44 protein-coding genes and 1 other RNA gene are annotated in these 49120 nt (G+C 67.2%); 30 read left to right on the forward strand and 15 right to left on the reverse strand.

The window, feature by feature from the left end; translation table 11 throughout:
• Positions 1–297: 297 nt before the first annotated feature.
• The 3 genes from AC0KUR_RS25220 to AC0KUR_RS25230 all read right to left on the reverse strand — a co-directional run bounded on the left by AC0KUR_RS25220 (position 298) and on the right by AC0KUR_RS25230 (position 3012).
• Positions 298–810, reverse strand: coding sequence for a disulfide bond formation protein B (locus tag AC0KUR_RS25220; RefSeq protein WP_059557135.1), 513 nt, complete (start codon positions 808–810; stop codon positions 298–300).
• Between the two features lie 137 nt (positions 811–947).
• Complete coding sequence (locus tag AC0KUR_RS25225; protein WP_034187406.1) at positions 948–2324, reverse strand: amidase; 1377 nt, start codon at positions 2322–2324, stop codon at positions 948–950.
• Positions 2325–2331: 7 nt separating this feature from the next.
• Positions 2332–3012 carry a GntR family transcriptional regulator gene (locus AC0KUR_RS25230; RefSeq protein ID WP_034187407.1) on the reverse strand — a complete coding sequence of 227 codons (681 nt, stop codon included), beginning with the start codon at positions 3010–3012 and terminating at the stop codon, positions 2332–2334.
• A gap of 280 nt (positions 3013–3292) precedes the next feature.
• On the opposite strand from AC0KUR_RS25230, the gene AC0KUR_RS25235 reads away from it, so the two are divergent.
• Together AC0KUR_RS25235 and AC0KUR_RS25240 are read left to right on the forward strand one after the other, a co-directional pair.
• Entirely contained in the window at positions 3293–4465 is a 1173-nt protein-coding gene (locus AC0KUR_RS25235; protein ID WP_124607781.1) for a type 1 glutamine amidotransferase, read from the forward strand.
• A gap of 115 nt (positions 4466–4580) precedes the next feature.
• Positions 4581–5270 carry a DUF2968 domain-containing protein gene (locus tag AC0KUR_RS25240; protein ID WP_473376555.1) on the forward strand — a complete coding sequence of 230 codons (690 nt, stop codon included), beginning with the start codon at positions 4581–4583 and terminating at the stop codon, positions 5268–5270.
• Positions 5271–5361: 91 nt separating this feature from the next.
• Here the strand turns inward: AC0KUR_RS25240 and AC0KUR_RS25245 are convergent, their stop codons facing one another.
• Complete coding sequence (locus AC0KUR_RS25245; RefSeq protein WP_059557128.1) at positions 5362–6303, reverse strand: hypothetical protein; 942 nt, start codon at positions 6301–6303, stop codon at positions 5362–5364.
• A 316-nt stretch (positions 6304–6619) separates the two neighbouring features.
• On the opposite strand from AC0KUR_RS25245, the gene tcuC reads away from it, so the two are divergent.
• On the forward strand, positions 6620–7915 hold the full coding sequence (tcuC, locus tag AC0KUR_RS25250; RefSeq protein ID WP_124669193.1) for an MFS transporter: 1296 nt from the start codon (positions 6620–6622) through the stop codon (positions 7913–7915).
• 84 nt (positions 7916–7999) lie between these two features.
• On the opposite strand, the gene AC0KUR_RS25255 is transcribed toward tcuC, so the two are convergent.
• Positions 8000–9841 (reverse strand): tetratricopeptide repeat protein, encoded by a 1842-nt coding sequence (locus AC0KUR_RS25255; RefSeq protein ID WP_175029322.1) that lies wholly within the window; start codon positions 9839–9841, stop codon positions 8000–8002.
• Between the two features lie 130 nt (positions 9842–9971).
• Between AC0KUR_RS25255 and AC0KUR_RS25260 the strand changes: the two genes are divergently transcribed.
• Positions 9972–11618: an FAD-dependent monooxygenase gene (locus AC0KUR_RS25260; protein WP_473376556.1), complete on the forward strand. Its 1647-nt coding sequence runs from the start codon at positions 9972–9974 to the stop codon at positions 11616–11618.
• Positions 11619–11626: 8 nt separating this feature from the next.
• On the opposite strand, the gene AC0KUR_RS25265 is transcribed toward AC0KUR_RS25260, so the two are convergent.
• From AC0KUR_RS25265 to AC0KUR_RS25280, 4 genes are read right to left on the reverse strand one after another with little or no spacing between them, the layout of a single operon-like run.
• Positions 11627–11878, reverse strand: a complete 252-nt coding sequence (locus AC0KUR_RS25265) for a formate dehydrogenase subunit delta (protein ID WP_175028986.1) — start codon at positions 11876–11878, stop codon at positions 11627–11629.
• 7 nt (positions 11879–11885) lie between these two features.
• Positions 11886–14837 (reverse strand): formate dehydrogenase subunit alpha, encoded by a 2952-nt coding sequence (fdhF, locus tag AC0KUR_RS25270; protein ID WP_034187415.1) that lies wholly within the window; start codon positions 14835–14837, stop codon positions 11886–11888.
• Between the two features lie 17 nt (positions 14838–14854).
• Entirely contained in the window at positions 14855–16432 is a 1578-nt protein-coding gene (locus tag AC0KUR_RS25275) for a formate dehydrogenase beta subunit (protein ID WP_034187416.1), read from the reverse strand.
• Positions 16429–16929 (reverse strand): NAD(P)H-dependent oxidoreductase subunit E, encoded by a 501-nt coding sequence (locus tag AC0KUR_RS25280; RefSeq protein ID WP_049033191.1) that lies wholly within the window; start codon positions 16927–16929, stop codon positions 16429–16431. Before AC0KUR_RS25280 ends, AC0KUR_RS25275 begins: the two co-directional genes overlap by 4 nt.
• A 131-nt stretch (positions 16930–17060) precedes the next feature.
• Between AC0KUR_RS25280 and AC0KUR_RS25285 the strand changes: the two genes are divergently transcribed.
• The 3 genes from AC0KUR_RS25285 to AC0KUR_RS25295 all read left to right on the forward strand — a co-directional run bounded on the left by AC0KUR_RS25285 (position 17061) and on the right by AC0KUR_RS25295 (position 19250).
• Positions 17061–18167 (forward strand): substrate-binding domain-containing protein, encoded by a 1107-nt coding sequence (locus AC0KUR_RS25285; protein ID WP_049033190.1) that lies wholly within the window; start codon positions 17061–17063, stop codon positions 18165–18167.
• Between the two features lie 101 nt (positions 18168–18268).
• Positions 18269–18538: a hypothetical protein gene (locus tag AC0KUR_RS25290; RefSeq protein ID WP_049033188.1), complete on the forward strand. Its 270-nt coding sequence runs from the start codon at positions 18269–18271 to the stop codon at positions 18536–18538.
• Between the two features lie 361 nt (positions 18539–18899).
• Positions 18900–19250, forward strand: a complete 351-nt coding sequence (locus AC0KUR_RS25295) for a DUF4148 domain-containing protein (protein WP_034187420.1) — start codon at positions 18900–18902, stop codon at positions 19248–19250.
• A gap of 276 nt (positions 19251–19526) precedes the next feature.
• Here the strand turns inward: AC0KUR_RS25295 and ssrA are convergent.
• The 4 genes from ssrA to ompA all read right to left on the reverse strand — a co-directional run bounded on the left by ssrA (position 19527) and on the right by ompA (position 22162).
• Positions 19527–19896, reverse strand: a transfer-messenger RNA (tmRNA) gene (ssrA, locus tag AC0KUR_RS25300).
• A gap of 17 nt (positions 19897–19913) precedes the next feature.
• The gene (gph, locus tag AC0KUR_RS25305; RefSeq protein ID WP_049033186.1) at positions 19914–20627 is read right to left on the reverse strand and encodes a phosphoglycolate phosphatase; all 714 of its coding nucleotides are present in this window, start codon (positions 20625–20627) and stop codon (positions 19914–19916) included.
• Between the two features lie 13 nt (positions 20628–20640).
• On the reverse strand, positions 20641–21339 hold the full coding sequence (gene ubiG / locus AC0KUR_RS25310) for a bifunctional 2-polyprenyl-6-hydroxyphenol methylase/3-demethylubiquinol 3-O-methyltransferase UbiG (RefSeq protein WP_473376557.1): 699 nt from the start codon (positions 21337–21339) through the stop codon (positions 20641–20643).
• 154 nt (positions 21340–21493) lie between these two features.
• Positions 21494–22162, reverse strand: coding sequence for an outer membrane protein OmpA (gene ompA, locus AC0KUR_RS25315; RefSeq protein ID WP_006476579.1), 669 nt, complete (start codon positions 22160–22162; stop codon positions 21494–21496).
• A 526-nt stretch (positions 22163–22688) separates the two neighbouring features.
• On the opposite strand from ompA, the gene gyrA reads away from it, so the two are divergent.
• The 16 genes from gyrA to cysM all read left to right on the forward strand — a co-directional run bounded on the left by gyrA (position 22689) and on the right by cysM (position 40446).
• Positions 22689–25292, forward strand: coding sequence for a DNA gyrase subunit A (gene gyrA / locus AC0KUR_RS25320; RefSeq protein ID WP_034187423.1), 2604 nt, complete (start codon positions 22689–22691; stop codon positions 25290–25292).
• Positions 25293–25375: 83 nt separating this feature from the next.
• The gene (locus AC0KUR_RS25325; RefSeq protein WP_034187466.1) at positions 25376–25975 is read left to right on the forward strand and encodes a DUF2059 domain-containing protein; all 600 of its coding nucleotides are present in this window, start codon (positions 25376–25378) and stop codon (positions 25973–25975) included.
• Between the two features lie 155 nt (positions 25976–26130).
• Positions 26131–27213, forward strand: coding sequence for a 3-phosphoserine/phosphohydroxythreonine transaminase (gene serC / locus AC0KUR_RS25330; protein WP_034187424.1), 1083 nt, complete (start codon positions 26131–26133; stop codon positions 27211–27213).
• A 33-nt stretch (positions 27214–27246) separates the two neighbouring features.
• A complete protein-coding gene (gene pheA / locus AC0KUR_RS25335; protein ID WP_124669188.1) occupies positions 27247–28329 on the forward strand; it encodes a prephenate dehydratase in 1083 nt (360 codons plus the stop codon).
• A 184-nt stretch (positions 28330–28513) separates the two neighbouring features.
• The gene (locus tag AC0KUR_RS25340) at positions 28514–29440 is read left to right on the forward strand and encodes a prephenate dehydrogenase/arogenate dehydrogenase family protein (RefSeq protein WP_473376558.1); all 927 of its coding nucleotides are present in this window, start codon (positions 28514–28516) and stop codon (positions 29438–29440) included.
• A 13-nt stretch (positions 29441–29453) separates the two neighbouring features.
• The gene (gene aroA, locus AC0KUR_RS25345; RefSeq protein ID WP_027811969.1) at positions 29454–30758 is read left to right on the forward strand and encodes a 3-phosphoshikimate 1-carboxyvinyltransferase; all 1305 of its coding nucleotides are present in this window, start codon (positions 29454–29456) and stop codon (positions 30756–30758) included.
• Between the two features lie 13 nt (positions 30759–30771).
• Complete coding sequence (gene cmk, locus AC0KUR_RS25350; protein WP_006476573.1) at positions 30772–31458, forward strand: (d)CMP kinase; 687 nt, start codon at positions 30772–30774, stop codon at positions 31456–31458.
• Between the two features lie 142 nt (positions 31459–31600).
• Positions 31601–33313, forward strand: a complete 1713-nt coding sequence (gene rpsA, locus AC0KUR_RS25355) for a 30S ribosomal protein S1 (protein ID WP_034187468.1) — start codon at positions 31601–31603, stop codon at positions 33311–33313.
• Positions 33314–33335: 22 nt separating this feature from the next.
• Positions 33336–33659, forward strand: coding sequence for an integration host factor subunit beta (locus AC0KUR_RS25360; RefSeq protein ID WP_034187427.1), 324 nt, complete (start codon positions 33336–33338; stop codon positions 33657–33659).
• 208 nt (positions 33660–33867) lie between these two features.
• Positions 33868–34161: a lipopolysaccharide assembly protein LapA domain-containing protein gene (locus AC0KUR_RS25365; protein ID WP_012328123.1), complete on the forward strand. Its 294-nt coding sequence runs from the start codon at positions 33868–33870 to the stop codon at positions 34159–34161.
• A 53-nt stretch (positions 34162–34214) separates the two neighbouring features.
• The gene (lapB, locus tag AC0KUR_RS25370; RefSeq protein ID WP_034187428.1) at positions 34215–35387 is read left to right on the forward strand and encodes a lipopolysaccharide assembly protein LapB; all 1173 of its coding nucleotides are present in this window, start codon (positions 34215–34217) and stop codon (positions 35385–35387) included.
• Between the two features lie 90 nt (positions 35388–35477).
• Positions 35478–36878: a UDP-glucose dehydrogenase family protein gene (locus AC0KUR_RS25375; RefSeq protein WP_175902016.1), complete on the forward strand. Its 1401-nt coding sequence runs from the start codon at positions 35478–35480 to the stop codon at positions 36876–36878.
• Positions 36879–36885: 7 nt separating this feature from the next.
• Positions 36886–37836 carry a D-glycero-beta-D-manno-heptose-7-phosphate kinase gene (rfaE1, locus tag AC0KUR_RS25380; RefSeq protein ID WP_051700958.1) on the forward strand — a complete coding sequence of 317 codons (951 nt, stop codon included), beginning with the start codon at positions 36886–36888 and terminating at the stop codon, positions 37834–37836.
• Positions 37837–37899: 63 nt separating this feature from the next.
• On the forward strand, positions 37900–38892 hold the full coding sequence (rfaD, locus tag AC0KUR_RS25385; protein WP_200088912.1) for an ADP-glyceromanno-heptose 6-epimerase: 993 nt from the start codon (positions 37900–37902) through the stop codon (positions 38890–38892).
• Positions 38893–38966: 74 nt separating this feature from the next.
• The gene (locus tag AC0KUR_RS25390; RefSeq protein WP_034187431.1) at positions 38967–39320 is read left to right on the forward strand and encodes a ComEA family DNA-binding protein; all 354 of its coding nucleotides are present in this window, start codon (positions 38967–38969) and stop codon (positions 39318–39320) included.
• Between the two features lie 223 nt (positions 39321–39543).
• Complete coding sequence (gene cysM / locus AC0KUR_RS25395) at positions 39544–40446, forward strand: cysteine synthase CysM (protein WP_034187432.1); 903 nt, start codon at positions 39544–39546, stop codon at positions 40444–40446.
• 79 nt (positions 40447–40525) lie between these two features.
• On the opposite strand, the gene mltB is transcribed toward cysM, so the two are convergent.
• The gene (mltB, locus tag AC0KUR_RS25400) at positions 40526–41749 is read right to left on the reverse strand and encodes a lytic murein transglycosylase B (protein WP_473376559.1); all 1224 of its coding nucleotides are present in this window, start codon (positions 41747–41749) and stop codon (positions 40526–40528) included.
• Between the two features lie 169 nt (positions 41750–41918).
• Between mltB and AC0KUR_RS25405 the strand changes: the two genes are divergently transcribed.
• On the forward strand, positions 41919–42842 hold the full coding sequence (locus AC0KUR_RS25405) for a histone deacetylase family protein (protein ID WP_034187434.1): 924 nt from the start codon (positions 41919–41921) through the stop codon (positions 42840–42842).
• Between the two features lie 36 nt (positions 42843–42878).
• Here the strand turns inward: AC0KUR_RS25405 and AC0KUR_RS25410 are convergent, their stop codons facing one another.
• Complete coding sequence (locus AC0KUR_RS25410; protein ID WP_200088914.1) at positions 42879–43799, reverse strand: alpha/beta hydrolase; 921 nt, start codon at positions 43797–43799, stop codon at positions 42879–42881.
• A gap of 218 nt (positions 43800–44017) precedes the next feature.
• Here AC0KUR_RS25410 and AC0KUR_RS25415 point away from each other — a divergent pair, with 218 nt between their 5' ends.
• The 6 genes from AC0KUR_RS25415 to AC0KUR_RS25440 form a co-directional block, all read left to right on the forward strand.
• Positions 44018–45052 (forward strand): methionine ABC transporter ATP-binding protein, encoded by a 1035-nt coding sequence (locus AC0KUR_RS25415; protein ID WP_034187436.1) that lies wholly within the window; start codon positions 44018–44020, stop codon positions 45050–45052.
• Positions 45042–45695 (forward strand): methionine ABC transporter permease, encoded by a 654-nt coding sequence (locus AC0KUR_RS25420; protein ID WP_006486982.1) that lies wholly within the window; start codon positions 45042–45044, stop codon positions 45693–45695. The genes AC0KUR_RS25415 and AC0KUR_RS25420 overlap by 11 nt, the downstream gene beginning before the upstream one ends.
• Before the next feature lie 28 nt (positions 45696–45723).
• A complete protein-coding gene (locus AC0KUR_RS25425) occupies positions 45724–46518 on the forward strand; it encodes a MetQ/NlpA family ABC transporter substrate-binding protein (RefSeq protein WP_034187437.1) in 795 nt (264 codons plus the stop codon).
• Positions 46519–46745: 227 nt separating this feature from the next.
• Positions 46746–47495 carry an electron transfer flavoprotein subunit beta/FixA family protein gene (locus AC0KUR_RS25430; protein ID WP_014897713.1) on the forward strand — a complete coding sequence of 250 codons (750 nt, stop codon included), beginning with the start codon at positions 46746–46748 and terminating at the stop codon, positions 47493–47495.
• A 16-nt stretch (positions 47496–47511) separates the two neighbouring features.
• A complete protein-coding gene (locus tag AC0KUR_RS25435) occupies positions 47512–48447 on the forward strand; it encodes an electron transfer flavoprotein subunit alpha/FixB family protein (RefSeq protein WP_059557120.1) in 936 nt (311 codons plus the stop codon).
• Between the two features lie 98 nt (positions 48448–48545).
• Positions 48546–49120: acyl-CoA dehydrogenase family protein (locus tag AC0KUR_RS25440; protein WP_473376560.1), on the forward strand; the 575-nt coding region annotated here is incomplete at its 3' end.

Consider the following 49120-nt stretch of genomic DNA (forward strand, 5'->3'; position numbering starts at 1 on the left):
CGCGCGGCGCGAACATGGCCGGGCAGTGATCCGGGCTATCAGGAGGCGATCATGTCGATCATAGGCCCGCCGCGCGGGATCGGGGCGCCGATGCGTGCGCATCGGGCCGAAACGCACGCGTGACGGGGCGGGGGCGCGTCGGTTGCGCGACGCGCGTTCGCCCGGCGATCCGGGCGGCGGCGGAGTAGGGGTTTACGCGCGGCCGGCCGGCAGGGCGGGCGGAAGCGGCGGTTCGCGTCGCCGGCGTGCGGCCCGATCGGCCGGGCCGCACTTGCCGGCGGCCGCGACAGCGGCCGGTCAGCGGGCGAGCTTGCGGCGATGACGCCAGAGGCTTGCGACGACCGCGACCAGGATCACGGCGAAGCCGATCAGCGCCCAGCCGGGCAGCAGGATGCCGAGGATCGGCGGGTAGACGGTCTCGCACAGCCCGGCGACCTTGAACATGCCGGGGAACCACTGCGCGGGCGGCAGGCTGTCGACGATCGGCTGCAGCGTGTCGAAGCCGCAGCTGAAGCCCGGATTCATCTGGATCGACAGGTGCCGCGCGGCCGTGCCGACACCGCCGGCCGCGGCGATCGCGATCAGCAGCTCGAGCACCCAGATGCCGCGCCAGTTGCGGATCCCGGCGGCCAGGAACGCGAAGATCCCGATCGCGCAGAAGAAGTAGCGCTGGATGATGCACAGCGGGCACGGATCTTCGTTCTTCACGTACTGCAGGTACAGCGCGCCGGCCAGCAGGGCGATGCACGCCCATCCGAGCAGCATCAGCAGGCGGCGTTCACGGCGTAGCGCAAGCGTGTAGTCGTTCATGTCGGCGGGGTTCCTCGTCGGTCGGTCCGGAAAACAATCGCGCGATTTTAGCGCGAACGGTCTGGCACGAAACTGACAGCGCGCGTGCGGCAACCTGCCGCACCGCGCGCATCGCCCGCCGGCGATCGGCGATGCGGTCAGCGGATCGTGTTCAGCACGGCCTCGACCGCCTGGCCGATCGCGAGCAGCGCGTCGTCGCGATGCGGCGCCGCCGCGAGCATCAGGCCGACCGGCGCCGCGTCGCGCGGATGGCACGGCAGCGACAGTCCGCACGCATCGAGGAAGTTGAACGCGCTCGGGTTGCGCAGGATCAGCGCATTGGTGCGCGTGAACGCGTCGTCGTCCGTTTCGAGGTCGGCGATGCGCGGCGGCACGACCGGCACCGTCGGCGCGACGAGCGCATCGAAGCGCGCCCAGACCGTGTGCGCGGCTTCGTCGAGCATCGCGGCGCGCGCGGCGAGCAGGTCGAGATAGTCGGCCGCGCTCGCGGGTTCGCCCTTCAGGATCCGCGTCAGCACGCGCGGGTCGTACTGGTCGCGATGTCGGGCGAGCAGCGGCCGATGCCAGGCGTACGCCTCGATCGGCGAGAAGCCGAAGCGGTTGATCTCCGGCAGCCGGTCGAGCGCGGCGAAGCGCACGTCGGTGACGATCGCGCCGGCGGCTTCGAGATGCTTGAGCGCGGTGTCGAGCGCGGCCGCGACGTCGGCGTCGACGCCATCCGTCACGTAGTTCGTCAGCACGCCGAGCCGCACGCCTTCGAGCGGCCGGGCGGCCGGCACGTGCGGCTCGAGGCCCGCGAGCATCCGGTCGACGAGGGCGCAGCACGCGACCGTCAGGCCGATCGGGCCGAACGAGTCGAGCGTCGTCGACAGCGGCACGCCGCCTTGCGTCGGGATCCGGCTCGCGGTCGGCTTGAAGCCCGTCAGCCCGCACAGCGCGGCCGGAATGCGGATCGAGCCGCCCGTGTCGGTGCCGAGCGCGACGGCGGCCATCCCGTCGGCGACGGACGCGGCCGCGCCCGACGACGAACCGCCGGAAATCCGCGCATCGCCCGGCACGTCGCGATGGTACGGCGAGCGCGGATTGCCGAAGTGCGGATTCAGCCCGAGCCCCGAGAATGCGAATTCGCTCATGTTGGTGCGGCCGACCAGCACCGCGCCCGCACGCTTGAGCCGCGCGACGGCGACTGCATCGGTGCGCGCGGCCGGCGCGCCGTCGAGCACGCGCGAACCCGCGCGCGTCACCTGGCCCGCGACGTCGAACAGGTCCTTCACCGACACCGGGATGCCCGCAAGCGGCGACAGCACGGTGCCCGCGGCGCGCAGCCGGTCGTGCGCGTCGGCGGCCGCGCGCGCGTTGTCGGCGTCGACTTCGGTGAAGACGACGGCGCCCTGGCCCGACGGATCGGCGATCCGGTCGAGCGCGGTATCGACGAGCGCGCGACTCGTGGTGCGGCCGGCCGCGAGGTCGGCGGCGAGCTGGGCGAGCGGGGGGAACGGCGTGAACGTGGTCATGAGCGGCTCAGGGGCGAAGATGTTGAAGAAGGGTGGAGCGAAACGAATCGATATGGCGCTCGACGGCGTCGCGCGCGCCGGCGGCGTCGCGGGCGGACAGCCGGTCGAACAACGCGCGGTGTTCGTGCTGGACGTCGGCGAGATGATGCGGTTCGGACAGCGTGACGAACCAGAAGCGCAGCGAGCGCTCGTGCAGCGCGCGCAGGATCTCGGCGAGGACCGCGTTGCGCGCGGCCGCGGCGATCGCCTGGTGAAACGCGCGGTCGAGTTCCATCATCCCCTCCACGTCATGCGTGTCGACGCAGGCCTGTCCGTCGTCGAGCAGCGCGGCCAGGCGCGCGAGATCGTCCGGCGTCGCGTGGCGCGCGGCGAGTTCGGCGCAGTGCGCTTCATTGATGCGCCGCACGTCGATCACCGCGACGATGTCGTCGAGCGACAGCGGCTGCACCATCAAGCCCTTGCGCGGCATCACCGACAGCAGCCCCTCGAGCACGAGCCGATGCACGGCCTGGTGCACCGGCGTGCGGCCGATCCCCGTGCGCGCGACGAGGTCGGCTTCGTTGAGCGCGGCGCCCGGCTTCAGGCGCATCGTGATGATGTCGCGCTGGATCAGCGCATACGCACGGTCGGCGAGGCTGGCCGCCGGCGCGGCGAACCGGTCGCGGGTGACGTCGGTCAGGGTATTCATGCGAGGAGCGGCGCGGCGGCCGGGCGGGGCGCGATCATGGCGCGGGCGATCGGGAGGTGTGGACGATGTCTGGATATTATTGTGATATATCACTGATGTCCAGTGCGGGCAACGAGACGCCGTCGATGCGGGCGCGCGGCCGGGGGACACGCCCCGGCGCCGCCGGCAACCACTTGCAACAATGGCGACAGGATGTTGCAGGTTTGCCGCGCGATCGTGCACTGAAGCATAATGAATCCTCGTCTATCCATACGCGTGAGCGACGTACCAGACCATCGTCATGAGCGAACACACGCCTTCCCCGGCCGGTCTGCCCGGCACCTCTTCCGCTTCCTCCGATTCCCTCCGTCCCGAGCCGGCGAAAACGCCCGATGCGCCGGCCGAGCAAGCCGCCGCGCAGAACGTCGCCGTGGACGGCGCGTCGCCGGTCACAACCGCGTCCGAGCCCGGTGCGCCCGGCGCCCCCGATGGCGCGGTCGCACCGCCGAAGCCGGGTGCGCCGCCTCCCGGCTTCGGTGCGCCGCCGGATTTCGAAACGTCGCGGCCGCCGCCCGCGAGCGCGCAGAATGCGCCGCCGGCCTACCTGAAGCAGAGCGATACGCCATGGTCGGTGTTCGGCCGGATCGTCGCGGCGCGGGCGCGCCGGCTGTTCGATCGCGCCGGCCAGCGCATCACGCAACGCACGCTGCGCATCGGCGTGTCGGCGCGGATCTTCCATCCGGAACCGGGTGCGAAAGGGCTGCGCGGCAAGACGCTGCAGTATCTCGAGGAATCGATCGCCCACTGGGTGATGTCGCGCGACGTGCTCGTGTTCATGATTCCGACCGTCGGCCACCAGGGGATGATCCACCCGAGCAACATCCGTCTGCGCGACTACGCGAAGCATCTCGACGGCCTGCTGCTGCAAGGCGGGGCCGACGTGTCGCCGCAAACCTACGCGGCCTCGGATGTGCGCCCCGAATGGCCGGGCGATCGCGTGCGCGACATGTACGAACTCGAGCTGCTGCATGAATTCGTCGAGTCCGGCAAACCCGTCCTCGGCGTGTGCCGTGGCTGCCAGCTGATCAACGTCGCGTTCGGCGGCTCGCTGTACCAGGACATCGCCACCGATGTGCCGACCGCGAATGCGCACGTGAGCGAGCATTACGACCAGCATCGTCACGCGATCCGCTTCCCGGACACGTCGACGCTGGCGAGCATGTTCCCCGGGCGCAGCGAAGCGATCGTCAACTCGATCCACCACCAGGCGATCCGCGATCTCGGCCGCGACCTGAACATCGAGGCCGTGTCGGCCGGCGACGGGATCATCGAGGGCATCCGCCACCGTCGTTCGCCGTTCGTCGTCGGCGTGCAATGGCACCCCGAGTTCCATCGTGCGGGCGGCGCGGAGTTGCTCGACTGCACGCCGCTGCTCGATGCATTCCTGCGCGCGGCGCGTGAAACGCGTCTGTAGCCAGCCGTATTTCCGGCGTTGTCCGAAGGCCGGCCGCTTCCCGATAAATTCGAGATGCGGCCGTTTCTTTTTGAACGATAATCGCGAGTTCCGATTCGTTCGCCGGAGTCCGACGTTGGCTTTCCGAAATATTTCCCCTGCACGATGCGCTGCGTGGATCGTTGCGCTGGCTGCCTGCGCGCAAGCGGGCGCGGCCTGGTCGGCCGACGCGACCGCACCCGTCGCCGGAACGCGCCCGGAAGTCACGAGCCTGAGCGGTGCCGAGGCGCCGGCGCCGGCCGCGACGGACGCAACCGCGCAAGGCAACGTCGCCGAGCTGACGCGGATGCTGCACGACGGCCGGATCGTCGAAATGCGCACGACGTACAACGGCAGCTACGGCGCGAGCCTGATGTTCGATCCGCGCGAGATGACGTACTACGTCGCGCTGTTCCAGGACAAGAATCTGTGGCGCGTGATCCGGTCGCAGGAAAAGAACCGCGCGGAGATGGTCTACGCAAACTTCGTCCAGCAGACCGTGCAACTCGCCGATATCGAGATCCGCCGTACCGAACTGCAGGCGCAGAAAGCCTTTCTCGAACGCGTGATCGCGCTGCAGGCGAACCGCGCGCAGCAGTTGCAGGCGGACCTGAGCGTCGCGCGCAGCCAGCAGGCCGAAGTCGCGCAGCGCCAGAAGTCGGCGCAGGAACAGACGCAGGCGCTGCAGGTCGAGAAGCGTGCCGCGCAGATGCAGTTGCGCGATCTGCAGGAGCAGGTGCGGCAACTCGAGAAGCAGACCGAATCGGGGCTGCCCGCGCACAAGTAACGGTTCGTCGGACGCACGGCGAAAACGACCGAAACCCGGCGAAGCGATCTTCGCCGGGTTTTTTGTTGGGCGGGTCCGGGATGGGGCGTCGTCAGTGTGCGAACGCGTCGGGCGTATCGGTCAGTCGGCGGTGGGACAGCCGGGACGTCCAGTCGAACCCGGCGGCGGGGGCGTGCATGGCACGCTCAGGCTGGGTGATGCGCAGCGCGTTTGCCGTCGCGATGAGCGTGAGCGGATCGTCCGGCGTGGCGCCGGCTTCGCGTGTGTCCGTTGCATGTGGTGGCGGGGCGAGCCGATCGCGTGTTTGGGCGCGCGGTGGTTCGGTGCCGGATGGACGGCGCGCCGCCACATGCGCGGTGCCTGGTGTCCGGGCCGACGCCGCTGCCATGCGCGAGCCGGCGGTTCGATGCGGGGATGCCGGTGGTGGCGTCGCAGCGCGCTGGACACCGGAGCTTGCCTGCGGTTGAAGCGGCGCCGGGCGACGCGTATCGCGATGCGCGGCCGATCGCGGCGCCGCAGTTTTCGCCGTTGGCGCTGCTGCCGTGTGCCGCGGTGAAGTGTGCGCCGGCGTGTCCGGCTGAACCGGCGCGACCCGTACGGTACCGGTCGAAAACGTTGCATGGTCGCGCGCACCGTCGGTCGCTTGAAGCGCGTATGCAGGCCCGAAACCCGTGAACGGTTCATGCGCGGCGATCAGCCAGCCGATGATGCCGAACGCGCCGATGCTCCAGCAGGTTGCGTATATCGCGCGCCGGTCCCGGCGGTTGCCTGAAGGACGCGGGACGCGCCGGCCGGCGACGACGGGCGCGGCAAGCGATCCGGCCGCCGTCGTCGGCTGCCAGCGGCACTCGCGGTGCGGCCGGTCGACGTCGATGCAGGACGTCGTCAGCGTCGCGAGGCAGTTCTTGCTGGGCCGTGCACCGGGTGCGCCGCGAAACTTCCAATCGCGGCCGAACGGCGGCACGTGGTCGAGCGGGGCGACGCGAGGGCGGGCGAGCGCGCCTTCGACGGGGACAAGAGGCGAGTGGGTCATGAGGGCGGCGCGGACATGTCGTCGCAAATCGTGACATTGTGGTCAGCCGGCGAAGGCCGGTCGATCAGATCAATCTGATTCTTTTGCCCGTTTCAGGGCGACTCGTACGAGGCGAATGCCACGAAGGCAACGACAGCGGCGCTCCAAGGCAAATGTCGGCTTCGCGTGGCATCATTCGCGAACCATGCCGGTGCAAGCGTCGTTGTGCGATGCGCCACCGGCGGGCAGCGATGCCCGTGCGCGCCGGCCCGGCGCGGCGCGCATCGCCGGGTCCATGCGGCGCGCATTCGCGCCATCCGAGCTGAGCGAGAAAAACATGTCCACAGCGTCACACGCCATCGCGCAGGAATCGAAAGTCCGCACCGTGTTCCGGGTCGTCAGCGGCAACTTCCTGGAAATGTACGACTTCATGGTCTACGGGTACTACGCGTCGGCCATCGCGAAAACCTATTTCCCGAGCGGCAACGCATTCGCGTCGTTGATGCTGTCGCTGTCGGTGTTCGGCGCCGGCTTCCTGATGCGGCCGGTCGGCGCGATCGTGCTCGGCGCATACATCGACCATCACGGCCGCCGCAAGGGGCTGATCCTGACGCTCGGGCTGATGGCGATCGGCACGCTCGCGGTGGCCGCGATACCGGGCTATGCGACGATCGGCGTGCTCGCGCCGGTGCTCGTGCTGCTCGGCCGGCTGCTGCAGGGTTTCTCGGCCGGCGTCGAACTCGGCGGCGTGTCGGTGTACCTGTCGGAGATCGCGACGAAGGGCCACAAGGGGTTCTATACGTCGTGGCAGTCGGGCAGCCAGCAGGTGGCGGTGGTGTTCGCCGCGCTCGTCGGCGTGCTGCTGAATCGCGTACTGCCTGCCGAGGAGATGACCGCGTGGGGCTGGCGCATCCCGTTCCTGATCGGCTGCCTGATCGTGCCGTTCCTGTTCCTGATCCGCCGTTCGCTGAAGGAGACCGACGAATTCCTCGCGAAGCGTCATCGCCCGACGATGGGCGAGATCATGCGCTCGATGCTCGACAACTGGGGCGTCGTGGTCGCCGGCATGGGGATGGTGATCATGACGACGGTGTCGTTCTACATGATCACCGCGTATACGCCGACCTTCGGCAAGGAAGTGCTGCACCTGTCGTCGCTCGACGCGCTGGTCGTGACCGTCTGCGTCGGTGTTTCGAACCTCGTGTGGCTGCCGCTGTCCGGCGCGCTGTCCGACCGTGTCGGCCGCCGCCCCGTGCTGATCGCGTTCACCGTGCTGACGCTGCTGACGGCTTACCCGGCCGTGCTGTGGCTCGTCGGCGATCCGTCGTTCCTGAGGCTGCTCGCGGTCGAGCTGTGGCTGTCGTTCCTGTACGGGTCGTACAACGGCGCGATGGTCGTCGCGCTGACCGAAGTGATGCCGGCCGACGTGCGCACGGCCGGCTTCTCGCTCGCGTACAGCCTGGCGACGACGATCGGGGGCTTCACGCCCGCGATCTCGACGCTGCTGATCCACCAGACCGGCAACAAGGCGGCGCCGGGACTGTGGCTGAGCGTGGCGGCCATCTGCGGGCTGATCGCGACGCTCGTGCTGTATCGCACGTCCGAAGCGCGCAACCAGTATAAGGCGGCCTGACGGGCACCATTCCGTCGCGCGGCACGGGCCGCGTGGATCGCATTGAAAAAGGGAGCGCACCGCGCTCCCTTTTTTCGTCTGCGTTCAGGCGTCGCGTCGCAACTGGCCGGCAACCGTGGCCGCGACGTCGAGCCATTCGCCCGGCGCGGGCTGGCGGGCGATCCGGGCCTGCGGATACCACGGGCAGTCGTCGCCGGTGAACCAGCGCCAGTCGGGCGCGAACGGCAGCATGACCCACAGCGGCTTGCCGAGGGCGCCCGCGAGGTGCGCGACGGCCGTGTCGATCGTGACGACGCCGTCGAGCCGCTCGATCAGCGCAGCCGTGTCGGCGAAGTCGTTCAACCGGCCGTCGAAGCGATGCACGCGCGGATGCGCGTCGACGCGCGCGCGTTCGTCGTCGTCGAGCGCGGGTTGCAGCACGATCCAGTCGATGTCCGGCAGCGCGAGCAGCGGCGCGAGCGCATCGAACGGCATCGAGCGGTTTTCCTGCGCCTGCCGGCGCCCCGACCAGGCAAGCCCGAACTTGCGCTTCGACTGCCCGCCGAGCGAGCCGCGAAAGCGCCGACGGGCACTGTCGGGCGCATCGAGGTAGCGCGAGCCGCCGACGATGTCGTCCGGCTGCAGCCCGAGCAGGAACGGCAGGCTCATCAGCGTGCAGGCAACATCCGCCGCGGGCGGCCTGGCGGCACCCGGTGCGACGAGCGTCACGCGCCAGCGCGACGCGGCCGGCGCCAGCAGCGGCACGAGTTCCGGCTGGACTTCGAGCACGAGGTGCGCGCAGCGTGCGCGGGCAAGCGGCACGAAGCGGACGAACTGCAGCGTGTCGCCGAACCCCTGTTCCGCACGGATCAGCAGCGTGCGTGACGCAATCGGCTCGCCTTGCCAGCGCGGCAGCGTGCCGAGCGACGTCGCGCCGGGCGTCTCGTGGCGCGCTTCGTAGGCCGGCAGCCCGCGCGTGAAGTCGCCGAGCGTCAGCAGCGTGACCGCGCGGTGCAGCCGCGCGAGCGTGAGATCGGGCGCGACGCGCAGTGCCTGGTCGAACGCGCGCAGTGCCATCTCGTATGCGCGGAGCGCGTGATGCGCGTTGCCGAGGTTCAGCCACGCGAGGCCGAACGACGGATCGAGACCGACCGCGCGCTCGTAGTAGGGCAGTGCGTCGCGGTGGCGCCCCTGTGCGCACAGGGCGTTCGCGAGCCCGAACAGCGCGAGCGGAAACGGCGGGTGCAGCGCGAGCGCCGCTTCGAACGCGGCGGCCGCCTCCGCATGCCGGCCGACCGCGTCGAACGTGTTGCCGAGATTGAAATGCGCGGCGACGAAGCGCGGCTGCGCGGCGATCGCGGCCTGGAAGTGCGTGATCGCGTCGTCGGCGCGGCCCATCGCGTTCAGCGCCATCGCGAGGTTGTTGTGCGCGCCCGCATGCCCGGGCCGCAGTTCGAGCGCGCGACCGAACGCGGCGAGCGCATCGTCATGGCGGCCGAGCGCGTTCAGCGCGTTGCCGAGATTGTTGTGGATCGATGCGTCGTCGGGCGTGAGCCGCAGCGCGCGGCCGAACGCATCGATCGCGTCGTCGTGACGCTGCAGCGCCGCATACGCATTGCCGAGGTTGTAGTGCGCGAGCGGGAATTCGGGCGCGAGCGTCAGCGCGTTGCGAAAGCGGTCGATCGCTTCGTCGAGCCGGCCGAGCGCCTTCAGCGCGTTGCCGAGATTGAGCTGCAGCGCGGCATCGTCCGGGCGCAGCGCGACCGCGCGGCCGACGAGGTCGGCCGCTTCGGCATGCTGGCCCTGCTGGTGCCGCAGCACGCCGAACAGGTGCAGCGCGTCGGCGTTGGCGGGGTCGGAGGCGAGCGCGTTGCGATAGCCGTGCTCGGCCTCGGCGAGGCGGCCTGCGCGGTGTGCGGCGTACGCCCGGTCGAATGCGGAATCCATGACGCGAAAACTGACGGAAAGCGCGTATTTTCCCACACCGCGCGGGGGGGGCGCCGGTCGGCCGGTCGGCATATGGCCCCGTCACGCGGAGCGGCGTAGACTGGCAGGGTCGCGTGTCATCGAGGTTCTCATGGCTGACACACTGTCCGATATCCCGCCCGTGCTGATCGTCGGCGCGGGGCCGACCGGTCTCGCCGCGGCGATGAGCCTCGCGCGGGCCCGCGTGCCGGTGCGCATCATCGATCGTCTCGCGGCGCCCGCGCCGTATTCGCGCGCGATCGGCATCCAGGCGCGCACGCTCGAGCTGCTGGAGCAGCATCGCGCGGTCGAACCGTTTCTCGCGCTCGGTCATCGCGCGCATGCGGCCGCGCTGCATGCCGACGGCCGCGAGATCGCGCGGCTCGATTTCGATCCGCTGCAAACGCGCTATCCGTATCTGCTGTTTCTCGATCAGAGCATCACCGAGCGCCTGCTGGCCGAACACCTGGCGCAGCTCGGCGTGACGGTCGAGCGCGGCGCGACACTGACCGCGTGCGACGCGGGCGGCACGTCGCTCGACGTGTCGATCCGCCACGCGGACGGCCGCGACGAGTCGTTCGCGCCGTCGTACCTGATCGCGGCGGACGGCGCGCACAGCACGGTCAGGCATCTGCTCGGCCTGGGCTTTGCCGGGCAGGCGTTCGAACAGACGTTCCTGCTTGCCGATTTCGCGGCGATCCCCGACTGGCCGGACGAAGAGATCCACCTGTTCACGTCGTCCGACGGCATGGCCGGCCTGTTTCCGATGGGCGACGGCCGTTACCGGCTCGTGGCCGACCGTCCGCCCGGCAGCGACGCGTCGTCCGATGCGCCGACGCCGACGCTCGCGGAGTGCGACGCGATCGTGCGTCACCGTGCCGGCGTGTCGATCTCCCCGAGCGATCTCGCGTGGTCGTCCTATTTTCACCTGCATAGCCGGATGGTCGACCGGTTGCGTCACGGCCGCGTCTTTTTCGCGGGCGACGCCGCGCACGTCCACAGCCCGGCCGGCGCGCAGGGCATGAACACCGGCATCCAGGAAGCGTTCAATCTCGGCTGGAAGCTTGCGCGCGTGCTGGGCGCCGGCACGCCCGAGCGGCTGCTCGACACGTACCACGCGGAACGCCATCCGATCGAGCGCGACGTGTTGCGGCAGACCGGATTCGTCACGCAGATGGTCGAAGCCGAGCGCGGTGCGATGCGGCTGCTGCGCGATCATGTCGTACCGCTGCTGGCGTCGTTCGGGCCGATGCGCGACGCGGTGCGGCGCACGGTCAGCGAGCTCGGCGTGCAGTACCGGAAAAGTCCGCTCACGCTCGAGCACGTGCTCGACGGCGGCCCGCGCGCGGGCGAGCGGGCACCCGATGCACTCGTGCATGTGCTCGACGGGCCGCTCGGCCGCGCACCGGGGACGGCGCGGTTATACGATCTTCACGATCCGGCGAGCTTCACGCTGTTGCTGCTGGAAGAACCGGCGGATGCCGATACCGGCGAGGTGCCGCCGAAGCCGGCCGACGCGCGGGCGCTCGTGCAGGGGCTCGAACGGATCATGCCGGAAGCGGTGCGCGCGTGGCGCGTCACCGATGCCGCAGGCGATGGCGCCGCCGGCCTGGCGCAGGAATACGGCCGCTCGCGGCCGTCGTTCTACCTGTTGCGGCCCGACGGTTATGTTGCCGTGCGCGGGCGCACGGCAACCGACGCGAACGCGCTGCTGCGCCACTGCGAAACCTGGTTCGCGGGCATGACGCAGTCCGCGTAGCGGTGCGGTCAGACGCTCGCGGCGGCGGGCGCGAGCGAGGCCCGATGCGCGGCGACCGCGTCGCGCACGATCGGTGCCGCGCGTTGCGCGCCTTCGCTCGACGGATCGTCGAGCGCGGCGAGCAACGCGCGGCGCATCCGCGGTTCCCAGAAGCGCCGGAGATGGTCGGCGATGCCGGCCAGCGCTTCGTCGCGATCGGGCATCGATTCGAAGAATGCGCCGATCTGGTTGGCCATGTCGATCAGGTGTCCTTGATCCATCGCTGCCTCACTTGCCTGTCGTCACGGTGTCGGGCGTGGCCGCGCGGCGCTCGAGCAGGTCGATCTGCTCCGCGTTGAAACGCGCATACGCACGCTGCCAGTCGGACGGTTGCGCGACCGGCAGCACCTGCACGGCCGTCACCTTGTATTCGGGGCAGTTCGTCGCCCAGTCGGAACTGTCGGTCGTGATCACGTTCGCGCCCGATTCCGGGAAGTGGAACGTCGTGTATACGACGCCCGGCTGCATGCGCTCCGTCACGAGCGCGCGCAGCACCGTCTGCCCGGCGCGCGATTCGATGCCGACCCAGTCGTCGGTCCGGATCCCGCGATCCTGGGCGTCGTGCGGATGGATCTCGAGGCGGTCCTCTTCGTGCCACCGGACATTTTCGGTCCGGCGCGTCTGCGCGCCGACGTTGTATTGCGACAGGATGCGGCCCGTCGTCAGGATCAGCGGATAGCGCTGCGTGACCTTCTCCGGCGTCGGAATGAACTTGGTGATCACGAACCGGCCCTTGCCGCGCACGAATGCGTCGATGTGCATGGTCGGCGTGCCGTCCGGCGCGTGCTCGTTGCACGGCCACTGGATGCTGCCGAGCGCGTCGAGCTTCTCGTACGACACGCCCGAGAAGGTCGGCGTGAGCCGCGCGATCTCGTCCATGATTTCCGACGGATGCGTGTAGTGCATGTCGTAGCCGAGCGCCTGCGACAGCAGCAGCGTCACTTCCCAGTCCGCGTAGCCCGCGAGCGGCGGCATCACCTTGCGCACGCGCGAGATGCGGCGCTCGGCGTTCGTGAACGTGCCGTCCTTCTCGAGGAACGTCGAACCCGGCAGCAGCACGTGCGCATATTTCGCGGTCTCGTTCAGGAAGATGTCCTGCACGACGATGCATTCCATCGCCGACAGCGCGGCCGCCACGTGTTGCGTGTTCGGGTCCGACTGGACGATGTCCTCCCCCTGGCAGTAGAGCCCCTTGAAGCTGCCGTCGAGCGCCGCGTCGAACATGTTCGGGATGCGCAGCCCCGGTTCCGGTTGCAGCGTGGCCGACCACGCCTGCTCGAACTGCGCGCGCACGACCGCGTCGCTGATGTGCCGGTAGCCGGGCAGTTCGTGCGGGAACGAGCCCATGTCGCACGACCCCTGCACGTTGTTCTGGCCGCGCAGCGGATTGACGCCGACGCCCTCGCGGCCGATGTTGCCGGTCGCCATCGCGAGGTTCGCGATGCCCATCACCGTCGTCGAGCCTTGCGCGTGTTCGGTGACGCCCAGCCCGTAATAGATCGCCGCGTTGCCGCCCGTCGCATAGAGGCGCGCGGCTTCGCGCACGCGTTCGGCCGGCACGCCCGTCACGTCGGCGGTCGCCTCCGGCGAATTCTCGTCGCGCGACACGAATTCGCGCCATTGCTCGAATGCGCGGGTATCGCAGCGTTCGGCGACGAAGGCGTCGGCGACGAGCCCCTCGGTGACGATCACGTGCGCGAGCGCGTTGACGATCGCGACGTTGGTGCCGGGGCGCAGTTGCAGGTGGTGCGTGGCCTTCACGTGCGGGCCGTCGACGACGTCGATGCGGCGCGGGTCGATCACGATCAGCTTCGCGCCTTCGCGCACGCGGCGCTTCATCCGCGAGCCGAACACCGGGTGGCCGTCGGTCGGGTTCGCGCCCATCACGACGATCACGTCGGCCTGGCCGACCGAGGCGAACGTCTGCGTGCCGGCCGATTCGCCGAGCGTCGTCTTGAGACCATAGCCGGTCGGCGAATGGCACACGCGCGCGCAGGTATCGACGTTGTTGTTGCCGAACGCGGCACGCACGAGCTTCTGCACGAGATAGGTTTCCTCGTTCGTGCAGCGCGACGACGTGATGCCGCCGATCGAGTCACGGCCGTACTTCTGCTGCAGCTTGCGGAATTGCGTAGCCGCATACGTGAGGGCTTCGTCCCAGCTCACTTCGCGCCACGGGTCGGTGATCTTCTCGCGGATCATCGGCTTCGTGATGCGGTCCTTGTGCGTCGCGTAGCCCCAGGCGAAACGTCCCTTCACGCACGCGTGGCCTTCGTTGGCGAGGCCGTTCTTGTGCGGCGTCATGCGCACGACCTGCGTGCCCTTCATCTCGGCCTTGAACGAGCAGCCGACACCGCAGTACGCGCAGGTCGTGACGACCGAGTGTTCGGCCTGCCCGAGCTGCACGACGGATTTTTCCTGCAGCGTGGCCGTCGGGCATGCGGCGACGCACGCGCCGCACGACACGCATTCCGATGCCATGAACGATTCGCTTTCGCCCGCGGCGACACGCGATTCGAAACCGCGCGCGGCGATCGTCAGGGCGAACGTGCCCTGCGTTTCCTCGCATGCGCGGACGCAGCGGTTGCAGACGATGCACTTCGACGGGTCGTACGTGAAATACGGATTCGATTCGTCCTTGCGGTCCTTCAGGTGATTCGCGCCGTCGAAGCCGTAGCGCACTTCGCGCAGCCCGACCACGCCCGCCATGTCCTGCAATTCGCAGTCGCCGTTGGCGGGGCAGGTGAGGCAGTCGAGCGGATGGTCGGAGATGTACAGCTCCATCACGTTGCGACGCAGCGACTGCAGCCGGTCCGACTGCGTGCGCACCTTCATGCCGGCTTCCGCGGGTGTCGTGCACGACGCCGGATAACCGCGCCGGCCTTCGATCTCGACGAGACACAGCCGGCACGAGCCGAACGGCTCGAGCGAATCGGTTGCGCAGAGCTTCGGGACGTTGACGCCGGCCTCGATCGCCGCGCGCATCACCGATGTGCCGGCCGGCACCGTCACCGGCTGACCGTCGATTTCGAGCGTGACGTCGGTGTCGGCATGCCGTTGCGGCGTGCCGTAGTCGGTATCGTCGAACGGATCGCGGGCACGCGCCTGAGCGGCGCTCTTGCACGCGCATTGGCCCGAGCCGCAGCCGCCTTGGCGGACGTTGTTCGTGTCGAGGGACATGCAGGGCTCCTTCTGGGTCAGGCCGCGGCCTTGACCGGACCCGCTGCGGCATCCTTGCCGGCAGCGAGCCCGAAATCTTCGGGGAAATGGTCGAGCGCGGACAGCACCGGGTACGGCGTCATGCCGCCCATCGCGCACAGCGAGCCGGCCAGCATCGTGTCGCACAGGTCGCGCAGCAGCGTGACCTGACGCTCCGACGTGTCGCCGTCGCGGATGCGTGCGATCGTCTCGACACCGCGCGTCGAGCCGATCCGGCATGGCGTGCACTTGCCGCACGATTCGATCGCGCAGAACTTCATCGCGTATTCGGCCAGTTCGGCGAGGTTCGAGGTGTCGTCGTGCAGCACGATGCCGCCGTGACCGACGACCGCGCCGATCGCCGCATACGCCTCGTAGTCGAGCGGCACGTCCCACTGATGGTCGGGCAGGTAGGTGCCGAGCGGGCCGCCGACTTGCGCGGCGCGAGCGGGCCGGCCGCTGGCCGTGCCGCCGCCGAAGTCGAACAGCAGTTCGCGCAGCGTGACGCCGAACGCGAGTTCGACGAGGCCGCCTTGACGGATATTGCCCGCCAGCTGGAACGGCAGCGTGCCGCGCGAGCGGCCCATCCCGTAGTCGCGGTAGAACGCCGCGCCGCGCGCGAAGATCACCGGCGCCGTCGCGAGCGTGATCACGTTGTTGATGACGGTCGGCTGGCCGAACAGGCCCGCGAGCGCCGGCAGCGGCGGCTTCGCGCGCACGACGCCGCGCTTGCCCTCGAGCGATTCGAGCAGCGCGGTTTCCTCGCCGCACACGTACGAGCCCGCGCCTTTCGCGACGTGCAGCTCGAACGCGTGCGCGGAGCCGAGCACGTGCTCGCCGAGCCAGCCGGCTTCGCGCGCGCGGACGATCGCGGCTTCGAGTGTCGCGATCGCGTGCGGGTATTCGCTGCGCACGTAGATGTAGCCGACCGTCGCGCCCGTCGCGATGCCCGCGATGATCATCCCTTCGATCAGGCAGTACGGATCGCACTCCATGATCAGGCGGTCGGAGAACGTGCCCGAATCGCCTTCGTCCGCGTTGCAGACGATGTATTTCTGCGCGGCGTGCGCGTGCCGCACGGTGCGCCACTTGATGCCGGCCGGGAACGCCGCGCCGCCGCGGCCGCGCAGCCCCGATTCGATCAGCGTCTCGCAGGCGGCGTCGCCGTCGAGCGACAGTGCGTTCTTCAGGCCGGCGAGTCCTTCGTACCGCAGGTAGTCGTCGATCGACAGCGGGTCGGTCAGGCCGATCCGCGCGAACGTGAGGCGCTGCTGGCGCGCGAGATAGGGCAGTGCGTCGACGAGGCCGACGCTGCTCGGGTGCGTGCCGCCCTCGAGCCAGTGGGCGTCGAACAGCGCGGGCACGTCGGTGGCCGACAGGTTTGCATAGCCGACGCGGCCCGCGGCCGTGCCGATCTCGACGAGCGGCTCGAGCCACAGCAGCCCGCGCGAGCCGTTGCGGACCAGTTCGATCGCGACGCCGCGCCGTTCGGCCTCCGCGACGATCGCGGCGGCGAGCGCGTCCGCGCCGAGCGCCAGCGCGGACGAATCGCGCGGAACGTAGATGCGGGTCGTCATGCGGCCTCCTGCGAGTGGGCGACCGCGTCGGCGAGCAACGCGTCGAATTTCTCCGGCGTGACCTTCGCGTGCAGCACGCCGTTGACCGTCAGCGACGGCGACTGCGCACACAATCCGAGGCAGTACACCGATTCGAGCGCGACGGCGTCCGGCGCGCGCGCAGCGGCGGCATCGCCGTGTGCCGCGTCGAACCGGCAGCCCGTGCGCGCCTCCGCATGGGCGGCGAGCGTTTCGCCACCCATGCTGCGGCACGCTTCGGCGCGGCACATCTGGATCGTCACGCGCGCGGGCGGCGCGGTGCGGAAGTGATGGTAGTAAGTCAGTACGCCGTGGACTTCCGCACGCGACAGGTTGAGTGCCTTGGCGAGCGGTGCGACGCAACCCGGCGGCACGTAGCCCGCGTCGTCCTGGATCGCGTGCAGGATCGCGACGAGCGACCGGCCGGCGCGCGCATGACGCTCGACGAGCGCGTCGGGCGCAGGGGAATTCGGGGACATCGGTTATGCTCCTCCAAAATCTCATATGCGCTTGCAGTTCATATAGTGCGCATCTCGACTTCGTTCTGATTGATTTTTATCAACCATAAGCGGAACATTCCGCGGTCGCAATAGGAAATCGGAGTGCATAATTGATTCGGATCGAATGCGACGCGTATCTGACCGTACGCGACACGGAAGGCCGGTCGGCCAGCCTGTCGGACGTCGCGCCGTTGCTCGAACTCGTGGCCGACACGGGCAGCATTGCGCAGGCGGCACAGGCCAAGGGGCTGTCGTACCGGCACGCGTGGGGCATGCTCCGCGCGCTGGAAGCGTGCATCGGCGGCGAGTTGATCGAAACGGCACGCGGCAAGGGCTCGACGCTGTCGGCGCTCGGGCAGGCGGTCGTCGATGCGCAGCGCCTCGCGCGCAGCCGGCTCGACGGGAATTTGCGCACGCTGGCGGCCGAAGTGGCGAGCGACCTGAACCGGCGGCTCGCGCAGCGCGACGGCGCCGTGCGCATCCATGCGTCGCACGGCTACGCGGTCGCGACGCTCGTCTCCGCGCTCGTCGATGCGCAGGCGGCCGTCGACATCAAGTATCGCGAGAGCATCGAGGCCGTACAGGCGCTCTCGCGCGGCGAATGCGACCTGGCGGGCTTCCATCTGCCGCGCGGCGCGTTCCGCGCGCAGTGCGCGCAGATCTACCGGCCGTGGCTCGACGACACGCGCCACGTGCTGATCCACCTGACGCGTCGTCAACAGGGGCTGTTCGTGCCGCGTGGCAACCCGAAGCAGGTCCGCGGTCTCGCGGATCTCGCGCGCAACGACATCCGCTTCGTCAACCGGCAGCCGGGGTCGGGCACGCGCATGTTGCTGGACCTCGCGCTGCGTGCGATCGGCATCGATCCGGAGCGCGTCGACGGCTATGCATCGGCCGAGCTCACGCATTCGGCGATCGCGGCATTCGTCGCGAGCGGGATGGCCGATCTCGGCTTCGGCGTCGAGCCGGCCGCGCATCATTTCGGGCTCGACTTCATCCCGGTCGTCGACGAGGACTATTACTTCGCATGCGAACGTGCGCGGCTCGACGCCCGGCCGCTCGCCGGCGTACTGGCGCTGCTGCGCGACGCACGTTTCGTCGAGCGCGTCGCGCATCTGGACGGCTACGATCCGGCCGCGTGCGGCACGCTGACGGGCATCGCGGCCGGGCTGGCCGGCGACGACGGCGCGCAGGCGCGGCACGGCAATTCCCGGTAACGGGGACGCGATCGGGTCGCGCTGCAACAGCGGGGGATTTGCGCTACGCTTGGCGCTTGATCAACGTTCCAACAAGCACGCCGTTCAGGCGTCATTCCGCCATGAAATTTTCCGTTCCCCACGCCGCGGCAGCGTTGACCGCGGGGCTGCTGGTCGTCGTTTCGCCGTTTGCGTCCGCGCAGAATTCCCCGGGTGTGCCGGGCGGCATCCTGAGCGAACAGTTTCGTTTGAACGAGCATCCGCAGATGCCGTTCGCGGCGTCGGCGCCATCGCAGAAATACCAGGGCGGCAAGAAGTCGGCGTTGCGCCGCAAGGGCGACCTGGGTGACCCGAACGGCTGCAACCTGAAGTGCCCGATGGATACCCAGTAATGCGCTGACCGGCGCGTTTGTGCCCGGGGTGAGGCGCCGTGCTTTCGCACGACGGCCCATCATCTGACCGCGAGTGGACGAGCGTCGATTCCGGGCCTATTGGTGGTCGAGCCCCGCAAAGCGTTACCGCTTTGCGGGGCTCGTGCTTTTCGACGGGCCCGCATCCAACGGGGTGCCGGGCGGAGCCGCCGTACGCACGTCTGGCCATCCCGCTCATTGATCTAGGGTTAACCCGTAATTCAGGAAGGATGTCTTCCAGAAACCTGCCTTATTCTTAAGCATCTGCCTACATAAACTTCGGTTTGTCAGCGATGAACAAGGTGTTCACCGCGAACACAGACAAATCTGGAGGTAGGTCATCATGAAGTCGCTCGTTCAAGCCGTCGTCGTTGCCGCTGCGCTCGTTGCCCCGGTCGTGTCGTTCGCCCAGTCGGGCTCGACGATCACCCGCGCGCAGGTTCGTGCCGAACTGGTCCAGCTCCAGCAGGCCGGTTACAACTCCGCCCGCGGCGAAGATCCGCATTATCCGGAAGCGATCCAGGCCGCGACGGCCCGGGTTGCAGAGCAGCAGCGTGCGCTGGCGCAAGCGCAAGGCGCCGACGTCAGCGGCTACGGCGCACAGGCGCAGGGCGCATCGGCATCGGGTTCGCGTGCGATGGGCGTGCGTCCCGCCAGCGCTGAAGAAATGAAGTCGCTGTATCGCGGCAGTTGAGCCGCGCGTCGCCCGGCGCGAACCGGTCGCGACGACGCGTCGTGGCCGGGGCCGCGGTAGCCGGGCTGGCCGCCGTCAGGTGCAGCGAGTGACTGCGCGGGGGCGGCCGACCATCCGTCACCTCCTGCCGCCGGAGTACCGGCGGCATTCCGCCCGGCCGCCCGTCCGTCAGTGGCTGGGCGCTTTTTCGGCAGGAGAGGGAGGCATGCGTTTCGCCGGCAACAAAAAACCCCGCAGACTTGCGTCATGCGGGGTTCGTGCGACGAGCGCGGAATTTGGTGGAGGCGGCGGGAATCGAACCCGCGTCCAGAAGCGCTCCACGACTAGTTCTACATGTTTAGTCCAGTCTTTTGATTTAACCGCAGCGACGCGGACGAACACGCTGCACTACGGCGATTCGCTAGATTTTCGACCCTGGCGTCGCGACGCCGACAGGGCTTAACTGACGTAAATGACCTCTGGCGGTATTGCTACCGGTCTTGCGACACTAGCCCGTCAGTGAACTAGGCAGAGGACGGCGGCCCTTAGGCTGCCAGTGCGAACGTATCGTCGTTTGCAGTTACGATTTTCCCATTGATTAACGAGGTGACGGGTCCTCGACATGCCCTAGCCGCTTCACAACCCCTGTCGAAACCAGGTCGCCCCCGCGGATAAGATCAATCATTATAGCCCAACATCGCGCAGCAGTTCGCGCAGTTCCTGCGTCGTATCGACGAGATGCTGCGCCTGCCAGTCGGTCGGTGCGACGCCGTCGCCGCAATAGCCGTACGCGGCCGCGACCGTCGCCATGCCGGCCGCGCTGCCGGCCTGAATGTCGCGCAGGTCGTCGCCGACGTAGACGATGCGCGCGGGCGCGAGCGTCAACTGGTCGGCCGCGTGCAGCAGCGGGGCCGGGTGCGGCTTCGGGTGCGGCGTTGTGTCGCCCCCGACGATGCAAGCGGCGCGCGGTGCGAGACCGAGCAGGTCGACGAGTGGCGCCGTGAGCCGCATCGCCTTGTTCGTGACGATCCCCCAGCGCACGCCGCGCGCATCGAGTTCGTCGAGCACGTCGCCGATGCCGGGGAACAGCACCGTATGCACGCAGAGATCCGTCGCGTAGTTGGCCAGGAACTCGTCGCGCATCGCTTCGTAGCCGGGCGTGCGCGGATCGATGCCGAACGCGCCGCCGAGCAGGCCGCGCGCGCCGGCCGAGGCCAGCGGCCGCAACACGTCGAGCGACGTTTCGGGCAGGCCGCGCTCGCGTTGCATCTTGTTGACGGCCGCCGCGAGATCGGGCGCCGTGTCGGCGAGCGTGCCGTCGAGGTCGAACAGCACGGCATCGCAGTGCAGCAGGCGCGGTTCGTCGGCTGCCCGCGCGGTCGAAAGGGGAGTCGTCATGCCGGTCGGAAGGTCACGCGCCGCGGCGGCACGCGATGAGGTAGTTGATGTCGGTGTCGTTCGACAGCGCGAAGCGCTTGCCGATCGGGTGATACGTGATGCCCTTGATCTCCACGATGTGCAGATCGGTCGCGCGCACGAAGCCCGCCAGTTCCGACGGACGGATGAAACGCGCGTAGTCGTGCGTGCCCTTCGGCAGCATCTGCGCGATGTACTCCGCACCGATCACCGCGAACAGGTAGGACTTCAGGTTGCGGTTCAGCGTCGAGAAGAACACCCAGCCGCCCGGCTTCACGAGCGTCGCGCATGCGGCGACGATATCGCCGGGCGACGGCACGTGCTCGAGCATTTCCATGCACGTGACGACGTCGTAGGTGCCTGGTTCGCGCGCGGCGATCGCTTCGGCGGCGATCGCCTCGTAGTCGACCATGATGCCGCTTTCGAGGCTGTGGAGGTCGGCGACGCCAAGCGCTTCGGTCGACAGGTCGATGCCCTTCACCTGGGCGTCGAGTCCGGCCATCGATTCGGACAGGATGCCGCCGCCGCAGCCGATGTCGAGCGCGCGTTTGCCGGCCAGGTGCGCGTGCGCATCGATCCAGCCGAGCCGGACCGGGTTCAGGTCGTGCAGCGGCTTGAATTCGGCATTCGGATCCCACCACCGGTGGGCGAGGTCGCTGAATTTCTGGAGTTCGTGCGGATCGGCGTTGGTCATGTCGGCAAACGGGCTACAGGAGGAGGGCGGTGCTGCGGTTCGTCAGACCCGAGTATATAAGAAGCAGGCGAGCGGCGAAGCGACGAGCGCCCGGACGGGCATCAATGAAAAAGCCCCGCCGGAGCGGGGCTTTGAAGCAGTCGAAAACCGCGGCTTAGTTTGCCGGAACGGTCGTCTTCTGCACTTGCTGCGTACCAACCACTTCGACTTCCACGCGGCGGTCCGGTGCGAGGCAGGCGATGAGCTGCTTGCGGTTCTTCTGGTTGCAGCCAGTCGTAACCGGGTTGCGCTTGCCCTTGCCTTCCGTGTAGATCTTGTTGGCCGGCACACCCTTGCTGACCAGGTACGACTTCACGGCTTGCGCACGGCGCAGCGACAGACGGTCGTTGTACTTGTCCGAACCGATGCGGTCCGTGTAGCCCGTTGCAACGACGACTTCCGTGTTCATGCCTTCGATCTTCGAAGCCAGTTCGTCCAGCTTTTGCTTGCCCAGCGGCTTGAGCGTTGCCTTGTCGAAGTCGAACAGTGCGTCGGCTTGATACGTTATCTTCTGGCTCGTGATGGCCGGAGCGACCGGAGCGACCGGCGGCTGCGGTGCCTGGGCGACCAGTGCGCCATCGCACTTCGCGTTGGCGGTGGCCGGCGTCCAGAACGCATCGCGCCAGCAGAGCTCGTTCGTGCCGTTCATCCACACCCATTCGCCCGTGCCGTTCACCCAGTTGTCATTGACGGCTTGACGCGACGCCGGCACCGACTGTGCCGAAGCGGATGCAGCCATAACTGCGGTAGCTGCAATGAACGCGAGCTTTGAAAGTTTATTCATATTTCTCCTCTCGAAATTGAGATTACCGCAGGTTTACTGCGAGCCTGTTGACGGTGACAAGTCATACATTGCTCGAAGTATAACATTGGTGCGGCACAAAAAACGCGGCACCGCTCTGTGTAGACTTCGAGCAGCGTCTAACTTTCAGTGCGTTGGCATTTTGCCATATCGTTCCCTTCCTACGAAAAAAAATCCTCCCCACCCTAAGATCGCTTCAACTTTGTGGTGCATGCGCAACACCGCCCTGCCGCAACTTTTAGAGATTGTCAAGAGTGTGTCGGCGAAATTGCGCGAATGTGTGCTGTTGTTTACACGTGCGCGCGAAACACGCGTGACGGGATGGCCTGCGACGTCGCGTCGCGTGCGATGTCGGTCGAATCGCCGCTGCCGCGATTTTTGCTATTTATATATAGAGGGGTCGCGAATTTGCGGCTGATGGGCGCATGTTAGAATCTCGCGTTGCGTTGCGCATGCAGCGCCCACGCGAAAGGCGTTCGCCGTCTTCGCTCCGAAACGATACGGATACATGGATCAATTCGCCAAAGAGACCCTGCCCACCTCCCTAGAGGAGGAAATGCGCCGTTCGTATCTCGATTACGCGATGAGCGTGATCGTCGGACGTGCCCTCCCGGATGTCCGCGATGGCCTGAAGCCCGTGCACCGGCGCGTGTTGTTCGCGATGCACGAACTGAACAACGACTGGAACCGTGCGTACAAGAAGTCGGCGCGTATCGTCGGCGACGTGATCGGTAAGTACCACCCTCACGGCGATACCGCGGTCTACGACACGATCGTGCGGATGGCGCAGGACTTCTCGCTGCGCTACATGCTGATCGACGGGCAAGGCAACTTCGGCTCGATCGACGGCGACAATGCCGCGGCGATGCGTTACACCGAAATTCGCATGGCGAAGATCGGTCACGAGCTGCTCGCCGACATCGACAAGGAAACGGTCGATTTCGAGCCGAACTACGACGGCAACGAAACGCAGCCGTCCGTCCTGCCGGCGCGCATCCCGAACCTGCTGATCAACGGCTCGTCGGGCATCGCGGTCGGCATGGCGACCAACATCCCGCCGCACAACCTGAACGAAGTCGTCGACGCGTGTCAGCACCTGCTGGGCAACCCCGAAGCGACGATCGACGAACTGATCGAGATCATCCCGGCGCCGGACTTCCCGACGGCCGGCATCATCTACGGCGTCGCCGGCGTGCGCGACGGCTACCGCACCGGGCGCGGGCGCGTCGTGATGCGCGCGGCCACCCACTTCGAGGAAATCGACCGCGGCCAGCGGATGGCGATCATCGTCGACGAGCTGCCGTACCAGGTGAACAAGCGCTCGCTGCTCGAGCGGATCGCCGAGCTCGTCAACGAGAAGAAGCTGGAAGGCATCTCCGACATCCGCGACGAGTCCGACAAGAGCGGCATGCGCGTCGTGATCGAGCTCAAGCGCGGTGAGGTGCCGGAGGTGGTGCTGAACAACCTGTACAAGGCGACGCAGCTCCAGGACACGTTCGGCATGAACATGGTCGCGCTCGTCGACGGCCAGCCGAAGCTGCTGAACCTGAAGGAAATCCTGCAGTGCTTCCTGTCGCACCGACGCGAAGTGCTGACGCGCCGCACGATCTACGAACTGCGCAAGGCCCGCGAACGCGGCCACGTGCTCGAGGGTCTCGCGGTCGCGCTCGCGAACATCGACGAGTTCATCGCGATCATCAAGGCCGCGCCGACGCCGCCGATCGCGAAGCAGGAGCTGATGGCGAAGCCGTGGGATTCGTCGCTCGTGCGCGAGATGCTGACCCGTGCCGAAGCCGAGAACGCGTCGGCGGGCGGCCGTTCCGCGTATCGTCCGGAAGGCCTGAACCCGGCGTTCGGCATGCAGGGCGACGGGTTGTACCGCCTGTCCGACACGCAGGCCCAGGAAATCCTGCAGATGCGTCTGCAGCGCCTGACCGGCCTCGAGCAGGACAAGATCATCGGCGAGTACCGCGAAGTGATGGCGCAGATCGCCGACCTGCTGGACATCCTCGCGCGCCCCGAGCGGATCACGACGATGATCGGCGAGGAGCTGACTTCGGTGAAGGCCGAATTCGGCGACGCGCGCCGCTCGAGGATCGAGCTGAACGCGACCGAGCTGAACACCGAGGATCTGATCACGCCGCAGGACATGGTCGTCACGATGTCGCATGCGGGCTACGTGAAGTCGCAGCCGCTGTCCGAGTACCGCGCGCAGAAGCGTGGCGGCCGCGGCAAGCAGGCGACGCAGATGAAGGAAGACGACTGGATCGAGACGCTGTTCATCGCGAACACGCACGACTACATCCTGTGCTTCTCGAACCGCGGCCGCGTGTACTGGGTCAAGGTCTACGAAGTGCCGCAGGGCTCGCGCAACTCGCGCGGCCGCCCGATCGTCAACATGTTCCCGCTGCAGGAAGGCGAGAAGATCAACGTCGTGCTGCCGGTCAAGGAGTTCTCGGCCGACAAGTTCATCTTCATGGCGACGTCGCTCGGCACCGTGAAGAAGACGCCGCTCGAGGCATTCAGCCGTCCGATGAAGAAGGGCATCATCGCGGTCGGCCTCGACGATGGCGACTACCTGATCGGTGCGTCGATCACCGACGGCGCGCACGACGTGATGCTGTTCTCCGACGCCGGCAAGGCCGTGCGCTTCGACGAGAACGACGTGCGTCCGATGGGGCGCGAGGCGCGCGGCGTGCGCGGCATGCAGCTCGAGGACGGGCAGCAGGTCATCGCGATGCTGGTTGCCGGCAGCGAGGAGCAGACCGTGCTCACCGCGACCGAGAACGGCTACGGCAAGCGCACGCCGATCACCGAATACACGCGTCACGGCCGCGGCACGAAGGGTATGATCGCGATCCAGACGTCGGAGCGTAACGGCAAGGTCGTCGCGGCGACGCTCGTCGACGCCGAAGATCAGATCATGCTGATCACGACGGCGGGCGTGTTGATTCGCACCCGCGTTTCCGAGATTCGCGAGATGGGACGGGCCACGCAAGGTGTTACACTCATCAGTCTCGATGAAGGTACCAAGCTCTCCGGCCTGCAGCAGATCGCGGAGGCAGAAGAGGGCGATGGCGAGGCCGACGAGGCGTCGGACGGCGAAGCCTGAAGAACGGATGAGACTCTGACCGCCGCGGGCGCGAAGCGCCGCGGCCGGCGAGCAACCATTCATATTTCCAAAAGGGAGTGATGATGCAAAAGCAATTCAAGCAACTGGTCCTGCTGGCCGCACTGGTGCCGACGTTCGCGATGGCGCAAGCGCTGTCGAATTCCGCACCGGCGCCCGCCGCGGCAGCTGCGCCGATCGACGCTGACAAGAAGGCGGCGATCAAGGATCTGCTCGACGCGATCGACGCGCCGAAGCTCGTGTCGGCAATCGGCAACAGCGCCGAAATGCAGGCCAAGCAACTCGTGCCGGCGATCCTGTCGGACGCGCTGTCGGAAAACAAGACGCTGAACGACAAGCAGAAGCAGGCTGCCGTTCCGACGCTGCAGAAGAACGCCGTGCCGAAGCTGGTCGACGGCGCGGGCAAGGTGTTCGGTACGCAGCAGTTCCAGAGCGACGCGATGTCGGCTCAGTACGACGCGTACGCGAAGTACTACAGCACGTCGGAGATCAAGGATCTGACGACGTTCTACAAGAGCCCGACGGGCCGCAAGTTCATCCAGGTGCAGGATCAGGTCGGTCGCGACGTGGTCAACGGCCTGATGCAGAAGTACATGCCGCAAGCGATCCAGGCAACGCGTACGCAGGCTGACAAGGAAGTCGCAGCAGTCAAGCCGGGCAAGTAAAGCCGTCCGGGCACGCCCCCGGCCGTTCGGCCGGGTTTGGCGGGAGCCTGACGACAGTGCGATAATGGCCGTTTGCGCGCGAGCGCAAACGGCCATTTCTTTTCTGGCGCGGTCTGCCGGCGGCGAGCCGGTCGCGTCCCTCCGAGGTTTTCACGATGCGCGTCTTTAATTTCTCCGCCGGCCCTGCGGCGATGCCCGAGGAAGTGCTGCGGCAAGCGGCCGACGAAATGCTCGACTGGCACGGCAGCGGCATGAGCGTGATGGAGATGAGCCATCGCGGCAAGGAGTTCATGTCGATCCACGAGGCTGCGCTGACCGACCTGCGCGACCTGCTCGGCGTGCCGGCCAGCCACCGGATCCTGTTCCTGCAGGGGGGCGGCATCGCGGAAAACGCGATCGTGCCGATGAACCTGCTCGGCTCGCGCAAGACGGCCGACTTCGTCGTGACGGGGTCGTGGTCGCAGAAGTCGTTCAATGAGGCGAAGAAGTTCTGCACGCCGCATCTCGCCGCAACCGGCAAGACGGAAGACGGCTTCACGCGTGCGCCCGCACGCGCCGAATGGCAGCTGTCGGACGATCCGGCCTACGTGCATCTGTGCACCAACGAGACGATCGACGGCGTCGAGACGTTCGAGATTCCCGATCTCGGCGACGTGCCGCTGGTCGCGGACGTCTCGTCGCACATCCTGTCGCGCCCGATGGACGTCGCGAAATACGGCGTGCTGTTCGGCGGCGCGCAGAAGAACATCGGGATGGCCGGCGTGACGGTCGTGATCGTGCGCGAGGATCTGCTCGATCGCGCGCTGTCGATCTGCCCGTCCGCGTTCGAGTGGAAGACCGTCGCCGCGAACAACTCGCTGTACAACACGCCGCCCACCTACGCGATCTACATCGCGGGCCTCGTGTTCCAGTGGCTGAAGCGGCAGGGCGGCCTCGAGGCGATCGAGGCCCGCAACATCGAAAAGGCGAAGCTGCTCTACGACACGATCGATGCGAGCAGCTTCTATCTGAACAAGGTCGAGCCGGCAGCGCGTTCGCGGATGAACGTGCCGTTTTTCCTGGCCGACGAAACGCGCAATGAAGACTTCCTCGCCGGCGCAAAGGCGCGCGGGCTGCTGCAGCTGAAGGGCCACAAGTCCGTCGGCGGCATGCGGGCGTCGATCTACAACGCGGTGCCGCTCGAGGGCGTGAAAGCGCTCGTCGAGTACATGAAGGACTTCGAGCAGCGCGGCGCCTGACGGCGGCGCTGCTCAAACAGCACGGCAAAACGCATGGACGACGAACTGAATTCCCGCCTGAAACCGCTGCGCGATCGCATCGACGCGATCGACGCGCAGCTGATCGCGCTCCTGAACCAGCGCGCCGCGGTGGCGCTGGAGGTGGGCGAGGTCAAGAAGCATTTCAACGCGCCGGTGTTCCGGCCGGAGCGCGAGCTGCAGGTGATCGCACGGCTGCAGGACATGAGCGCGGGGCCGCTCGCGAGCGAGCACATCAGCGCCATCTGGCGCGAGATCATGGCCGCGAGCCGCGCGCTCGAGCAGACGATCCACGTCGCATTCCTCGGGCCGGTCGGCACGTACAGCGAACAGGCGATGCTCGAGTATTTCGGCCAGTCGATCGAAGGGCTGCCGTGCCCGTCGATCGACGAGGTGTTCCGCTCGGTCGAGGCCGGTGCGTCCGCGTTCGGCATCGCGCCGGTCGAGAATTCGACCGAAGGGGCCGTATCGCGCACGCTCGACCTGCTGCTGCAGACGCAACTGCTGATCAGCGGCGAGCTGGCGCTGCCGATCCACCACAACCTGCTGACGCAAAGCGGCACGCTCGACGGCGTGAAGCGTGTCTGCGCGCATGCGCAGGCGCTCGCGCAATGCCAGCAGTGGCTCGCGGCGAACGCGCCGCAGCTCGAGCGGCAGGCGGTGGCGAGCAATGCCGAGGCCGCCCGCCTCGCGGCGGCCGATCCGACCGTCGCCGCGATCGCGGGCGACCGCGCGGCCGCGCACTACGGCCTGCAGATCGCGTTCTCGCTGATCCAGGACGATCCGCACAACCGCACGCGTTTCGTGATCATCGGCAAGCAGCCGGCCGGGCAAAGCGGTCACGACCAGACGTCGCTGATCGTGTCGGTGAAGAACGAGCCGGGCGCCGTGTTCAAGCTGCTCGAGCCGCTCGCGCGGCACGGCGTGTCGATGACGCGTTTCGAGTCGCGTCCGGCGCGCGTCGGCACCTGGGAGTACTACTTCTACATCGACATCGAAGGGCACCGCGACGATGCGGCGGTGGCGGCCGCGCTTGCGGAACTCGGCCAGAAGGCCGCGTTCCTGAAGATACTCGGTTCGTATCCGCGCGCACGCTGACGCGCTGGTGCGCCGCCCGCTCGCGCGGGCGTGGCGGCCAGGCGGGCAGGGCAGGCCGTTCGGCGCTGCCGAAGGCGGGTTCGGGCGGCATCCGGCGCTGGTTGCGCCGGGTGCGGGCCCGTGGCCCGGAATCTGGAATTCCGCGTGCGGGGCGTCGTTCCGCGCGCGTAACTTGGCTCTTCTCGTGTCAGGCTTTGCATTCAACAAACTGGTCATCTTCGGCGTCGGCCTGATCGGCGGCTCGCTGGCGCGCGCGTTGCGCGAGCGCGCGCCGGGCGGTGCGGGCGAGGTCGTCGGCGTGGGCCGTTCGCGTCGCTCGGTCGAGCGCGCGCTGACGCTCGGCGTGATCGATCGCGCGGCGGCACTCGACGACGATGCGCAGTTGCGCGACGCGCTCGCCGGCGCCGATCTCGTGCTGCTGGCGGCACCGGTCGCCCAGACGGGCCCGTTGCTCGCGCGCATCGCGCCGTGGCTCGACGATGCAACGATCGTCACCGATGCCGGCAGCACCAAGTCCGACGTCGTCGCGGCCGCGCGCGCGGCGCTCGGCGCGCGGATCGCGCAGTTCGTGCCGGGGCATCCGATCGCCGGCCGCGAATCGAGCGGCGTCGAGGCCGCGTTGCCGGACCTGTACGTCGGCCGCAACGTCGTGCTGTGCCCGCTGCCGGAGAACGCGCCCGAGTCGGTCGCGCGGATCGACGCGATGTGGCGCGCGAGCGGCGCCGACGTGCGCACGATGAGCACCGAGCAGCACGATCGCGTGTTCGCGTCGATCAGCCATCTGCCGCACGTGCTGTCGTTCGCGCTCGTCGAGCAGATTCTCGGCGAGGCCGACGCGGAACTGAAATTCTCGTACGCGGCGGGCGGCTTCCGCGATTTCACGCGCATCGCGGCGTCGAGCCCGGAGATGTGGCGCGACGTCTGCGTCGCGAACCGCGCGGCGCTGCTCGACGAACTCGACGGCTACACGCGTGTGCTCGCGCGGCTGCGCGCGGCGATCGACGCCGGCGACGGCGCGGCGCTCGAAGCCGTGTTCACGCGCTCGCGCGCCGCACGCAAGGCATGGCAGGAGCGCGGCGGCGCGCCCGCTGCCGAACCGGTCAGGAAATAACAGGACGATTCCCATGGACTATCTCGATCTCGGCCCGTACTCCAGCGCATCGGGCACCGTGCGCCTGCCCGGCTCGAAAAGCATCTCGAACCGCGTGCTGCTGCTTGCGGCGCTGGCCGAAGGCGAAACGACGATCACCAACCTGCTCGACTCCGACGACACGCGCGTGATGCTCGACGCGCTCGGCAAGCTCGGCGTGAAGCTCGCGCGCGACGGCGACACCTGTGTCGTCACGGGCACGCGCGGCGCCTTCACCGCGAAGACGGCCGACCTGTTCCTCGGCAACGCGGGCACGGCCGTGCGGCCGCTGACCGCGGCGCTCGCGGTGAATGGCGGCGACTATCGCGTGCACGGCGTGCCGCGCATGCACGAGCGGCCGATCGGCGATCTCGTCGACGGCCTGCGCCAGATCGGCGCGCAGATCGACTACGAGCTGAACGAAGGCTACCCGCCGTTGCGGATCAAGCCCGCGACGATCTCGGTCGATGCGCCGATCCGCGTGCGCGGCGACGTGTCGAGCCAGTTCCTCACGGCGCTCCTGATGACGCTGCCGCTCGTGAAGGCGAAGGACGGCCGGACCGTCGTCGAGGTCGACGGCGAGCTGATCTCGAAGCCGTACATCGACATCACGATCCGGCTGATGGAGCGCTTCGGCGTGACCGTCGAGCGCGACGGCTGGCAGCGTTTCGTCGTGCCGGCCGGCGTCCGCTACCGCTCGCCGGGGCGGATCATGGTCGAGGGCGACGCGTCGTCCGCATCGTACTTCCTCGCGGCCGGCGCGCTCGGCGGCGGCCCGCTGCGCGTCGAGGGCGTGGGGCGCGCGAGCATCCAGGGCGACGTCGGCTTCGCGAACGCGCTGATGCAGATGGGCGCGAACGTGACGATGGGCGACGACTGGATCGACGTGCGCGGCATCGGCCACGACCACGGCAAGCTCGAACCGATCGACATGGACTTCAACCTGATTCCCGATGCGGCGATGACCATCGCGGTCGCGGCGCTGTTCGCGAACGGCACGAGCACGCTGCGCAACATCGCGAGCTGGCGCGTGAAGGAGACCGACCGCATCGCCGCGATGGCGACCGAGTTGCGTAAGGTCGGCGCGATCGTCGAGGAAGGCCCCGACTATCTCGTCGTCACGCCGCCGGAAAAGCTCACGCCGAACGCGGCGATCGATACGTACGACGATCACCGGATGGCGATGTGCTTCTCGCTCGTCAGCCTGGGCGGCGTGCCGGTGCGGATCAACGACCCGAAGTGCGTCGGCAAGACGTTCCCCGACTATTTCGACCGCTTCGCCGCGCTCGCCAAAGCCTGACCCGACTGTACCGATGAAATCGACCCGACCCTTTCACCCGACTCCCGTCATCACGATCGACGGCCCGACCGCCTCCGGCAAGGGCACCGTTGCCGCGCTCGTCGCCGCGCACCTTGGCTTCCACCTGCTCGACAGCGGCGCGCTGTACCGGCTCGCCGCGCTCGCGAGCGTGCGCTACGGCATCGCGGCGGAGGACATCGACGCGCTGGTGAAGCTGATCGACGATCTCCACATCACCTTTCGTGAAGGCTGTGCGCAGCTCGACGGCGTCGACGTGTCGAACGACATCCGCGCCGAAGCGGTCGGCAACCGCGCGTCGGCCATTGCCGTGCACGGGCCCGTGCGCACCGCGCTCGTCGCGCGCCAGCGCGCGTTCCGCAAGACGCCGGGCCTCGTCGCGGACGGGCGCGACATGGGGACGGTGATCTTCCCGGATGCCGTGCTGAAGGTGTTCCTGACGGCCAGCGCGGAGGCTCGCGCGACCAGACGGCATAAGCAATTGATGCAAAAAGGTTTTTCTGCTAATATAGATGACTTGCTCCGGGATCTTCGTGAACGTGACGCGCGCGACAGCAATCGCGCGGCCGCGCCGCTGAAGCCTGCGGCAGATGCCAAGCTGCTCGATACGTCGGCGCTGTCGGTCGATGAAGCCGTCGATCAAGTGCTGCAGTGGTACCGGGCGCTCGGCCAGCCCGCCTGAGAAGGCGGGCAGCGGTAGGTGTTCCGCGTCGCAAGCGCGGAGCGTGTTTCGAACCCTTAACCCCGTGTGGTCATCGATCTGGCCCTTTCAGCCTGCCATTCCGGCCGGCGTGGCACAGCGATCCATGCACAATCAGATTTTTATGTCCGACCTGCAAACCTCCACCCCGAATACCGAATCCTTTGCGGCTCTGTTCGAAGAGTCGCTGACCCGCCAAGACATGCGCGCCGGCGAAGTGATTTCCGCCGAAGTCGTGCGCGTCGACCACAACTTCGTGGTCGTCAATGCAGGCCTGAAGTCCGAGGCTTACATTCCGATCGAGGAATTCCTGAACGATCAGGGCGAGGTTGAGGTGCAGTCGGGCGATTTCGTGTCCGTCGCGATCGACGCACTCGAAAACGGCTACGGCGACACGATCCTGTCGCGCGACAAGGCAAAGCGCCTTGCATCGTGGCTGTCGCTGGAAAAGGCACTCGACAACAACGAACTCGTCACCGGCACGATCACCGGCAAGGTGAAGGGCGGCATGACCGTGATGGTCAACGGCATCCGCGCGTTCCTGCCGGGTTCGCTGGTCGACACGCGTCCGGTCAAGGACACGACCCCGTACGAAGGCAAGACGCTCGAGTTCCGCGTGATCAAGCTCGATCGCAAGCGTAACAACGTCGTGCTGTCGCGTCGTGCCGTGATCGAAGCAACGCAAGGCGAAGAGCGCGCGAAGCTGCTCGAGACGCTGAAGGAAGGCGCGATCGTCAACGGCGTGGTCAAGAACATCACCGACTACGGCGCGTTCGTCGACCTCGGCGGCATCGACGGCCTGCTGCACATCACCGACATCGCATGGCGTCGCGTGCGTCACCCGAGCGAAGTCCTGTCGGTTGGCCAGGAAGTCACCGCGAAGATCCTCAAGTTCGACCAAGAGAAGAACCGCGTCTCGCTGGGCATCAAGCAACTGGGCGACGATCCGTGGGAAGGCATCTCGCGCCGTTACCCGTCGGGCACGCGCCTGTTCGGCAAGGTCACGAACATCACCGACTACGGCGCATTCGTCGAAGTGGAATCGGGCATCGAAGGCCTCGTCCACGTGTCGGAAATGGACTGGACCAACAAGAACGTTGCGCCGTCGAAGGTTGTCCAGCTGGGCGACGAAGTCGAAGTCATGGTCCTCGAGATCGACGAAGACCGTCGTCGTATCAGCCTCGGCATGAAGCAGTGCAAGCCGAATCCGTGGGATGACTTCAGCCGCAACTTCAAGAAGGGCGACAAGATCACGGGCGCAATCAAGTCGATCACCGACTTCGGCGTGTTCATCGGTCTGCCGGGCGGCATCGACGGCCTGGTCCACCTGTCGGACCTGTCGTGGAGCGAAGCCGGCGAAGAAGCCGTTCGCAAGTACAAGAAGGGCGACGAAGTCGAAGCCATCGTGCTCGGTATCGACGTCGAGAAGGAGCGTATTTCGCTCGGCATCAAGCAACTCGAAGGCGACCCGTTCAGCAACTACGTTGCAATGAACGACAAGGGCTCGATCGTCGACGGCGTCGTGAAGACGGTCGATGCGAAGGGTGCGGTCATCACGCTGACGGGCGACATCGAAGGCTACCTGCGTGCGTCGGAAATCTCGCAGGATCGCGTCGAAGATGCACGCAACGTGCTGAAGGAAGGCGACAAGGTCAACGCGATGGTGATCAACATCGATCGCAAGTCGCGCGGCATCAACCTGTCGATCAAGGCAAAGGATTCGGCTGAGCAACAGGAAGCGATCCGCGGCCTGCAGTCGGACACGAGCGCTGCTGCGACCGGTACGACCAACCTCGGCGCGCTGCTGAAGGCGAAGCTCGACGGCCAGAACCAGTAAGCCTCACGAGGTCTGCTGAAGTATGACCAAATCCGAGTTGGTCGCGCAGCTGGCATTGCGATTTCCGCAACTTGTCCTCAAGGATGCGGATTTCGCGGTGAAAACGATGCTCGATGCGATGTCCGATGCCCTGGCGAAAGGGCATCGCATCGAAATTCGGGGTTTCGGCAGCTTCGGCCTCAACCGTCGCCCGGCGCGCGTCGGACGCAACCCGAAGTCGGGGGAGAAAGTGCAGGTGCCCGAGAAGTTCGTGCCGCACTTCAAGCCTGGCAAGGAATTGCGCGAACGCGTCGACGGCCGCGCCGGTGAACCGCTGAAGGCTGACGATCCGGACGACGAGCGTTGAACGTCGTTTGGTGTGCCCGGAACCCGTCCGGCGAAGGCTGAAAAGAAAAGCGCCCCTTGGGGCGCTTTTTTCATTTCCGGCGGCAGCGATGCAACGGCCGGCGCAGGATGTGCGCAGTCGCGGAAACGCTTCCTTTACAATACGGGTCGATTCGGTGCGACGAAGGGGAGTCGCGCGCCGCAGCAAACCTCAACAAAGAGAGGGCTTCATGAAGTTTATCGTCTGGCTGATCCGGGTATTGGTGTTCGTCCTGCTGCTGGTGCTCGCGCTGGCCAATACGCAAACCGCGACGCTGAATTTCGTTGCCGGCTACGCATGGCAAGCGCCGCTGATCCTGATCGGCCTGGCGTTTTTCGCCGTGGGGCTGCTGGCGGGCCTGCTGTCCGCGCTGCCTTCGATCTTCCGCCTGCGTCTCGAGAACGGGCGCCTGAAGCGCGATCTGCGCGCGGCGCGTGAAACGCCCGCCGTCATCGATCAGCCGCCGATGCCGCCCGTCATTTAACACGGACGCCGCGCGATCATCGCGCGGTTTTCGTCTCTGCTTCGATATTTCGCATGGATCTGGATTTCTGGTGGTTGCTCGCGATTCCGGTCGCGTTCGCGCTCGGGTGGGCGGCGTCACGCTATGACCTGAAGAATCTCCTGTCGGAGAGCGCCAACCTGCCGCGCTCGTATTTCCGCGGCCTGAATTTTCTGTTGAACGAACAACCCGACAAGGCGATCGACGCATTCATCGAGGTCGCCAAGCTCGATCCCGAGACGGTCGAGCTGCACTTCGCGCTCGGCAACCTGTTTCGCCGCCGCGGCGAGACCGACCGCGCGATCCGCGTGCACCAGAACCTGCTGAGCCGCACGGACCTGCCGGTCAACGAGCGTGACCACGCGTTGTACGAGCTCGGCCAGGATTTCCTGAAGGCCGGCCTGCTCGATCGCGCCGAGGAGGCGTTCCACAAGCTCGCCGACGGCGACTATGCGCTCGGCGCGCAGCGGGCGCTGCTGACGATCTACGAGATCGAGAAGGACTGGAACAAGTCGATCGATACCGCGAAGCGCATCGAATCGATGAGCGACAAACCGCTCGGCGTCGAAATTGCGCAGTTCCACTGCGAACTCGCGCAGGAAGCGCTGCAGCGCAAGAATGCGGCCGCGGCAGCCGAACAGTTGCGCCTGGCGCTGACCGTGAACCCGCAGAACGTGCGTGCGACGATCCTGTCGGGCGACGCGGCGGAGGCGGCAGGCGACCACGCCGCCGCGATCGGGCACTGGAAGCGTGTCGAAGCGCAGAACCCCGCGTATCTGCCGCTCGTCGCCGACAAGCTGATGAAGGCGTATGTCGCGCTCGGCAAGAACGGGGAAGGCGCCGAGCTGCTGATGGGGTATGTCGACCGCTATCCGTCGAACGACCTGCTCGACATCGCGTACCAGCATATCGCCGGGTTGCGCGGCCAGGAAGCGGCGCACACGCTGGCGCGCCTGCAGATGGAGAAGTCACCGAACCTGTCGGGGATGCTGCACCTGCTCGATGCGCAGATCGCGGCGGCCGACGAACCGCGCCGTAAGGAACTTGAAATGATGCGTGCGCTGATCAAGCAGCGCACGAAAAATCTGCCACGGTATACGTGCCAGAATTGCGGTTTCCGGGCACGGCTTTTCTACTGGCAGTGCCCCGGATGCAGCGGCTGGGAAACCTATGCGCCGCGCCGCGTCGAACCTGCGATGCCGGGCTGATCCCGGCACGCGGAGCCAACGCGCTGCGGTTGCCGCCGGGCTGGCCCCGGCGGCCAAGTTAGTCAATTACCGGGAAGTACCGGAACATCTATGAAAATCACCATCATCGGCACCGGCTATGTCGGCCTCGTCACGGGCGCCTGCCTCGCGGAGATCGGTCACGACGTCTTCTGTCTCGACGTCGATCCGCGCAAGATCGACATCCTGAACAACGGCGGCATGCCGATTCACGAACCGGGGCTGCTGGACATCATCGCGCGCAACCGCGCGGCGGGGCGCCTGCGCTTCTCGACCGACATCGAGGCGAGCGTCGCGCACGGCGAGATCCAGTTCATCGCGGTCGGCACGCCGCCCGACGAGGACGGCTCGGCCGACCTGCAGTACGTGCTCGAGGCCGCACGCAACATCGGCCGCTACATGACGGGCTTCAAGGTGATCGTCGACAAGTCGACGGTGCCGGTCGGCACCGCGCAGCGCGTGCGCGGCGTGGTCGACGAGGCGCTTGCCGCACGCGGGCTCGCGGGCAGCGTCGCGCATCGCTTCTCGGTCGTGTCGAATCCGGAGTTCCTCAAGGAAGGCGCCGCGGTCGAGGACTTCATGCGTCCGGACCGGATCATCATCGGCGTCGACGACGACGAGACCGGCACGATCGCGCGCGAGAAGATGAAGAAGCTCTACGCGCCGTTCAACCGCAACCACGAGCGCACGATCTACATGGACGTGCGCTCGGCCGAATTCGCGAAGTATGCGGCGAACGCGATGCTCGCGACGCGCATCTCGTTCATGAACGAGATGTCGAATCTCGCCGACAAGGTCGGTGCCGACATCGAGGCCGTGCGCCGCGGGATCGGCTCCGATCCGCGCATCGGCTATCACTTCCTGTACGCCGGCGTCGGCTACGGCGGCTCGTGTTTCCCGAAGGACGTCCAGGCGCTGATTCGCACCGCCGGCGAGAACGGCCAGCCGCTGCGCATCCTGGAAGCCGTCGAGGCCGCCAACCATGCGCAGAAGGACGTGCTGATCGGCAAGATCGAGCAACGCTTCGGCGCCGACCTGACGGGCCGCGAGTTCGCGGTGTGGGGCCTCGCGTTCAAGCCGAACACCGACGACATGCGCGAGGCGCCGAGCCGGCGTTTGATCGCCGCGCTGCTCGAGCGCGGTGCGACCGTGCGCGCGTACGATCCGGTCGCGATCGACGAAGCGCGGCGCGTGTTCGAGCTCGATTTCGGCCACGATGCCGATGCGCTGGCGCGGCTGCATCTCGTCGACACGCAGGATATCGCCGTGACGGGCGCGGATGCCCTCGTGATCGTGACCGAATGGAAGGAATTCCGGAGCCCCGATTTCACGCGCCTGAAGGCCGAACTGAAGGCGCCGGTCATCTTCGACGGCCGCAACCTGTACGAGCCGGACGCGATGGCCGAGCTGGGCATCGACTACTATGCGATCGGCCGTCCGTATGTCGATCCGCAGTCGTTCTCCCGCGGCTGACCCCACGATGAATACTCTTCACGAAATCGTATCGGTGCCGCGCGCGCAGCTCGCGCGCTCGCGCGTGCTCGTCGTCGGCGACGTGATGCTCGACCGTTACTGGTTCGGCAACGTCGATCGCATTTCGCCTGAAGCGCCGGTGCCGGTCGTGCACGTGCAGCGTCAGGAGGAGCGGCTCGGCGGCGCGGCCAACGTCGCGCGCAATGCCGTGACGCTCGGCGGCCAGGCGGGATTGCTGTGCGTCGTCGGGTGCGACGAGCCCGGCGAGCGGATCGTCGAACTGCTCGCCGGCAGCGGCGTGACGCCGCATCTCGAGCGCGACCCGGCGCTGCCGACCACGATCAAGCTGCGCGTGCTTGCGCGCCAGCAGCAACTGCTGCGCGTCGACTTCGAGGCGATGCCGACGCACGAGGTGCTGCTCGCGGGGCTCGCGCGCTTCGACGCGCTGCTGCCGCAGCACGACGTCGTGCTGATGTCGGATTACGCGAAAGGCGGCCTGACGCACGTCACGACGATGATCGAGAAGGCGCGTGCGGCCGGCAAGGCCGTCCTCGTCGACCCGAAGGGCGACGACTGGGCGCGCTATCGCGGCGCGTCGCTGATCACGCCGAACCGCGCGGAGCTGCGTGAAGTGGTCGGCCAGTGGAAGTCGGAAGACGACCTGCGCGCGCGCGTCGCGAACCTGCGCGCGGAGCTCGACATCGATGCGCTGCTGCTCACGCGCTCGGAAGAGGGGATGACGCTTTTTTCCGCGACCGGCGAACTGCACGCACCGGCGCTCGCGCGCGAGGTGTTCGACGTGTCGGGCGCGGGGGACACCGTGATCGCGACGGTCGCGACGATGCTCGGCGCCGGCGTGCCGCTGGTCGACGCGGTCGTGCTCGCGAATCGCGCGGCAGGCATCGTGGTGGGCAAGCTCGGCACGGCCACGGTGGACTACGACGAACTGTTTCACTGAGCGCATTCGGCGGCGCGACGAGCGCGTCGCACGAGTGGCTCGCACTTTTCAGGCAGGACGATCATGACCCTCATCGTCACCGGCGCGGCCGGTTTTATCGGCGCGAACATCGTCAAGGCGCTCAACGAGCGCGGCGAATCGCGCATCATCGCGGTCGACAACCTGACGCGCGCGGACAAGTTCCGCAATCTCGTCGATTGCGAGATCGACGACTATCTCGACAAGACGGAATTCGTCGAGCGCTTCGCGCGCGGCGATTTCGGCAAGGTGCGCGCGGTGTTCCACGAAGGCGCCTGTTCGGACACGATGGAAACCGACGGCCGCTACATGATGGACAACAACTTCCGCTACAGCCGCGCGGTGCTCGATACCTGTCTCGCGCACGGCACGCAGTTCCTGTACGCGTCGTCGGCCGCGATCTACGGCGGCTCGACGCGTTTCGTCGAGGAGCGCGACGTCGAGGCGCCGCTGAACGTGTACGGCTATTCGAAGTTCCTGTTCGACCAGGTGATCCGCCGCATGCTGCCGAGCGCGAAGAGCCAGATCGCGGGCTTTCGTTATTTCAACGTGTACGGCCCGCGCGAGACGCACAAGGGGCGCATGGCGTCGGTCGCGTTCCACAACTTCAACCAGTTCCGCGCGGAAGGCAAGGTGAAGCTGTTCGGCGAGTACAACGGTTATGCGCCGGGCGAGCAGACGCGTGACTTCGTGTCGGTCGAGGACGTGACGAAGGTGAACCTGTTCTTCTTCGACCACCCGGAGAAGTCGGGCATCTTCAACCTCGGCACGGGCCGGGCGCAGCCGTTCAACGATATCGCGTCGACGGTCGTGAACACGCTGCGCGCGCTCGACAACCAGCCGCCGCTGACGCTCGCGCAGCAGGTCGAGCAGGGACTGATCGAATACGTGCCGTTCCCCGATGCGCTGCGCGGCAAGTACCAGTGCTTCACGCAGGCCGACCAGACGAAACTGCGCGCAGCCGGCTACGACGCGCCGTTCCTGACCGTGCAGGAAGGCGTCGACCGCTACGTCCGTTGGCTATCCGGCCAGGTTTAAACGCAGGCGTTGCGTCGCTAGACTGGGTCTCACGGTCGGCAGCCGCCGGCCGTTTTTCTTCGGAGATCCAGCACATGATCAGGAAATGGTTTGCCGCAGCGGTCATGCTCGGCGCAGTCGCGTCGGCCTGGGCGGCCGTCGATGTCAATACCGCGAGCGAGGATGCGCTCGTCGGCATCAAGGGCATCGGTCCGGCGCGGGCGAAGGCGATCGTCGATGAACGCGGCACGCGCGGTCCGTTCAGGAATGCGGAAGATCTCACCGCGCGCGTGAAAGGCATGGGCGGGCATATCGTCGAGCGGCTTCAGCAGGAAGGGCTGACGATCGGCGCGGCGGGCGCAGCCGGCGCGGCCGCGGCGCCGCCCGCCGCGGGCAAGCCTGCGGCGGCCAAGCCTGCAGCCGCGCCCGCCCGCACCGCACAGAAGTAACGCATCGCGCGCGACCGACAACGAGCTCCTTCAGCCGCCGTCGTCATGACGGCTTCCCGCGGCATGCCGCGGGTTTTTTGCGTGGGGGAGCGCGTGCGATACGGGGGGCGATCACGTGTCGCGCGGCATGCGTATTCCATCGTCGTAATGGGGGTTGCCGGCGCGAGCGGCGGTGCTGGTTTACAATCGATCGATTGATCGGCCTCGCACTGACGGTATATCCATGGCTTACAAAACTATCGAAGACACGATCGGCAATACGCCGCTCGTGCAACTGGTCCGCTTGCCGGACGACGAGATTCGCGCGCGCAACAACGTGGTGCTCGCGAAGCTCGAAGGCAACAACCCGGCCGGTTCCGTGAAGGATCGCCCGGCGCTGTCGATGATCAGCAAGGCCGAGGCACGCGGGCGCATCAAGCCGGGCGATACGCTGATCGAGGCGACCAGCGGCAACACGGGTATCGCGCTCGCGATGGCCGCCGCGATCCGCGGCTACAAGATGGTGCTGATCATGCCGGAAGACCTGTCGGTCGAGCGCCGCCAGAGCATGGCCGCCTACGGTGCCGAAATCATCCTGACACCGGTGAAGGGCGGGATGGAGCTGGCGCGCGATCTCGCGGACGAGATGCAGCGCGAAGGCAAGGGTGTGATCCTCGACCAGTTCGCGAACCCCGACAATCCCGTTGCGCACTACGAAGCGACGGGGCCGGAGATCTGGCGCGATACCGAAGGGCGCATCACGCACTTCGTGTCGGCCATGGGCACGACGGGCACGATCATGGGCACGTCGCGCTATCTGAAGGAACAGAACCCGGCGATCGAGATCATCGGCGCGCAGCCGGAAGACGGTTCGCGCATTCCGGGCATCCGCAAGTGGCCGGAAGCGTACCTGCCGACGATCTTCGATCGCAGCCGCGTCGACCGTGTCGAGAGCGTGAGCCAGGCCGCGTCGGAAACGATGACGCGCCGGCTGGCGGCGGTCGAAGGCATCTTCGCGGGCATTTCGTCGGGCGGCGCGTGCGAAGTCGCGATGCGCATCGCGCGTCAGGTCGAGAACGCGACGATCGTGTTCATCGTCTGCGATCGTGGCGACCGCTATCTGTCCACGGGCGTGTTTCCCGCCTGAACACGGGTTGGCGTGCGCCGCGCGCCAGCCATGTAAAAAGCGCCGCTCGTGCGGCGCTTTTTCTTTGGGCGGGCAGATCTTACTGCGACTGCGCGTCGTCGTCGTCGGCGGCCGGCTTCAGCGCGCCGCTCGCTTCCATCTGCGCCTTCACGGCTTCGCCGAGCTGGTACACGGTGAGCGCGTAGAAGAAGCTGCGGTTGTAGCGCGTCAGCACGTAGAAATTCTTGAGCCCGAGCATGTACTCGGTCGCGCGCCCCGGCGACGGCAGGTCGACCACGGTCACCGGCGTGCCGGCTTCGGTCGTGATGTTGACCGTCGGCTCGTTCAGCGTCATGCCCGCGCGCGTCAGTTGCGACAGCGCCCAGTGCGGCTCGGGCTGGCCGTCGGCGGCGGCCTGCGCAATGCCCAGGCTGCCCGTATCGGGCGTGATCTGCCAGACCACCGGCCGGTCGGTTTCCCAGCCGTGCTGCTTCAGGTAGTTCGCGACGCTGCCGATCGCATCGACAGGACTGCTGCGCAGATCGACGTGGCCCGTGCCGTCGAAGTCGACCGCATACTCGCGGATGCTGCTCGGCAGGAACTGCGGGATCCCGATCGCGCCCGTGTACGAGCCGAGCACGGTGGTCGGGTCGAGCTGGTTGTCGCGGGTCCAGACCAGGAAGTCCTCGAGGTTCTTGCGGAACGTTGCCTGGCGGCTGTCGCGATTCGGCGTGTCCGGATAATCGAACGTGAGCGTCGTCAGCGCGTCGAGCACGCGGAAATTGCCCATGTAGCGGCCATAGATCGTCTCGACGCCGATGATGCCGACGATCACCTCGGGCGGCACGCCGAACTGCTCGGACGCGCGCTGCAGCGTTGCCTGGTTCGCCTTCCAGAACTTCACGCCCGCGTTGATGCGGATCGGCTCGATGAAGCGCGAGCGATAGACGCGCCAGTTCTTGACCGTCGGCGACGGGGCCGGCTTCACGAGCTTGACGGCCGTCGCCGAGTAGCTGATGCGCGAGAACAGCGCATGCAGGCTCGCGGAGTCGAAGCCGTTGCGGCTCACCATCTCGTCGATGAAGGCGTCGACCTTGGCGTTGTTCGCATAACGCTGCGGAACAATTTCCTCCTCGAAGGTCTGGCCTTGCGGCAACGGCTGCTGCGGCTGGGCCTGGGCGACGAGCTTGCCGGCGGGCTTCGCCGGCTGCGTCTGCGCGCCGGCAGGCGCGGTGCCGAGGGCCGCGACGACAGCGGCGGCGACGAGCGGGACGCGGACACGGGACAGCGCGGAGAGGAGGGCGGCAGGCTTGCTGGAATTCATGTCGAAGCGGGCGGACAGGGCGATTGTGTTCGGCGCAGTATACCCGACGGATCCGGCGCGCCGGGGCGTGGCGGGCCCCCGTTGTGGTAAGTTAGCGGCGAATTCGCGGCAGACGATGGACATCATTGATGGAGACCTGCGGCGCACCGAGCGTCGTGGATGACAGCTTATGGCAACCGCTTTCTATACGCACCCCGACTGCATGCTGCACGAGATGGGGGAATGGCATCCGGAGTGCCCGGCCCGCCTGTCGGCGATCCAGGATCAACTGATCGCGAGCCGCATCGACGATCTGATCGTGCACGAAACCGCGCCGTTCGCGAGCGAGGTCGCGCTGGGTCGTGTGCATACGCAGGCGCACATCGATTACATCCGGAGCATGACGCCGGTCGACGGCTACGTCGAGATCGATCCCGATACGCTGATGAATCGCGACACGTGGCGCGCGGCGCTGCGCGCGGCCGGCGCCGCGATCGCGGCGACCGACGCGGTGATCGAAGGCCGCTATGCGAATGCGTTCTGCGGCGTGCGCCCGCCCGGCCACCACGCGGAGCCCGCCCGTGCGATGGGCTTCTGCTTCTTCAACAACGTCGCGATCGCCGCGCGGCATGCGCTCGACGTACACGGTCTCGAGCGCGTCGCGATCGTCGATTTCGACGTGCACCACGGCAACGGCACCGAGGCGGCGTTCGCGAACGACGAGCGCGTGCTGATGTGCAGCTTTTTTCAGCATCCGCTGTATCCGTTCTCCGGCGTCGATCACCAGGCGCCGAACATGGTCAACCTGCCGATGCCCGCGCGCAGCAACGGCATGGCGATCCGCGAAGCCGTCGACATGTTCTGGCTGCCGCGCCTCGACGCATTCAAGCCGCAGATGCTGTTCGTGTCGGCCGGCTTCGACGCGCACCGCGAGGACGACATCGGCAGCCTCGGCCTCGTCGAGGCCGATTTCGAATGGCTGACCGCGCAGATCGTCGACGTGGCGCGCCGGCATGCGCAGGGCCGCATCGTGAGTTGCCTCGAAGGCGGCTACAACCTGTCCGCGCTCGGGCGCAGCGTCGTCGCGCACCTGCGCGTGCTGGCCGGCATCTGATTCCCGACGCCTGACGGGCAGGACGTGCGGGCGCTCTTAGCGTGCCGGCACGCGCGCGTGAATCCACGCGATCAGCGCGTCGATCACGCGGTCGCGATCGAGATCGTTCATCGTTTCGTGGAAACCGCCTTCGTATAGCGTCAGCGTACGATCGGGCGAGCCGACGCGTGCGCCGAAGGCGCGGCTGCCGTCGGGTTCGGTCAGCTTGTCCTCGGTGCCGTGATAGACGAGTACCGGCACGCGCAGCGCGCCGCGGCCGCTTTCGATACGCGCCATCGCGTCGAGAATCTCCGCGCCGGTGCGCGCGGGCACCGCGCCGTGATGCACGAGCGGATCCGCGCGATTGGCCGCGACGACGGCCGGGTCGCGCGACAGCAGCGCCGCATCGATCCTGATCGCCGGGAAGGTCGGCCAGACGCGACTGATGACGCGGCTCACCGCGAGCATCCAGCGCGGCACGTCGCGCCCCGGCGCGAGCGCCGGGCTCGACAGCACGAGGCCCGTCAGCACATGGCCGCGGGCCGGCGCACGCTCGATCGCGTAGAGCGCCGCGACCGCGCCGCCCATGCTGTGTCCCATCAGGAACAGCGGCGCATTGCCGCGGGCGGCTTCGGCGACCAGCGCATCCGCATCGTTCAGGTATCCGTCGAAACGGTCGACCCACGCGCGCTGGCCGGGCGACTGGCCGTGCCCGCGCAGATCGATCGCGTGCACGTCGATGCCGGCCGCGTTCAGCCGGCCGGCGAGCGCGGCGTAGCGACCCGCGTGTTCGGCGAGGCCGTGCACGAGCGCGATCGTCGCGCGCGGCGGTGCCGTGCCGTCGCCGGCCGGCCAGCGGTACGACGCCAGTTCGAGCCCGTCCGCGGTACGCAGCCGGCCCATTGTCGGTGCGGGTGGCGACGCGGGCGCGGCACCGGCGATGGCGGGCGCGGCAGCCGGCGTGGTGGTAGCGGTCATCTGGCGTGTCCCCTGTTGGTTGGCATAGGTGTTCCGGATCATAGTCGCGGCCTTCGCGCGGCGGGCCAGCGGCGCCCCTCTAATTTCGTGTAGTTATGAAAAGATCGAAATCGATTATTAAGTGGAATGAGGGGTTTGCGGTAAAATCGCCGGCTATTCCAGATGCATCGGCGGCCGACTGGCGGGCCAACTCGCCGGCCGGCCGCCGTTTTGTTTACATGATCGAATTACGCAATCTTTCGCAGCGTTTCCCCGGGCCGAGCGGCTGGGTCGAGGCGTTGCGCAACGTCAACCTGACGATCCCGCAGGGCGAGGTGTTCGGCATCATCGGCCGAAGCGGCGCCGGCAAGAGCACGCTCGTGCGCACCATCAACCTGCTCACGCGGCCGACCGAAGGCAGCGTCGTCGTCGGCGGGCGCGATCTCATGCTGCTGCCGGCGGGCGCGCTGCGCGAGGCGCGCCGCGAGATCGGCATGATCTTCCAGCACTTCAACCTGCTGTCGTCGCGCACGGTGTTCGACAACGTCGCGCTGCCGCTCGAGCTGGCCGGTGCGAGCCGTGCCGAGATCGAGGCCGCCGTGCTGCCGCTGCTCGACCTCGTCGGGCTGTCCGCGCAGAAGGACCGCTACCCGTCGCAGATCAGCGGCGGGCAGAAGCAGCGCGTCGGCATTGCCCGCGCGCTCGCGAGCCAGCCGAAGGTGCTGCTGTCGGACGAAGCGACGTCCGCGCTCGATCCCGAAACCACGCGTTCGATCCTCGATCTGCTGAAGCGCATCAACCGCGAGCTCGGCCTGACGATCGTGCTGATCACGCACCAGATGGAAGTGATCAAGCAGGTATGCGATCGCGTCGCGGTGCTCGATGCCGGGCGCGTGGTCGAGGAGGGCCGCGTGATCGACGTGTTCCTGCAGCCGCATCATGAGGTGACGCGCGCGCTGATCGGCGACGTGATCGCGCAGGAACTCCCGCCCGCGCTGAAGGCACGCGTGGCCGAGCGGCTGAAGACGGGCAGCGGGCACCTGCTGCGGCTCGCGTTCACGGGCTCGGGGGTCGACCAGCCGATCCTGTCGGAGACGATCCGCCGGTACGAACTCGATTTCAACATCCTGCACGGCCAGATCGACGAGATCCAGGGGCAGGCATTCGGTTCGCTCGCGGTGCTCGCGGGCGGCGAGCCGGGCAAGGTCGGGCAGGCGCTCGCGTTCCTGCGCGAGCAAGGTGTGGTGGTAGAGGAGCTTTCGTATGTTGAGTGAGATGTTCGATATGTTCGTGCAGTCGTTCTGGGAGACGCTGATCATGGTCGGCATCTCCGGAGCGGTCGGCGCGCTCGTCGGCCTGCCGCTCGGCGTGCTGCTCTACCTGACCGATCGCCAGGGCGTGCTGCAGAACCTCGCGGTGAACCGCGTGCTCGGCGGCATCGTGAATGCCGTCCGCTCGACGCCGTTCATCATCCTGCTGGTCGCGGTGATTCCGTTCACGCGTCTCGTCACGGGTTCGTCGATCGGCACGGCCGCGGCGGTCGTGCCGCTGACGCTCGCGGCCGCGCCGTTCATCGCGCGTCTCGTCGAGACGGCGTTGCGCGAAGTCGACCGCGGGCTGATCGAGGCCGCGCAATCGATGGGCGCGACCACGTCGCAGATCGTCTTCAAGGTGCTGTTGCCCGAATCGCTGCCGGGCGTCGTCGCGGGCCTGACGATCACGTTCGTGTCGCTGGTCGGTTACTCGGCGATGGCGGGCGCCATCGGCGGCGGCGGGCTCGGCGATCTCGGGATCCGCTACGGGTACCAGCGCTATCTGCCGGAAGTGATGTGGACGGTCGTCGCGATCCTGATCGTGTTCGTGCAGATCGTCCAGTCGTTCGGCGACTGGCTCGTGCGCCGGCTGAGCCACAAATAAGATCAAACCGGTCCGTAAGGGGGACACGATGCAACGACGTTTCATGCTGAAGTTCGCGGCGGCACTGGGTGCGGCCGCACTGTTCGCGGGCGCGCACGCGCAGGCCGAAACCATCAAGGTGGGCGTGACGGGCGGACCGCACGCGCAGATCATGGAAGTGGTGAAGAAGGTCGCGGCGAAGAGCGGCCTCGATATCCGTATCGTCGAATTCTCCGATTACGTGCAGCCGAACGCCGCGCTCGCGTCGGGCGACCTCGACGCGAACAGCTACCAGCACGATCCGTATCTGCAGGCGCAGGTGAAGGATCGCGGCTACAAGCTGATCAAGGTCGCGGATACCGTGACGTTTCCGATGGGCATCTATTCGAAGCGCGTGAAATCGCTGGCCGAACTGAAGCCGGGCGCGCGCGTCGCGGTGCCGAACGACCCGACCAACGGCGGCCGCGCGCTGCTGTTGCTGCAGAAGCAGGGGCTGCTGAAGCTGCGCGCGGATGCGGGGCTGAAGGCGACGCCGCTCGACATCGTCGACAATCCGCGCAAGCTGAAGATCGTCGAGCTCGATGCGGCGCAGATTCCGCGCTCGCTCGGCGACGTCGACGCGGCCGCGATCAACACCAACTACGCGATGGAAGCGGGGTTGAAACCGAATCAGGATGCGATCGCGATCGAGGGCCCGAACGGCCCTTACGCAAACATTCTCGCGATTCGCGACGCCGACCGGAACAAGCCGTGGGTCGCGAAACTGATCGCGGCCTATCATTCGGCCGACGTGAAGCAATTCATCGAGGGCAAGTTCGGCGGGGCGGTCATCGCCGCCTGGTGACGGGCGGAGGACGGACGCCCGGCGGGATTAGAGTCGATGATCGAAAACCCGGGCTTTGCGTCCGGGTTTTTTCTCTTTTAAAATAGAACGACCGTTCGCTATCATTGGCGCGTCGCCAAGAAGCGGTATCCTCGACAGCCACGATGGATGGGTCCGCTTGGCCGCGCAGTCATGAGGCCTCGCTATAGAATGGCCTCTGGTCGTATTCGTAACTTTGGAGCGTGTGCATGAAAATCCTGGTGCCAGTGAAAAGAGTGGTCGATTACAACGTGAAGGTCCGCGTGAAGTCGGACAACACGGGCGTCGACATCGCGAACGTGAAGATGTCGATGAATCCGTTCGACGAAATCGCCGTTGAAGAAGCCGTGCGCCTGAAGGAAGCGGGCGTCGCGACCGAAGTGATCGCGGTGTCGGTGGGCGTGACGCAAGCGCAGGAAACGCTGCGCACGGCGCTGGCGATCGGCGCGGATCGCGCGATCCTCGTCGAATCGAACGACAGCGTCGAGCCGCTGGCCGTCGCGAAGATCCTGAAGGCGCTGGTCGACAAGGAGCAGCCGCAGCTGGTGATCCTCGGCAAGCAGGCGATCGACGACGATTCGAACCAGACGGGCCAGATGCTGGCCGCGCTGGCCGGCCTGCCGCAAGCGACGTTCGCGTCGAAGGTCACGATCGCGGACGGCAAGGCAACGGTTGCACGCGAAGTCGACGGCGGCGCGGAAACGCTGTCGCTGACGCTGCCGGCGGTCGTGACGACCGACCTGCGCCTGAACGAGCCACGTTACGTGACGCTGCCGAACATCATGAAGGCGAAGAAGAAGCCGCTGGAAACCGTGAAGCCGGAAGACCTCGGTGTGGACGTCGCGCCGCGTCTGAAGACGCTGAAGGTGGTCGAGCCGCCGAAGCGCGCGGCCGGCGTGAAGGTGCCGGACGTGAAGACGCTGGTCGAGAAGCTGAAGACCGAAGCCAAGGTGCTGTAAGAGGGAGCGGAAAGAAATGACGATTCTGGTGATTGCAGAACACGACAACGCGTCGATCAAGGCCGCGACGCTGAACACGGTGGCGGCGGCAGCGAAGATCGGCGGTGACATCCACGTGCTGGTCGCGGGCCACAATGCACAAGCAGCGGCCGACGCGGCAGCGAAGATCGCAGGCGTGTCCAAGGTGCTGCTGGCCGACGCGCCGCAACTGGCCGAAGGCCTGGCGGAAAACGTCGAGGCAACCGCGCTGAACATCGCGAAGGACTACTCGCACATCCTCGCGCCGGCCACCGCGTACGGCAAGAACATCGCGCCGCGTATCGCCGCGAAGCTGGACGTCGCGCAGATCTCCGACATCACGGCGGTCGACAGTGCCGACACGTTCGAGCGCCCGATCTACGCAGGCAACGCGATCGCGACGGTGCAGTCGAGCGACCCGATCAAGGTCATCACGGTGCGTGCGACGGGTTTCGATCCGGTGGCAGCGGAAGGCGGCAGCGCAGCGGTCGAGAAGATCGAAGCGGCGGCGGATGCCGGCAAGTCGCAGTTCGTGAGCCGTGAAGTGACGAAGCTGGACCGTCCGGAGCTGACGTCGGCGAGCATCATCGTGTCGGGCGGGCGCGGTCTGGGCAGCGGCGAGAACTACACGAAGGTGCTGGAGCCGCTGGCCGACAAGCTGTCGGCGGCACTGGGCGCATCGCGCGCGGCAGTCGACGCCGGCTACGTGCCGAACGACTACCAGGTCGGCCAGACCGGCAAGATCGTCGCCCCGCAGCTGTACATCGCGGTCGGCATCTCGGGTGCGATCCAGCATCTGGCCGGCATGAAGGATTCGAAGGTGATCGTCGCGATCAACAAGGATCCGGAAGCGCCGATCTTCAGCGTGGCCGACTACGGCCTCGTCGGCGATCTGTTCTCGCTGGTGCCGGAGCTCGTGAGCGAGCTCGGCTGACGCGGCGTGACGCTTCAGCGTTAAGCACACGGGAAAAGGGGCGCGCCGAGCGCCCCTTTTTTTACGCCATTGACAAAAGAGAGAAGAGGAGACGCGCCATGAGTTATGTCGCCCCCGTCAAGGACATGCTGTTCGTGCTGAAGGAACTCGCGGGCATCGACGCCGTCGCGCAGTTGCCGGGCTTCGAGGATGCCGGTTACGACACGGCGCAGGCCGTGCTCGAGGAGTCCGCGAAGTTCTGCGGCGAGGTGCTGGCGCCGCTGAACGTCGAGGGCGACCGCCACCCGAGCAGCTGGAAGGACGGTGTGGTGAGCGCGACGCCGGGCTTCGGCGACGCGTTTCGCCAGTTCGTCGAAGGCGGCTGGCAGGGGCTGCAGCATCCGGCCGAGTACGATGGCCAGGGGCTGCCGAAGCTGATCGCGACGCCGTGCATCGAGATGCTGAACGCCGCGAACCTGTCGTTCGCGCTGTGTCCGCTGCTCACCGACGGCGCGATCGAGGCGCTGCTGACGGCCGGCACCGACGAGCAGAAGCAGCGCTACGTGCCGAAGCTGATCTCGGGCGAATGGACCGGCACGATGAACCTGACCGAGCCGCAGGCGGGCTCCGACCTCGCGCTGGTGCGCTCGCGCGCCGAGCCGCAGGGCGACGGCACGTACAAGGTGTTCGGCAC

The organism is Burkholderia sp. YHN3-13, from assembly GCF_055810675.1.

Excerpts from the sequence above, each read along its gene's own strand:
- AC0KUR_RS25220 (WP_059557135.1), bottom strand. The coding sequence starts at position 810 with ATGAACGACTACACGCTTGCGCTACGCCGTGAACGCCGCCTGCTGATG.
- AC0KUR_RS25225 (WP_034187406.1), bottom strand. The coding sequence starts at position 2,324 with ATGACCACGTTCACGCCGTTCCCCCCGCTCGCCCAGCTCGCCGCCGAC.
- AC0KUR_RS25230 (WP_034187407.1), bottom strand. The coding sequence starts at position 3,012 with ATGAATACCCTGACCGACGTCACCCGCGACCGGTTCGCCGCGCCGGCG.
- AC0KUR_RS25235 (WP_124607781.1), top strand. The coding sequence starts at position 3,293 with ATGAGCGAACACACGCCTTCCCCGGCCGGTCTGCCCGGCACCTCTTCC.
- AC0KUR_RS25245 (WP_059557128.1), bottom strand. The coding sequence starts at position 6,303 with ATGACCCACTCGCCTCTTGTCCCCGTCGAAGGCGCGCTCGCCCGCCCT.
- tcuC (WP_124669193.1), top strand. The coding sequence starts at position 6,620 with ATGTCCACAGCGTCACACGCCATCGCGCAGGAATCGAAAGTCCGCACC.
- AC0KUR_RS25255 (WP_175029322.1), bottom strand. The coding sequence starts at position 9,841 with ATGGATTCCGCATTCGACCGGGCGTACGCCGCACACCGCGCAGGCCGC.
- AC0KUR_RS25260 (WP_473376556.1), top strand. The coding sequence starts at position 9,972 with ATGGCTGACACACTGTCCGATATCCCGCCCGTGCTGATCGTCGGCGCG.
- AC0KUR_RS25265 (WP_175028986.1), bottom strand. The coding sequence starts at position 11,878 with ATGGATCAAGGACACCTGATCGACATGGCCAACCAGATCGGCGCATTC.
- fdhF (WP_034187415.1), bottom strand. The coding sequence starts at position 14,837 with ATGTCCCTCGACACGAACAACGTCCGCCAAGGCGGCTGCGGCTCGGGC.
- AC0KUR_RS25275 (WP_034187416.1), bottom strand. The coding sequence starts at position 16,432 with ATGACGACCCGCATCTACGTTCCGCGCGATTCGTCCGCGCTGGCGCTC.
- AC0KUR_RS25280 (WP_049033191.1), bottom strand. The coding sequence starts at position 16,929 with ATGTCCCCGAATTCCCCTGCGCCCGACGCGCTCGTCGAGCGTCATGCG.
- AC0KUR_RS25290 (WP_049033188.1), top strand. The coding sequence starts at position 18,269 with ATGAAATTTTCCGTTCCCCACGCCGCGGCAGCGTTGACCGCGGGGCTG.
- AC0KUR_RS25295 (WP_034187420.1), top strand. The coding sequence starts at position 18,900 with ATGAAGTCGCTCGTTCAAGCCGTCGTCGTTGCCGCTGCGCTCGTTGCC.
- gph (WP_049033186.1), bottom strand. The coding sequence starts at position 20,627 with ATGACGACTCCCCTTTCGACCGCGCGGGCAGCCGACGAACCGCGCCTG.
- ubiG (WP_473376557.1), bottom strand. The coding sequence starts at position 21,339 with ATGACCAACGCCGATCCGCACGAACTCCAGAAATTCAGCGACCTCGCC.
- ompA (WP_006476579.1), bottom strand. The coding sequence starts at position 22,162 with ATGAATAAACTTTCAAAGCTCGCGTTCATTGCAGCTACCGCAGTTATG.
- gyrA (WP_034187423.1), top strand. The coding sequence starts at position 22,689 with ATGGATCAATTCGCCAAAGAGACCCTGCCCACCTCCCTAGAGGAGGAA.
- AC0KUR_RS25325 (WP_034187466.1), top strand. The coding sequence starts at position 25,376 with ATGCAAAAGCAATTCAAGCAACTGGTCCTGCTGGCCGCACTGGTGCCG.
- serC (WP_034187424.1), top strand. The coding sequence starts at position 26,131 with ATGCGCGTCTTTAATTTCTCCGCCGGCCCTGCGGCGATGCCCGAGGAA.
- pheA (WP_124669188.1), top strand. The coding sequence starts at position 27,247 with ATGGACGACGAACTGAATTCCCGCCTGAAACCGCTGCGCGATCGCATC.
- aroA (WP_027811969.1), top strand. The coding sequence starts at position 29,454 with ATGGACTATCTCGATCTCGGCCCGTACTCCAGCGCATCGGGCACCGTG.
- cmk (WP_006476573.1), top strand. The coding sequence starts at position 30,772 with ATGAAATCGACCCGACCCTTTCACCCGACTCCCGTCATCACGATCGAC.
- rpsA (WP_034187468.1), top strand. The coding sequence starts at position 31,601 with ATGTCCGACCTGCAAACCTCCACCCCGAATACCGAATCCTTTGCGGCT.
- AC0KUR_RS25360 (WP_034187427.1), top strand. The coding sequence starts at position 33,336 with ATGACCAAATCCGAGTTGGTCGCGCAGCTGGCATTGCGATTTCCGCAA.
- AC0KUR_RS25365 (WP_012328123.1), top strand. The coding sequence starts at position 33,868 with ATGAAGTTTATCGTCTGGCTGATCCGGGTATTGGTGTTCGTCCTGCTG.
- lapB (WP_034187428.1), top strand. The coding sequence starts at position 34,215 with ATGGATCTGGATTTCTGGTGGTTGCTCGCGATTCCGGTCGCGTTCGCG.
- AC0KUR_RS25375 (WP_175902016.1), top strand. The coding sequence starts at position 35,478 with ATGAAAATCACCATCATCGGCACCGGCTATGTCGGCCTCGTCACGGGC.
- rfaE1 (WP_051700958.1), top strand. The coding sequence starts at position 36,886 with ATGAATACTCTTCACGAAATCGTATCGGTGCCGCGCGCGCAGCTCGCG.
- rfaD (WP_200088912.1), top strand. The coding sequence starts at position 37,900 with ATGACCCTCATCGTCACCGGCGCGGCCGGTTTTATCGGCGCGAACATC.
- AC0KUR_RS25390 (WP_034187431.1), top strand. The coding sequence starts at position 38,967 with ATGATCAGGAAATGGTTTGCCGCAGCGGTCATGCTCGGCGCAGTCGCG.
- cysM (WP_034187432.1), top strand. The coding sequence starts at position 39,544 with ATGGCTTACAAAACTATCGAAGACACGATCGGCAATACGCCGCTCGTG.
- mltB (WP_473376559.1), bottom strand. The coding sequence starts at position 41,749 with ATGAATTCCAGCAAGCCTGCCGCCCTCCTCTCCGCGCTGTCCCGTGTC.
- AC0KUR_RS25405 (WP_034187434.1), top strand. The coding sequence starts at position 41,919 with ATGGCAACCGCTTTCTATACGCACCCCGACTGCATGCTGCACGAGATG.
- AC0KUR_RS25410 (WP_200088914.1), bottom strand. The coding sequence starts at position 43,799 with ATGACCGCTACCACCACGCCGGCTGCCGCGCCCGCCATCGCCGGTGCC.
- AC0KUR_RS25415 (WP_034187436.1), top strand. The coding sequence starts at position 44,018 with ATGATCGAATTACGCAATCTTTCGCAGCGTTTCCCCGGGCCGAGCGGC.
- AC0KUR_RS25420 (WP_006486982.1), top strand. The coding sequence starts at position 45,042 with ATGTTGAGTGAGATGTTCGATATGTTCGTGCAGTCGTTCTGGGAGACG.
- AC0KUR_RS25425 (WP_034187437.1), top strand. The coding sequence starts at position 45,724 with ATGCAACGACGTTTCATGCTGAAGTTCGCGGCGGCACTGGGTGCGGCC.
- AC0KUR_RS25430 (WP_014897713.1), top strand. The coding sequence starts at position 46,746 with ATGAAAATCCTGGTGCCAGTGAAAAGAGTGGTCGATTACAACGTGAAG.
- AC0KUR_RS25435 (WP_059557120.1), top strand. The coding sequence starts at position 47,512 with ATGACGATTCTGGTGATTGCAGAACACGACAACGCGTCGATCAAGGCC.